We start from the raw sequence: 55,001 nt of genomic DNA, 5'->3' as shown, positions 1-55,001 counted from the left end.
CCGGCCTTCTCGGCGGTTTGCAGCACGGCCGACGAGTCGGTGTTCTGGAACAGGATGTCGGCGCCGCCGTTGAGCAGCGAGGTCGCGGCCTCGGTCTCCTTGGGCGGATCGAACCAGCCGTTCACCCAGACCACCTTGGTCTTGATCTTCGGGTTCACCGACTGCGCGCCCAGCGTGAAGCTGTTGATGTTGCGGATCACCTCGGGGATGGGGATGGAAGCCACCACGCCCAGGGTGTTGGTCTTGGTCATGGAGCCCGCGATCACGCCGGCCATGTAGGCGCCCTCGTAGGTGCGGCTGTCGTAGGTGCGCATGTTCTCGGCCGTCTTGTAGCCGGTGGCGTGCTCGAACTTCACGTCCTTGAAGTCGGCGGCGACCTTGAGCATGGGCTCCATGTAGCCGAAGGTGGTGCCGAAGATGAGCTTGTTGCCGTTGGACGCCATGTCGCGGATCACGCGTTCGGCGTCGGCGCTCTCGGGCACGCTCTCCACGAAGGTGGTCTTGATCTTGTCGCCGAACTCGGCTTCCAGCGCCTTGCGGCCGTTGTCGTGCGCGAAGGTCCAGCCGCCGTCGCCCACCGGGCCGACGTAGGCGAAAGCGATCTTCAGCGGCTCGGGCGCGGGCGCGGCGGCGGTGGGCGCGGCCGGCGCCGGGGCGGGCGCGGGCGCGGCGGCCTCTTCCTTCTTGCCGCAGCCGATCAGCACGGCGGCGGCCAGCGCGCTCATCGCGGCGACCTTGAACAGGGAACGCTTGTGGAGGTCTGTCATGGGTTTCCTCGGGTGTCGACGGTTGGGTGAATCGGTCCGGTGCGGGCGCCGCGGCTCCACCCCGGTGGGGCATTCAAGGTGACACGCAAATTATGACCCCGGGTAGAACGGTTTCCCGATCGACGAGGGCATGTTCACTCGGATCCAGGTCGGGTTGCGCGAAATCAGCACCAGCACCACCACGGTGGCCAGGTAAGGCAGCATGGTCAGGAACTGGCTGGGGATCTGCAGGCCGATGGCCTGCAGGTGGAACTGCAGCATGGTGACGCCGCCGAACAGGTAGGCGCCGAGCAGCACGCGCGCGGGCCGCCAGGTGGCGAAGGTGGTCAGCGCCAGGGCGATCCAGCCTTTGCCGGCAATCATGCCCTCCACCCACAGCGGCGTGTACACGGTGGACACGTAGGCGCCCGCCAGGCCGCACAGGGCGCCGCCGGCCATCACCGCCAGCAGGCGAATGCGCCGCACCGGGTAGCCCAGGGCGTGCGCCGACTCGGGGCTTTCGCCGACGCTGCGCAGCACCAGGCCGGCGCGCGTGCGGTACAGGAACCAGATCAGCCCCAGCGCCATGGCCACGCAGGCGTAGACCATGGGGTGGTGGCGAAACAGCGCCGCGCCCAGCCAGGGGATGTCCGCCAGGCCGGGGATGGCCCAGCGCACCTGCTCGGGCAGGGTGGCCTGCACGTAGCCCGTGCCCGCGAAGGCCGAGAAACCCGCGCCGAACAGGCTGAGCGCCAGGCCCGTGGCGTACTGGTTGGTGTTGAGCCAGATCACCAGCACGCCGAAGAGGGCCGCGAGCAGCGCGCCCGCGCCCATGCCTGCCAGGAAGCCCAGCCAGCTGCTGCCCGTGTGCACCACGGTGGCGAAGCCCGCCAGCGCGGCGCAGAGCATCATGCCCTCGGCGCCCAGGTTGACGATGCCGGCCTTCTCGTTGATCAGCAGGCCCAGCGAGGCGATGGCCAGCACGGTGCCCGCGTTCAGCGTGGCGGCGATGAGCAGTGCGTAGGATTCCATGCTCAGCCTTTCTTCCAGCGCACGCGGTACGCGATGAGCGTGTCGCAGGCCAGCAGCGAGAACAGCAGCAGGCCCTGGAACACGCCGGTGATGGACTTGGGCAGGCCCAGGCGCGACTGCGCCAGTTCGCCGCCGATGTAGAACATGCTCATGAGCACGGCCGAGAACACGATGCCCACCGGGTGCAGCCGCCCCACGAAGGCCACGATGATGGCCGCGAAGCCGTAGCCCGCCGGCACGTAGGGCGTGAGCTGGCCGATGGGGCCGGCGACCTCGAAGGCCCCGGCCATGCCCGCTGCGCCACCCGAGGTGAGCAGCGCCACCCACAGCGCCTTGCGCGAGGAAAAGCCCGCGTAGCGCGAGGCCATGGGCGCCAGCCCGCCCACGGTCTGGGCATAGCCCGAGACCGTGCGGAACAGGAACAGCCACACGCCGGCCACGCCCAGCAGCGCGAACAGCAGGCCGATGTTCACGCGCGAGCCGTCCATCAGGCGCGGCATCTGCGCCACCCGCTCGAAGGTCTTGGTCTGCGGAAAGTTGTAGCCCGCCGGGTCTTTCCAGGGGCCGTAGACCAGGTAGTTGAGCACCTGCACCGCCACGTAGACCAGCATCAGGCTCACCAGGATTTCGTTGGCGTTGAAGCGGTCGCGCAGCAGCGCGGTGATGCCGGCCCACAACATGCCGCCCAGCATGCCCGCCAGGATCACGGCCGGCACGATCCACAACCCCGTGCCCTTGTCCGCGGTGAGCGCCACGCCCCCGGCGAACACCGCGCCGATGATGTACTGCCCCTCGGCGCCGATGTTCCAGACGTTGGAGCGGAAGCACACCGCCAGGCCCAGGGCGATGATCAGCAGCGGCGTGGCCTTCACCAGCAGCTCGGAGAGGGCATAGGTGCTCTTGATGGGCTCCCAGAAGAACACCTGCAGGCCGCGCACCGGGTCCTTGCCCAGCACCTCGAACAGGGCGATGCCGATCAGCACCGTGATGGCCAGCGCCAGCAGCGGCGAGGCGTAGCCCCACAGCTTCGACGGCTGGGGACGGGCTTCAAGCCGCAGCATGCGCGGTCTCCTTCTGGTTGTTGTCCCGCTCGCGCCCGGTCCACAGGCCCGACATCCATTCGCCGATGCGCTCCACCGTGGCGTCCGCGCGGTCCAGGCTGGGCGACAGGCGCCCCTTGGCGATGACGTGCAGGCGGTCGCTGATCTCGAACAGCTCCTCCAGCTCTTCGCTCACCACCAGCACCGCGCAGCCGGCGTCGCGCAGCGCCAGGATCTCGCCGCGGATCTGCGCCGCCGCCCCCACGTCCACGCCCCAGGTGGGCTGGCTGACGATCAGCAGCTTCGGCTTGGCCTCGATCTCGCGCCCGACGATGAATTTCTGCAGGTTGCCACCCGACAGCGACTTGGCCGCCGCGTCCGGCCCGTTGGCCTTGACCCGGTAGCGCTCGATGATGTCGGCGGCCTGGCGCCGCAGCGCGCCCACGCGAATCCAGCCGCCGCGGCCCACCGCGTCGCGCCGCGACAGCAGCAGGTTCTGCGCCAGCGACAGCGTGGGCACCGCGCCGCGGCCCAGCCGCTCCTCGGGCACGAAGTGCAGGCCCAGGGCGCGCCGCCGCGCGGGACCCAGCGCGGCCACGTCCCGCTCGCCCAGTCGCACGCTGCCGGCCGGGGCGCGCACGTCTTCGCCCGAGAGCGCGCGCAGCAGCTCGCCCTGGCCATTGCCCGACACGCCAGCAATGCCCACCACCTCGCCCGCTCGCACGCTCAGCGCCACGTCCTGCAGCGCGGTGCCGAACGGGTCGTCGCTGGCCAGGGTGAGCGCGTCGACCCGCAGCACCGGCTCGCCCGCGTGCAACGGCCGGTGCGTGAGCTCGGGCGGCTCGGCGCCGATCATCAGGCGCGAGAGCGAGGCGTTGCTTTCCTCGCGCGGATCGCACACGCCAGTGACCTTGCCGCCGCGCAGCACCGTGCAGGCGGTGCACAGCTCGCGGATCTCGTGCAGCTTGTGGCTGATGTAGAGGATGCTGCAGCCCTCGGCCGCCAGCTGGCGCAGCACCACGAAGAGCTTGTCCACCGCCTGCGGCGTGAGCACCGAGGTGGGCTCGTCCAGGATCAGCAGCTGCGGGTTGGTGAGCAGCGCGCGAATGATCTCCACGCGCTGCATCTCGCCCACGGACAGGGTGTGCACCGGGCGCTCGGCGTCCACGTCCAGCCCGTACTCGCCCGCCTTGGCGCGGATGGCCGCGCGCACCTGCGCGAGCGAGAAGGACCTGTCCAGCCCCAGCCAGACGTTCTCGGCCACGGTGATGGTGTCGAACAGGCTGAAGTGCTGGAACACCATGCTGATGCCCAGGGCGCGCGCCTCGCGCGGGTCGCGCACGTGCACGGCCTGGCCGTTGAAGCGCACCGCGCCCTCGTCGGGCTTGGCCGCGCCGTAGATGATCTTCATCAGCGTGGACTTGCCGGCGCCGTTTTCGCCCAGCACGGCGTGGATTTCGCCGGGGCGCACGCGCAGCGAGACGCCGTCGTTGGCCACCACGCCGGGGTAGCGCTTGGTGATGCCGCTGAGTTCGAGTCGTGGGTTCTCGGCTGTGGTCATGGTGAAACCTTCGCGCGGCGCGCTGCGGTGCGAGTGCCTTCGGGCGGCCGGGCGGCGCTCATGCGGCCTCGGCGCGGGTGGATTCGCTCGCACGCAGCGAGGCGGCGACGGACTTGACCTGGTCACGCAGCCAGCGCCCCGCGTTGGACGCGTGGGTGCGCTCGTGCCAGAGCTGGTAATACATCATGCGGGGGAAGCTCACGGGCGGGGTCAGGATGGTCACGGGCAGCTGCTCCGTGAAACGCTCGCAGTATTGTCGACCGGTGGTGAGCACCAGCAGGCTGCCCGCCACCATGGCCGGGATCAGCCCGAAATGCGGGCAGCGCGCCGTGATGTGGCGCGTCAGGCCCAGGCCGGCCAGGTGCTCGTCGATGACGCCGCGCGCGCCCGGGTGTGTGGGCGTGGGCGCCACGTGCTCGGCGCTGAGCCAGGCCTCGACGTCCCAGCCGCGGCGCACCGCCGGGTGGTGCTTGGCCACCAGGCTCACCACCTCGTCGCCGAACAGGCGGCCCAGGTGCAGGTCGTCGGGCGGGCGCATCCAGTTGCCGATGACCACGTCCACCGTGCCCTGGGCCAGGTGGCTGCGGTAGTCGGCGTCGCTGGACAGGGGGTGGATGTCGATGCTGGCGTTGGGCGCCTGCGCCTTGATCTGGGTGACCAGCTGAGGCAGGAACAGCGGGTCCAGGTAGTCGCTGGCGGCCAGGCTGAAGACGTGGGAGGCGGTGGCCGGGTCGAAGGCACGGGCGTCGGAGAACAGCACCTCGGCGCTGCGCAGGATGTCGGCGGCCGGCTCGATCATGCGCAGTCCGGCCACCGTGGGCACCATGCCGGCGCCCGAACGCACCAGCAGGGGGTCGCCGGCCAGCTCGCGCAGCCGCTTGAGCGCGGCACTCACCGCCGGCTGGTACATGCCCAGCTTGATGGCCGCGCGCGACACGCTGCGCTCCGTGAGCACGGTGTGCAGCACACGGATCAGGTGCAGGTCGATGCGTTCGAACATGGGGCCGTATTTCATGGCGCAGTCGGCTTCAGTGGCATCGGATGGAAGGCATTGGCGGCATACGCCCAAGCATATGACGTGCCGTGCCGGTATGGGTATGCTGGTCCGCATGCTCGTCCAGAATTCGCCCGCCCAGCCCCTGACCTTCCTGCGCCGCGGCCAGCCCGTCACCCTGCCCGCCGTGCCGCCCGACCGCACCCTGCTGCAGGTCCTGCGCGAGGACCTGCACTGCACCGGCACCAAGGAGGGCTGCGGCGAGGGCGACTGCGGCGCCTGCACCGTGGTGCTGGGCGAGGCGGTGGACGGACGGCTCCAGCTGCAGGCCGTCAATGCCTGCATCAAGCTGGCGCACTCGGTGCAGGGTCAGGCGGTGTTCACCGTGGAAGACCTGGCCGTCGACGGCCAGGCCCACCCGGTGCAGGAAGCCATGGTGCAGTGCCACGCCAGCCAGTGCGGCTTCTGCACCCCGGGCTTCGTCATGAGCCTGTTCGCCCTGTACGAACACACCGGTGGTGGACAGGGCGTGGACCACGCCGCCGCCCAGGCCGCGCTGTCGGGCAACCTGTGCCGCTGCACGGGCTACCGGCCCATCCTGGACGCCGCCGCGCGCATGGGGCAGTTGCCCTGCCCGGCCGGCGCCCGCGTCGACGAGGCCGCCGTGCTGCGCGGCCTGCGCACCCTGGGCCAGCCCGCCCCCGAGGCGCCCTACCAGCGCCCCGCCACCCTGCAGGCCCTGCTGCAGGCCCGCGCCGCCCACCCCGAGGCGCAGGTGGTGGCCGGCACCACCGACGTCGGCCTGTGGATCACCAAACAACACCAGCGCTACGCCCGCCTGCTCGACGTGACCGGCGCCGCCGAGCTGCGCCGCGTGGAGACCTACCCGCACCACATCGCCATCGGCGCTGCCGTGAACCTGACGCAGGCCTACGCCGCCCTGGTGGCCGAACGGCCCTCGCTCGCCGCCTTCGCCCACCGCTTCGCCGGCCTGCCGGTGCGCAACGCCGGCACCCTGGGCGGCAACGTGGCCAACGGGTCGCCCATCGGCGACAGCATGCCGCTGCTCATCGCCCTGGGCGCCAGCGTGGTGCTGATGCGCTGGGACACGAAGCGGCGCACCGTCGCCCACCGTGAGCTGCGCCTGGAAGACCTGTACACCGGCTACCGCCAGAACGTGATGCGGGCGGACGAACTGCTCTGCTGGATCAAGGTGCCGCGCCCCTCGCCGGATGAGTGCCTGCAGGTCGATAAAGTGAGCAAACGCTTCGAAGACGACATTTCGGCCGTCTGCCTGGCCGTGAAGCTGCGGATCGACGGCGGCGTGGTGCGCGAAGCCCGCATCGGCGCCGGCGGCGTGGCCGCCACGCCGGTGCGCGCGCCCCTGACCGAGTCGGCGCTCACCGGCCAGCCCTGGAACGAAGACACCGTCATGGCCGCCAGCGCCGTGCTGCGCGACGAGTTCCGCCCCATCAGCGACATGCGCGCCAGCGCCGACTACCGCCGCGCGGTGCTGGGCAACCTGCTGCGCCGCCACTGGCTGGCGCAGCAAGGCCAGCGCGGCCTGCGACTGGAATCCCTGGACCTGGAGGCCCTGGCATGAACGCCCCCGACACCGCCCTGCTGCAGCGCCAGGCCACCAGCGCCGCTGGCGCCTCGCGCTTCCACGAAAGCGCGCGCGCCCAGGTGGCCGGCGCCGCCACCTACATCGACGACATCCCCGAGGCGCGCGGCACCCTGCACGCCGCGCCTGTCTGTTCGCCCGTGGCGCATGGCCGCCTGAGCGGCTTCGACACCGCCGCGGCCCTCGCCCTGCCCGGCGTGCGCGCCTTCGTCGGCGCGGCCGACGTGCCCGGCGACCCCATCCTCGCCGCCTTCGGCCACGACGAGCCCGTGTTCGCGCGGGACTCGGTGCAGTTCCTGGGCCAGGTGATGGGCCTGATCGTGGCCGACGACGCCATGACCGCGCGCCGTGCCGCCCGCCTGGTCAAGCCCCGCATCGAGCCCCTGCACCCCGTGCTGAGCGTGCACGAGGCGCACGAGCTCAAAAGCTATGTGCTGCCGCCCGTGCACGTGGCGCGCGGCGACGCCGCCGCCGCACTGGCGCGCGCGCCGCACACCCTCGACGGCGAATTCGAGGTCGGCGGCCAGGAGCACTTCTACCTGGAAGGCCAGATCGCCTACGCGCTGCCGCTGGAGCAGAACCAGTGGTGGATCCACAGCAGCACCCAGCACCCCGGCGAGGTGCAGCACTGGGTGGCGCACGCCCTGGGCATCCCCAACCACGCGGTGACGGTGGAGTGCCGGCGCATGGGCGGCGGCTTCGGTGGCAAGGAAACCCAGGCCGGCCATCTGGCCGTGTGGGCCGCGCTGGCCGCGCGCAAGACCGGCCACCCGGTCAAGCTGCGGCTGGACCGCGACGACGACTTCATGGTCACCGGCAAGCGCCACCCCTTCGCCTACCGCTACCGCGTGGGCTTCGACGACAGCGGCCGCCTGAGCGGCCTGCGCATCGTGATGCTGGCCAACTGCGGCTTCAGCGCCGACCTCTCGGGCCCGGTCGCGGACCGCGCCATCTTCCACTGCGACAACGCCTACTTCCTGGAAGACGTCGCGATCGACTCCTTCCGCTGCAAGACGAACACCCAAAGCCACACCGCCTTCCGCGGCTTCGGCGGACCACAGGGCGTGATCGCCATCGAACGCATCCTCGGTGACGTCGCGCGCCACCTCGGCCTCGACCCACTCCAGGTGCGCCTGCGCAACCTCTACGGCATGGGCGAACGCGACCAGACGCACTACGACATGAAGGTGGAGGACAACATCCTCGAACCGCTCATGACGGCGCTCGCGCGCAGCGCGGACTACGGACGCCGCCGCGCCGCCATCGAGGCCTTCAACGCCCGCAGCCCGGTCATCAAGAAAGGCATCGCGCTCACGCCGGTGAAGTTCGGCATCAGCTTCACCGCCACCCTGTTCAATCAGGCGGGCGCGCTGGTGCACGTCTACACCGACGGCAGCGTGATGGTGAACCACGGCGGCACCGAGATGGGCCAGGGCCTGAACACCAAGGTCGCGCAGATCGTGGCCGACGAGTTGGGCGTGCCCTTCGAGCGGATCATCGCCACCGCGGCCGACACCAGCAAGGTGCCCAACGCCAGCGCCACCGCCGCCAGCAGCGGCACCGACCTGAACGGGCGCGCCGCGCAGTTCGCCGCGCGCCACGTGCGCGACAACCTGGCGGCCTTCGTCGCCGGCCTGGACGGCTGCGGCGCGGGCGCGGTGCGCTTCCTGGGCGGCGATGTCATCACCCCCAAGAGCACGCGCCGCTTCGAGGAGGTGGTGAACGCGGCCTACGCCAACCGCATCCAGCTCTGGAGCGACGGCTTCTACCGCACGCCCAAGATCCACTACGACAAGCTGACCATGAAGGGGCGGCCCTTCTACTACTTCGCCTACGGCGCGGCCTGCAGCGAGGTGGCCATCGACACCCTCACCGGCGAGAGCCGCGTGCTGGCCGTGGACATCCTGCACGACGTGGGCCACAGCATCAACCCGGCCATCGACATCGGCCAGATCGAGGGCGGCTTCATCCAGGGCATGGGCTGGCTGACCACGGAGCAGCTGGTGTGGAACCACAAGGGCTACCTGCAGACCCACGCCCCCAGCACCTACAAGATCCCCACCGCGGGCGACCTGCCGCCGCGCTGGAACATCGACCTCTGGCCCGAAGCCAACCGCGAGGACAACGTGCACGGCAGCAAGGCCGTGGGCGAACCGCCGTTCATGCTGGCGATCAGCGTCTACGAGGCGCTGCGGGACGCGGTGGCGCAGGCCGGCGGCGACCCCGAGGCGATGAACGCGCCGGCGACGGCGGAAGAGGTCCTGAAGGCCCTGGGCGGCTGACGCTGCGGCGCCCTCAGGGGCCGAACAGGCAGCGCGTCGTCGCCATCAGGCGCATCTGGCGGGTGGCATTGATCGACGGCGTGTGCAAGAGGCGCATGTCCATCAGGTAGACGTCGCCCGCGCGCCCGGACATCTCGACGACGTCGACCCCGAGCGCCTGCAGCCGCGCCGCCCGATCCGCCGTTGAACGCAGCGCCTCGCGCAGCGACACGCCGTCGGCGCCGCGCTGCGCCGTCGCCCGATGCGAGCCCGCCAGCGCCAGCGTCGCGCCGCCCTGGGGCGCCACATCGTCGATCAGGAAAAAGGCCTGGATGCCCGGCACACGCCCGGGTGGATCGGCCACCACGTCCACGTGCCAGTTCAGGCCCTCCAGACGCCAGGCCCCTTGCTGCGGCGGCGACAACAAGAGCTGAAGCGGCTGCGGCACAGGCACCGCGCGCCCGGCCAGCTGGCCGATGCACGCCACCAGGGCAGGCGTCACCAGCGCCCCGTGCGCCCCTGGCACCTTCACCAGGGACGACAGCTTGCCGATCTGCTGAAACACCGGCAGCCCCTGCACCGCGCGCGGCAGACCCTTGCCGCCGGTGAGGCGCCGAAGTTCGTCGAGCACGCGCTGCCGCACGGGCGCCACGCCGCGGGCGTGAAAGCCGTCCAGTCGCACGATGCCCTTGTCATTGAAACGGTGGACCTGATCGGGCGTCATCGATCGCGGACACTAACGGATGACACGCCCCTCCCGCAAGCGACCCGACCGACATGAAACCCTTCCTCCCCGACTGGGCCCACCCCTGGATCGAAGCCATCACCATCGCCCTGCAGATCGTCGTGATCGTCCTCGTCGCGGTGCTGCTGCGCTCCCTGCTGCACCGCTTCATCACCCGGCTGGCCGCCGAGAAGAACCTGCCGCTGGACTTCACCGTGGGCAGCAAGCGTCTGATCACGCTGCTGCTGAGCGGTGCCGCCCTGCTGTGGATCCTCGATCGCCTGGGCGTATCGGCCGGCGTCATCTGGGCCGGCTTCACGGGCTTCGTCACCGTCGGCGCCATCGCCTTCTTCGCGGCCTGGAGCGTGCTCTCCAACATCTTCTGTTCGGTGCTGATCTTCACCACGCGGCCCTTCGGCCTGCACGACCACATCGAGTTGCTGGAAGGCGGCGACAAGCCCGGCCTGGCTGGAGAGGTGCTGGACATCAACCTCGTCTACACCACGCTGAAGGAAGACCCCGTGGACGGCAAGGAGCCCACGCACCTGCGCATTCCCAACAGCCTGTTCTTCCAGCGCACCACGCGCCTGCGCAGGAGCCAGCAGCCGGTGCTCGGATCGTTGCTGGACTGAGCCAGCAGCCGGCCGCTTCGTAAAGCCCGTTACCGATCTGTTTCCATTCCGGCGCGCCAGAAACCGGCGGTTACAGGCGCACCTGGCCACCACCGCAGACTCGCGGCCAAAGGAGTGAGCCACATGGACACATCAATGATCAAGGGCATCGCCATCGGCGGACTCGCCATGGTGGTGCTGGGCGCCGGCGCCGTCGGCGGCTACCAGACCCTCGCCAGGCCCAAAGTGGCCGAGGTCGTGTCGGTCAAGGAAGTGATGACCACCGTCAGCACACCGCGCGAGGTGTGCGAGAACGTGGCCGTGCAGCGCCAGGCGCCGGTGAAGGACGAGCACCGCATCGCCGGTACCGTGGTGGGCGGTCTGGCCGGTGGCCTGCTGGGCAGCACCATCGGCAAGGGCTCCGGCAAGACGGTGGCCACCGTGGCCGGCGCCGCCGCCGGGGGCTACGCGGGCAATCAGGTGCAAAAGCGCATGCAGCAGAACGACACGGTGACGACCACCGAGCGCCGCTGCCGCACGGTGAGCGACAAGTCGCAGAAGCTCTCCGGGTACGACGTCACCTACCGCCTCGACGGCCAGGACGCCACGGTGCGCACTTCGTTCAAGCCCGGCGCCACGCTGCCGGTGAAGGACGGCAAGGTGGACACCACGCCACCGGCCGCCGCGCGCTCCTGATCGGCCCCCACCCGCGCGAGCGCGCGGGTGTTCAGCGCATCGAGTGCAAGCCGATCAGGTTGCCCTCGGTGTCGTTCACCAGGGCGATGAAGCCGTACTCGCCAATGGACATCTTGTCCTTGAAGACCGAGCCGCCGTGGGCCTTGGCGCGTGCCGCCTCCACGGCGCAGTCGTCGCAGACGAAATACACCAGCGTGCTGTTGCCACCGGAAGGTATGCCCGCCATCTTCACCAGCGCGCCCGGCGTGCCGTAGCCGTCCCTCGCGGACGGAAAAGACCACATCTCCAGGGGCTCCCCGGGGGTCGGATTGCCCAGCGGTTCCAGCGCGCCCTGGAACACCGCCTCATAGAAGGCCTTGGCGCGCGGCATGTCCTGCACATAGATCTCGAACCAGCCCACGGGGTTGTTCTTCATGCGGGTCTCCTTGCAATCGATCGGTGGAAGGGCTTTCACTATGCCCACACCGGGCCCCGGCGTACACTCCCCCCTGCTCCGGGGTGCCCCGGCCTGTGAAGGCCCGGCGCTGAGATGGCTGAAAGGCCGAACCCGTGAACTTGATCCGGCTAGTACCGGCGAAAGAAGAGCGCATGCCGAGATGAGCGGCCTGCCGGCCCACCGCCCCATGGCGGCACGGGTGCCAGGCATGACATCCATCCAGGCGGTCCTCCGGAGCACACAGCCCCCGTTGCTTGCCACCAGGAGACCGCCCATGAACGCCCCCGACAAGTTCGCCCCCCTGCTCACGCTCACGCGCGAGCCCTTCCCCGCCTCCACCAAGGTCTTCGTGCCCGGCACGCAGGCCGGCGTGCAGGTGCCCATGCGCGAAATCGCGCTCACCAATGGCGAGCGCGTGACGGTCTACGATACCTCGGGCCCCTACACCGACCCGACGGTGAGCATCGACGTGCGCAAGGGCCTGGCCCCCGTGCGCGCGGCCTGGATCGAGGCCCGCGGCGACACCGAGGCCTACAGCGGGCGCGAGCGCCAGGCGCTGGACGACGGCGTGAAGCACGAGGTACCGGATGCGCACGCGGCCGAGCGCATTGCCGCCCTGCGCGGCGAGGCCGCCGCGTTGCAGCGCACGCCGCGCCGCGCGAAAGGTGGCATTGGTGCCGGCGCCAACGTCACCCAGATGCACTACGCGCGCCAGGGCATCGTCACGCCCGAGATGGAGTACATCGCCATCCGCGAGAACGGCAAGCGCGACTGGATGCGCGAGTACCTGGGCGACCCCGAGCGCGAGGCGCGACTGCGCGGCAATCCCATGGGCGCGCGCATCCCCGAGATCATCACGCCCGAGTTCGTGCGCGAAGAAGTGGCGCGCGGGCGCGCCATCATCCCGGCCAACATCAACCACCCCGAACTCGAGCCGATGATCATCGGCCGCAACTTCGGCGTGAAGATCAACGCCAACATCGGCAACTCGGCCGTCACCTCCAGCATCGAGGAAGAGGTGGAGAAGCTCGTATGGTCCATCCGCTGGGGCGGCGACACGGTGATGGACCTCTCGACCGGCAAGAACATCCACACCACGCGCGATTGGATCGTGCGCAACTCGCCCGTGCCCATCGGCACCGTGCCCATCTACCAGGCGCTGGAAAAGGTGGGCGGCGTGGCCGAGGACCTCAGCTGGGAGATCTTCCGCGACACCCTGATCGAGCAGGCCGAGCAGGGCATCGACTACTTCACCATCCACGCGGGCGTGCGCCTGCCCTTCATCCATCTCACGACCAAGCGGCGCACCGGCATCGTCTCGCGCGGCGGCTCCATCCTGGCCAAGTGGTGCATCACCCACCACAAGGAGAACTTCCTCTACACGCACTTCGAGGAAATCTGCGAAATCATGAAGGCCTACGACGTGAGCTTCTCGCTCGGCGACGGCCTGCGCCCCGGCAGCGGCGCCGACGCCAACGACGAGGCCCAGTTCGCCGAGCTGCGCACCCTGGGCGAGCTCACGCAGATCGCCTGGAAGCACGACGTGCAGACCATGATCGAAGGCCCCGGCCACGTGCCCATGCACCTGATCCAGGCCAACATGGACGAGCAGCTCAAGCACTGCCACGAGGCACCCTTCTACACCCTGGGCCCGCTGACCATCGACATCGCACCAGGCTACGACCACATCGCCTCGGCCATCGGCGCGGCCATGATCGGCTGGATGGGCACGGCCATGCTGTGCTACGTCACGCCCAAGGAACACCTGGGCCTGCCGGACCGCGACGACGTGAAGCAAGGGATCATTGCCTACAAGATCGCCGCGCACGCGGCCGACATCGCCAAGGGTCACCCCGGCGCGCGTGCGCGCGACGACGCCATGAGCAAGGCGCGCTTCGAGTTTCGCTGGCGCGACCAGTTCGCGCTCGGCCTGGACCCGGACACCGCCGAGGCCTACCACGACGAAACCCTGCCCAAGGACTCGTCGAAAGAGGCGCACTTCTGCTCCATGTGCGGCCCCAAGTTCTGCTCGATGAAGATCACGCAGGACGTGCGCGACTACGCCGAGCAGAAAGGCCTGGCCGAGGCCGAGGCGCTGCAGCAGGGCATGGCCGAAAAGTCGGCCCAATTCAAGGCCGCGGGCGGCGAGTTCTACGTACCGCTCGACACGCTGAAGAAGGGCTGAGGATGGCGCGCATCGCGATCGCGGGCGCCGGGGTGCTGGGCCGCCTGCTGGCCTGGCGGCTGGCGCGCGAAGGCCATTCGGTGAGCGTGTTCGACCCGGCCGACGGCCCGCAGCCGCCAGTGCCGGGCCGTGTCGCGGCCGTGAACGAGCGGCCGCACGCGGCCGGCTTCACCGCCGCCGGCATGCTGAGCCCCTTGGCCGAACTCGACGGCGCCGAGCCCGCGGTGGCGCGCCTGGGCTGGCGTTCGCTGCCCCTGTGGCAGGCCATCGGCCGGCAGCTGGCCAATGGCGGCGCGCCCGGGCTGGTGCGCACCGAGGGCAGCCTGCTGCTCGCGCACGGCAGCGACCGGGGCAACGCGCAGCGCACGCTCGCGCGCCTGAACGGCGTGCCCGAGGCGCCCGCGCCCCAGCCCCTGGACGCCGCCGCGCTGCGCGCGCTGGAGCCCGCGCTGGCCAGCGGGCTGCTGGCCTGGCTGCTGCCCGGCGAAGGCCAGCTGCTGCCGCGCGAGACCTTGCTGGCCCTGGCCGAGCAGTCCGCTGGCGTGCGCTGGCACTGGAACACCCTGGTCGACACCGTGGACGCGGGCCGCCTGCGCCTGATCGGTGGCGACACCGCCGCGGCCGATCTCGCCATCGACACGCGCGGCCTGGGCGCGCGGCCCGAGGTGCCGCTGCGTGGTGTGCGCGGCGAGGTGCTGTGGCTGCACGCCCCCGGCGTGCGCCTGCTGCGCCCCGTGCGCCTGCTGCACCCGCGCCACCGCGTCTACCTGGTGCCGCGCCCGGGCGACCGGGTCGTGGTGGGCGCCAGCGAGATCGAAAGCGAGGACCGCTCGCCCGTGAGCCTGCGCAGCGCCGTCGAGCTCATGTCGGCCGCGCACAGCGTGCTGCCCGAGCTCGCCGAGGCCCGCATCGACCACCTGGAAACCAACCTGCGCCCCGCGCGCGCCGACCACCTGCCCAGCATCGAGCACAGGCCCGGGCTGCTGCGCATCAATGGCCTGTTCCGCCACGGCTGGATGGTCGCGCCCGCCGTGGTGCAAGACGCCCTTGCCGCCGCGGGCTTGGCGAGCGAGGGACAATCCCCGCCATGACAGCCTCCCTTCCCACCGTGCGCCTGAACGGTCGCGAACTGCCCTGCCCGCCCGGCACCACACTGCACAGCCTCCTGGAGCGCGAGGGCCTGCGGCCCGAACGCGTGGCCACCGCGCTCAACGCGCGCTTCGTGCCGCGCGCCGCGCGCGCCGACACCCCCCTGCAAGCCGGCGACGAGGTGAGCACCTTCGAAGCCATCGTCGGAGGCTGAGCGTGGACCTTCAGACGACGCCTCCCATGGACCCCGCGCCCTGGACCGCGTATGGCGAAACCCTCGCCACGCGGCTGATGCTGGGCACCGCCGGCTACCCCTCGCCCACCGTGCTGCAGCAGGCCCTGCAGGCCAGCGGCGCCTCGGTCGTCACGCTGGGCCTGCGCCGCATGGCCGCCGCCGGTGGTGCCGACGGCAACGCCTTCCTGGCCGAACTGCTGCCGCCGCTGCGCGCGCGCGGCGTGCGCCTGCTGCCCAACACCGCCGGCTGCCGCAGCGCGCGCGAGGCCGTGGCCCTGGCGCACATGGCGCGCGAGCTGCTCGACACGCACTGGATCAAGCTGGAGGTGGTGGGCGACGAGCACACCCTGCAGCCCGATCCCTGGGGCACCGTCGAGGCCGCCGCCGAACTCGTGAAGGCCGGCTTCGCGGTTTTTCCGTACTGCACCGATGACCTCGTCACCTGCCAGCGCCTGCTGGACGCCGGCTGCGAGGTGCTGATGCCCTGGGGCGCGCCGATCGGCTCGGGCCAGGGCCTGGTCAACCCCTGGGCACTGCGCACGCTGCGCGCGCGCCTGCCGGGCGTGCCGCTGGTGGTGGACGCCGGCATCGGCGCGCCCTCGCACGCGGCGCAGGCGCTGGAGCTGGGCTTCGACGCGGTGCTGCTGAACTCCGCCGTGGCGCATGCGCGCGAGCCCGTGGCCATGGCGCGCGCCTTCGGCGACGCGGTGCGCGCGGGGCGCCTGGCCTTCGAGGCCGGCGTCATGGCACCGCAGGACATGGCCGTGGCCAGCACGCCCGTGAGCGGGCGGCCCATGCTGATCGGCTGAGCACCGCCCACGATCGGCGACACTCCCGCGACCATGCAATCCCCCGCTCCCACCGAATCGCCCAGCGACGCGACCACCGACGCCGTGCTGCGGCTCACCGCCCACGAGGCGGCCGCGCGCCTGGGCCTGCCCGCCGGCCGCCTGTCCGTTCCCGAACTCGCCCGCACGCTGCGCGACCAGGGCGCCAGCGACGTGGTGATCACCGGCGACCCGCACGACTGGCTGGACACCCTGCACGCGCAGGGCTGGCTGACGCGCCCGCGCTCGGGCCCCACGGACCACGCCCTGCGCTTTGGCGCCGCGCTGGCGCAAGGCTGGGTCGCCGCCGACGCGGCCGTGCTCGCGCGCCTGCCCGACCGCGCCAGCTCGCTCGATCTGCCGGTGCTCTCCGTCGACGAGACCCCGGCGCGCTGGACGGCGCCGCTCTCGCACGTGCCCGCGCTGGGCGTTTACGCCATCGTCGACAGCGCCGAGCGCGTGCGCGCCTGCGCCGAGGCCGGCGCCGGCCTGATCCAGTTGCGGATCAAGGCGCGTCGCGACGACCCCGCGCTGGTGCCCGAGCTGCGCGCCGCGCTGGACGCCGCGCGCAGCGCCGGCCGCGCCGCTCTGGTGGTGAACGACCACTGGCGCCTGGCGCTGTCGCTGAACGCGCCGGCCCTGCACCTGGGGCAGGAAGACTGGCTGGCGCTGCGGCACACCGAGCGCACCACCATCGCCACCGCGCAGGCGCGCGGCCTGCAGCTGGGCATGAGTTCGCACAGCCTGTGGGAGCTGTGCCGCGCGCGCGGCGCCGGGGCCGACCTGATCGCCTGCGGCCCGGTCTGGCCCACGCTCACCAAGGACATGCCCTGGCACGCGCAGGGACTGGACAACCTGGCCTGGTGGGTGCGCATGGCCGGCCGCCCGGTCATCGCCATCGGCGGCATCCTGGACCCCGACCAGCTCGAGCAATGCGCCGCCACCGGCGCGGCCACGGTGTGCGTGGTGCGCGGCCTGGGCGAAGACCCGCGCGCCACGCTGCCGCGCTGGCAGCGCGCCTGGGACGCGGGACACGCCTCGCCGCGCCGCCCCGTCCCGGCGTGGCCACATCCCACGCTCTCGCCCGAGTGCGCGTGAACGACGGCGACCTGCCCCCGCTGATCCCCACACCGCCCGGCCTGTACCGCCACTACAAGGGCGGCTGGTACGAGGTGATCGACACCGTGCGCTGCAGCGAAACGCTGCAGCCGCTGGTGCTGTACCGCGCGCTCTACGGCGCGGGGCTGGATGGCGGAGGCCTGTGGGTGCGGCCCTCGGCCATGTTCAACGAGACCGCTGTCTTCGAGGGCCGGGAGCAGAAGCGCTTCCGCCGCGTCCGCGCGGCCGAGCTCATGCCCGCCGACCGGGCCAGCGCGCAGGCGCTGATCGCGCACCTGCGCGGCCGCGCGCAGCGCCAGGGCCTCGACCTGGACACCACCCTGCGCGCCCCGCCGCCCGAGCCCAGCACCTGCTGCGGCCGCGGCTGCAACGGCTGCGTGTGGGAGGGCTACTACCACGCCGTGCGCTACTGGGCCGACGACGCGCTGGAGCGGCTGGGCTGAGGCCGTCGGCCGCGTCAGAACAACTCCCGCTGCGCCGACAGCGCCGCCGGCTGGAAGCGCGACAGGTCCATGGCCTCGCGCTCGGTGGCGTAGCCCAGCCGCGCGCAGGCCTTGTGGAAGCGCTGGCGCAGCAGCTCGGCCCAGGGGCCGCTGCCCTTCATGCGGGTGGCGAAGTCGCTGTCGTAGTCGCGCCCGCCGCGCATGTCCTGGATGCGCGCCATCACCCGGCCCGCGCGCTGCGGGCAGTGCTGCAGCAGCCACTGGCGGAAGATGGGCGCCAGCTCCCAGGGCAGGCGGATCACCTGGTAGAAGGCGCGCCGCGCGCCGGCCTCGCGCGCGGCCTCCAGCACCTGCTCCATGTCCTCGTTCAGGAAGGGAATCTGCGGCGAGACGCTCACGCCCACGGGGATGCCGGCCTCGGCCAGGGTGCGGATGGTGCGCAGGCGCCGGTGCGGCGCGGCGGCGCGCGGCTCCAGCGCGCGCGCCAGCTTCGGGTCCAGCGTGGTGAGGGTGACGTAGACCGCCGCCAGGCCCATGCCGGCCAGCGGTGCAAGCAGATCGATGTCGCGCTCCACCCCGCTGCCCTTGGTGACGATGCCCACCGGGTGGCGGGCGCGAAAGAGCACGTCCAGCGCGGCGCGCGTCAAGCGCAGTTCGCGCTCGATGGGCTGGTAGGCGTCCGTCACCGTGCCCAGGGCCACCATGCTGGGCTCGTACGACGGGCGCTGCAGCTCACGCGCCAGCACCTCGGCGAAGCCGCGCTTGGCGATGAGCTTCGTCTCGAAATCCAGCCCCGGCGAGAGGTTGAGGTAGCTGTGGCTGGGCCTCGCGTAGCAGTACACGCAGCCGTGCTCGCAGCCCCGGTAGGGGTTGAGGCCGTGCACGAAGCCGATGTCGGGCGAGGCGTTGGTGGTGATGGCGCTTCTGGCGTCCTCCCAGCTCACGCTGGTGGCGGGCGCGGCGTGTTCTTCGGCCTGCTCGGCGTCGAGCGTGCTCCAGCCGTCGTCGAAGGCGGCGCGCGCGGCGGACTCGAAACGGTGGGGCTGCCGGAAGGACATGCCACGCCCCTTGAGGGCCGCGACGGGGATGTGGACCTCGCTCATGAGGGCCTCCAAAATACTGTACAAAACCACAGTATATGAAGCCCCCACCCTGGGCGCACAGCCGCCCGTCGTCGGCGACCGAGCGCCGAACCGGCCCCGGTTCCCCGCGCGCCCCCCACTTGTGTGACTTATGCCCAGCGCCCAGCCTTGGGGCATGCATAGGCCCCTCCTTATACTGACCGGGGTAAGCCAAAAGACGTCCAGCCCTCGCGCTGAGATCGCCCGTTCTTCCAGATTTCAAGAGGGACCCCGGTTGAGCCAATCGAACATCGGCGGCTTTCGCCTGGCCGGCGTGAGCACCTGCCTGCCGCCGACGGTGGTGGACAACCTCGACCCGGCCCTGGGCTTCGCGCCCGAGGACGTGCGCAAGGTGGTGGCCATGGCCGGCGTGCGCGAGCGCCGCGTGGTCACACCCGGCCTCACCTCGGCCGACCTGTGTTTTCGGGCCGCCACGCGGCTGATGGAGCGCCTGGACTGGGCGCCCGACAGCGTGAGCGCGCTGATCTTCGTCACCCAGACGCCCGACCACTTCCTGCCCTCCACCAGCTGCCTGTTGCAGCAGCGGCTGGGCCTGCCCGACAGCTGCGCCGCCTTCGACGTCGGTCTGGGCTGCTCGGGCTACCCCTATGGCCTGTACCTGGCGGCCGCCATGCTGCGCGGCGGCGGCCACCGGCGCGTGCTCATGCTGCACGGCGAAACGCCCAGCCGCTTCGTCAGCCCCGAGGACCAGGCCACCGTGCTGCTGTTCAGCGACGCCGGCTCGGCCACCGCGCTGGAACTCGACGACGACCCCGCCGCGGGCGGCCAATTCGTGCTGCACACCGACGGCAGCGGCGCCGAAGGCCTGATCCTGCGCGGCGGTGCCTTCCGCGACCGCGAGCCGGCCAACCCGCGCCACCGCTTCCTGGAAATGGACGGCGCGGCCATCTTCAACTTCACCATCAAGCGCGTGCCCGCGCTGATCGCCGACACCCTGGCCTTCGCCGGCAAGGCGGTGGCCGACGTCGACGCCTTCGTCTTCCACCAGTCCAATCGCTTCATCATGAAACACCTGATGAAGAAGAGCGGCCTGCCGGACGAGCGCGTGCCGATGTCCATCGAAGACAGCGGCAACTGCGGCGGCCCTTCGGTGGCGGTGGCGCTCACGCGCCGGATCGCGCCGCCGCCGCCCGGGCAGCACCGGCTGTGGATGCTGCTGGGCTACGGCGTGGGCCTGTCCTGGGGCGCCGCCCTGGTGCGGGCCGACGACCGTACCCTGCTGCTGCACGACGACGGCGAAGACCTGTGATCCATCCCAACCGCTCCGCATGACGCCCAGCACCCGCCCCACCATCACCCAGACCGAGGCCCTGGCCATGCTGGCCGAGTGCTTCAACGTGCCGCCCGAGAGCCTGCACCCGGACGTGGAACGCGAGTCCATCGAAGACTGGGACTCCATGGGCGCGCTGATGCTGATCGCCGAACTCGACGAGCGCTTCGGCATCGAGCTCACGGCCGATGTCTCGCGCGAGATGACGCGCATCGGCCACGTGCTGGACTTCCTGCGCGAGCAGGGGGCGCTGCGTGCGGGCGACTGAACACGGCCGCCCCGTGGCGCCGGCGCCGCGCGTGCCGGCGCACGACAAGCTCGGCCGCTTGGTGGCGCGCAGCCTGGGGCTGGACGAGGCCGCGCTGCGCGAGGGCCTGCGCGCGGCCACGCTGGACGACCTGCCCGAGCTCATCGCCCTGCGCCGCGAGCACCTGCTGCCCGGCCACGAGTGGGACGACGACGCCTACCTGCGCTGGCGCTACCGCCTCGGGCGCGAGGGCGCGGGCTTCGGCGAGCTGTGGTGCCTGCGCGCCCACGGCCGGGTGCTGGCCACCATCGGCGTGGAAGACCTGCCCATCGAACTGGACGGCCAGGCGCTCGCCGGCGCGCAGGTGATGGACCTGCTGGTGCGGCCGGAGGCGCAGGAGTCGGGCCTGGGCATCTGGCTCAACCAGGCCATGCTCGCGCGCCACGGCTTCACGCTCGCGGTGGGCGCCAACCAGAACTCGGCCGGCATCGTGCGCCGCCTCTTCGAGCCGCTGCCACCGCGCCTGACCTTCACCCACCCCTTGGACCTGCAGCCCTTCGTTCGGCGCCGCTGGCCCGCGCTGGCCGCCACGCCGCTGGCCATGCGCCTGGCCAACGCCGGCCTGGCCCTGCGGCGCCTGGCGCTGCGCCGCCACCGCCCGCGCGGCTTCACGCTGGAGAACACCCCGCGGCTCGACCCCGCGCTGAGCGCGCCGCTGGCGCGCGGGGCCGCGGGCGTGCTCCTGCGCCACGGCGGCGCCTACCTGCAGCGCCGCCTGCTCGACAACCCGCGCCGGCCCTTGAGCCTGCGCGTGGCGCGGCGCGGCGACGCCGTCGCCGGCCTCATCGCCTGGTCGGTGGAAACCGACGACCGCGGCCGGCCCGAGTTGCACCTGGTCGATTGGCACCACGACGGCGACGACACCCTGCTGGTGCTGCTGCACGAGGCCATCCGCGAGGCCGCCGCGCTGCGCTGCACCTGCGTGCGCCTGCTGCTGCAGGACGAGGCCTCGCGGCGCGTGGCCGCGCGCGCCGGTTTCCTGCCGTCGCAGGACGACGGGGGTCGCCCCTGCGGCGTGCAGTCGCGCGACCCCGAACTGGCCGCCCGGCTGGCCCGCGCGCCCTGGCGCCTGACCGACCTGCGCGACGACGCCGATGGCTTCTAGGAAGCCCGAGCGCCCCTTGCCGAGCGAGGCCTGAGCATGTGCGGCATCGCCGGTCTCTTCAGCCCCCGCCAGCCGCCCCGGCGCGAGGAACTCGCCGCCATGGCGCGCGCCCTGCACCACCGCGGCCCGGACGGCCAGGGCGTGTGGCACGACGGGCCGATCGGCCTGGCGCACGCGCGCCTGGCCATCATTGACCTCGATGGCGGCGCCCAGCCCATGGCCAGCGCGGACGGCCGCGTGCAGCTGGTCTTCAACGGCGAAATCTTCAACTACATCGAACTGCGCGCCGAGCTGCGCGCCTTGGGCCGGCACTTCCGCACCGACTCCGACACCGAGGTGCTGCTGCAGGCCTACCAGGCCTGGGGCGATGGCTTCCTGTCGCGCCTGAATGGCCAGTTCGCCATCGGCCTGTGGGACGCCGAGCGGCAGCGCCTGCTGCTGGCTCGCGACGGCGTGGGCATCCGTCCGCTGTTCTGGACGCGGATGGGCGAACGGCTGGCCTTCGCCTCCGAGGCCAAGGCCCTGTTCGCCCTGCCCGCCGTGCCGCGCGCGCTCGACCCGGCCGGCCTGGCCGCCAGCCTGGGCTGGTGGGCGCCGCTGGCGCCGCGCACGGCATTCGATGGCATCCACTGCCTGCCGCCGGGCCACCGCCTGGTGGTGGACGCCGCCGGTGAACACCTCAGCCGCTGGTGGGACTGGGACTTCCCCGACAGCGACCCCTTCGCGCCCGTGGACGAGGACGCGCTGGCCGACCAGCTGCACGCCCTGCTGGTGGACGCCGTGCGCCTGCAGCTGCGCGCCGACGTGCCCGTGGGCGCCTACCTCAGCGGCGGGCTGGACTCGTCCATCCTCACCACCATCATCCGCCGCCACACCGACACGCCGCTGCGTTGCTTCTCGCTCACCTTCGACGAGGCCGAATACGACGAGAGCGCGCACCAGCGCCTGATGGTGCGCCATCTGGACACGCGGCACAGCGCCATCGGCTGCGGCCGGGCGGACATCGCCGCCGCCTTCGCGCGCACCGTGTGGCACGCCGAAACCCCGCTGGTGCGCACCGCCCCCGCCCCCATGCTGCGCCTGGCCGACAGCGTGCGCGCCGCCGGCTACAAGGTGGTGCTCACCGGCGAAGGCGCGGACGAGGTCTTCGGCGGCTACGACCTGTTCAAGGAAGCCAAGATCCGCCGCTTCGTCGCGCGGCTGCCCGGCTCGGCGCGGCGCGCGCGCGCGGTGGAGCGGCTCTACCCGTGGATGGCGCGCTCGCCCGGCGGCGCCCACAACGTGCTCGCGCAGCGCTTCTTCACCGACAGCCGCGTGCCCGATGGCGACCCCGGCTTCGCCCACCAGACGCGCCTGGCCAGCACGCGCCGCGCCTGGGCCTTCTTCACGCCCGAGTGGCAGCACAGGCTCGCCGCGCACGAGCCCGCCGCGCAATGGCGCGCGCGCGTGCCCGAGGCCTTCGCCCACTGGCAGCCGCTGGCGCGCGACCAGTACACCGAGGCCCACACGCTCATGAGCGGCTACCTGCTGGCCGCGCAGGGCGACCGCATGGCCATGGCGGCGTCCATCGAAGGCCGCTACCCCTTCCTCGACCCGCGGGTCATCGCCTTCGCCGCCGCCCTGCCGCCGCGCCTGAAGATGCGCGGCCTGCGCGAGAAGTTGCTGCTGCGCCAGGCCTTCGCGCGCGAGCTGCCGCCCGCCATCGGCCAGCGCACCAAGCAGCCCTACCGCTCGCCCGACAGCGCCAGCTTTTTCGAGGACGGCCAACCCCTGCCCTGGGTGCGCGAGCTGCTGAGCGAGGGCAGCCTGCGCGAGGCCGGGCTGTTCGACGCGCCTGCCGTCGCGCGGCTCAGCGCCAAGTGCGCGGCCGGTCGCGCCATCGGCTTCGCCGACAACATGGCCTTCGTGGGCGTGCTCTCCACCCAGCTGCTGCACCGGCAGTTCGTGCGCGCCGAGGCACCGGCGATGGAGCCGTCATGAGCATGGGCCCTTTCGTGCACAGCGCCTTCGAGGCGCGCTGCCGCGACCAACCCGGCAAGGTGGCCGTGGTGGTGGGCGAGCGGCGCCTGAGCTACGGCGAACTCGCGGCGATGGTCCAGGGCATCGCCGAGACCTTGCAGGTCGAGGGCGTGCGGCCCGGCGATCGCGTGGTGCTGTTGCTGGACAGCGGCGCCGAGTACGTGGCCGCCCTGCACGCGGTGTGGCGCCTGGGCGCGGTGGCGGTGCCGCTGGGTCCGCAGACCAAGGCGGCCAAGCTCGCCCATGTGCTCGCCGACACCGGCGCGCGCGCCCTGCTCACGCAAGCCACGCTGGCAACCGTGTGGACCGCCGCGCTCGCGCAGGCGCCCGAGACGCCGCACGTGTGGGCCCACGGTCCGGTGCCCGCGGCCACGACCGCCCGGCCCTGGCCCCAGCCCGCGCCCATCCCCGCGCCCCTCGCCGGCCCCACCAGCCCCGGCGACCTGGCCACCCTGATCTACACCTCCGGCACCACCGGGCAGCCCAAGGGCGTGATGCTCAGCCACGCCAACATGCTCGCGGCCTGGCGCGCGGTGCAAACCTACCTGCAGCTGCGGCCCGACGACGTCATCGGCCTGGCGCTGCCGCCCAGCTTCAGCTACGGCCTGTACCACGTGGTGATGGGGCTGGGACTGGGCGCCACGCTGGTGCTGGAGAACAGCGCGGCCTTCCCGGCCAGGCTGCTGCAGCGCCTCGCGGCCGAGCGCGTGAGCGTTTTCCCTGGCGTGCCCATGCTCTGGGCCAGCCTGCTGGCGCTGGACCTGGGCGCGCACGACCTGTCCGCCCTGCGCCTCATCACCAACGCCGCCGCCGCCCTGCCGGCCGCGCACACCGCGCAGTTGCGCCAGCGCCTGCCCCGGGCGCGCCTGCTGCTCATGTACGGGCTGACCGAGTGCATGCGCGCGAGCTACCTGCCGCACGACGAGGTGGACATCCGCCCCGACAGCGTGGGCCGCGGCCTGCCCTTCCAAGCCCACTGGCTGATCGACGAGCACGGCCAGCGCCTGCCCAACGGCGGCCTCGGCGCCACCGGCGAGCTGGTGGTGAGCGGCCCGCACGTGAGCCCCGGCTACTGGAACGCGCCGCCCGGCCAGACCGGCCGCATCACCCCAGGCCCGTGCCCCGGCGAACACACCCTGCGCACCGGCGACGTCTTCCGCTGCGACGCGCACGGCTGGCTCTACTGCGTGGGCCGCACCGACGACATGTTCAAGTCGCGCGGCGAGAAGGTCTACCCGCTGGAAGTGGAGCACGCCATCTGCGAACTGCCCGGCGTGCTGGAGGCGGCCGTCGCCCCCATGCCCGACGAACGCCTGGGCCTGGCCGTGAAGGCCCACGTGCGACTGCAGCCCGGCGCCACGCTGAGCGAGCGCGAGGTCATCCGCCACTGCCAGGCCCGCCTGGAAAGCTGGATGGCGCCCAAGGCCGTGGCCTTCGTCGACCAATTGCCCCAAACCGAGTCCGGCAAGCTGCGCCGGCGCGACCTGGCCTGAGCCCTTTTCCCTTGACCCCCCCAACGAGCACACCACCATGAGCACCATCAAAGCCGAGGTCCGGCGCTACATCGAAGAGAACCTGCTGCTGGGCGCGGGCGCCGTCTCGCCGGGCGACGACGAGTCCTTCCTCGAGCACCAGGTGCTCGACTCCACCGGCTTCCTCGAACTTGTGGCGCACCTGGAGCAGACCTACGGCATCACGATCGGTGACGAGGAAATGGTGCCGGAAAACCTGGATTCGCTGAACGCGATCGAGGCCTTCGTGCTCGGCAAGAAGGCAGCGTCGGTATGAGCGCGGCACCGCTGGGCCCGCAAAGCCTGCACCTCGACTGCGCGGCCGAACTCGCTCGCATCAGCGAATGGATCCCGCGCGTGCTGACGCAGAAGCTGCGCCGCCGCGGCCTGGTGGTGGCCATCAGCGGCGGCATCGACAGCTCGGTCTGCGCCGCGTTGAGCGTGCGTGCCGTGGGCGCGGACAAGGTCTTTGGCCTGTTGCTGCCCGAGCGCGACTCCAGCGGCTTCAGCAGCGAGCGCGGCCGCCTGCTGGCCGAGCACCTGGGCATACGGTACCAGGTGCACGACATCGCGCCCGCGCTGGAGGCCCTGGGCTGCTACCAGCAGCGCGACGAGGCCATCCGCCGCGTGGTACCGGCCTACGGCGATGGCTGGAAGAACAAGATCGTGCTCGCGGGCGGGCTGGAGGGCGGCATCAACTTCTTCAGGCTGGTGGTGCAGTCGCCCGAGGGCGAGCAGCAAAGCGTGCGTCTGCCTCCGCGCGAGTACCTGCAGATCGTGGCGGCCACCAACTTCAAGCAGCGCGTGCGCAAGACCATGGAGTACTTCCACGCCGACCGCCTGAACTACGCCGTGGTGGGCACGCCCAACCGGCTGGAATACGACCAGGGCTTCTTCGTGAAGAACGGCGACGGCTCGGCCGACCTCAAGCCCATCGCCCACCTCTACAAGACCCAGGTCTACGCCATGGCGCGTCACCTGGGCCTGCCCGAGGCGATCTGCAGCGCCGTGCCCACCACCGACACCTACACCCTGCCGCAGGGCCAGGACGAGTTCTACTTCGCCCTGCCCTACGCGCAGATGGACCTGGCGCTGTGGGCGCTGGAGCACGGGCACACGGCCGATGAGCTGGCCGCCGCCCTGAACACCACGCCCGCGCAGGCGCAGCGCGTCTACGACGACATCCGCGCCAAGCGGCGGGCGACGGAGTACCTGGCCGCCGCGGCGGAACGTCTGCCGGCCTGAGTCCGGGCGCCTGGCGAAGCCTTCGCCGGGCGTTTTCGCGGCGGGTTGGCCGGGTTACATTGGCGCCCTCAATCCGGCGCATCAGGAGCCCACCATGCCCAAAGGCGAACAGCGCAGCAACAAGATGGTCAAGAAGCCGAAGAAGGACACCAGCCCGCCGCAGGAAGCCTCGGCCGGGGCCTCGCTGTCCCCCCGCCCCACGCCGCCCGTCACGGCGGTGATGCCCAAGGGCAAGATGAAGAACAAGTAGCCTCGGCACCGGCCACGGCCCGGCCGGCCGCGCGTGCATGGACATCAAGCTCATCGAGGATCTGGCCGCGCTGGAACGCTGCGCGAGCTTCGTCAAGGCGGCCGAGGCCCGCCATGTCACCCATCCCGCCTTCGGGCGGCGCATCCGCGCACTGGAAGACTGGGCGGGCGTGCCCCTGGTGGCCAGCACGCGGGCCCCCGTTCGCCTGACCCCCGAGGGACAGGCCCTGCTCACGCAAAGCGCGCCGCTGCTCGCCGGCCTGCGGCAGTTGCGCACGCAATGGGGCGCGCGCGACCGCGCCGACGGGCAAGGGACCGGTCTGCTGCGCGTGGGCACCGGCCGCACCTTGGCGCGCACCCTGGTGGCCGACTGGCTGGGGCGGCTGCGGGGCACCATCCGTGGCGCCCGGGTGCAACTGCGCACACAGGCCATGGAAGAGATCTGCGCCACCTTCGAGCGCGGCGAGGTCGATCTGCTGATCTGCTACGAACACCCGGCGCTGTCCTACGGCCTCACGGGGCAGCGCTTTCGCCACATCACCCTGGCCACGGACCGCCTGCTGCCGGTGGCGCGCGTCGACGCCTCGGGCCGCGCGCGCCACGACCTGTTCGATGCCACCTGGATCGGCTACGCACCCAGCCTCACCCTGGGCCGCCTGCTGGAGGACCACCTGGAGGCCACCCGCAGCGGGCAGCAATCGCCGCCCACCATCGTGTGCGACTCCGCCGACGCGGTGCTGGAGCTGGCCATCAAGGGCCTGGGCATGGCCTGGCTGCCCCATTCGCTGACCGCGTCCGCGGTGCGCGCCGGGCTGCTGAAGGTGCTGGGCGGCCGCGGGGACCAGATCCACTTCGAGGTCCGTCTGTACCGGCACCGCGCCCGGCAATCGGACCTGATCGAAGCCGCCTGGGAGCACAGCAATCGCTAGTCGGCACGCATCGGTGCCGATCCGGCACCTTGGTTTCAGACGAGCCACCTAGAGTCCGCTTCACCGCTGCGCCATCGCAGCCAACCAGGAGCGCCGATGAAGTCCCCACTGATCCGCCGCCGTGAGGTTCTGCTTCTCACGGGCGCCGCCGCCACCCTCGGGTGCGCGCCGGCGCTGGCCCAGAGCACCAACTACCCGAATCGCCCGATCACCCTGGTGGTGGGCTACCCCCCAGGCGGCAGCACCGACCTCACGGCGCGCGTGCTGGCAGAGCAGCTGGCCCGCTCGCTGGGCCAGCCGGTCGTGGTCGAAAACGTGGGCGGGGCCGGTGGCGCGCTGGGCGCCCAGCGGGTGGCGCAGGCCACGGCGGACGGCCACACCCTGCTGCTGGGCAGCAACAACGAGATGGCCATCGCCGGCTTGATCAATCCCGCGCTGCGCTATGACCCCGTCAAGCAGTTCACCCCAGTGGGCATGGTCGCCTCGCAGCCCATGGTGCTGGTGGCCAGCCCCAGCGCCGGCATGCCCAACATCGCCGGTTTCATCGAACGCGTGAAGCAGAACCCGGGCAAGTTCAGCTATGGCTCCGCCGGCGTCGGCACCGCCCTCAACCTGGCGGGCGAAATGGTCAAGCAGGCCGCCGGGCTGTTCATCGTTCACATCCCTTACCGGGGCGTGGGCCCGCTGACGACCGATCTGATCGGCGGCCAGGTGGAGCTGGGCGTGTACGTGCTGTCCAGCGGCCTGCCCCAGATCAAGGCGGGCAAGGTGGTGCCACTGGGCGTGACCGAGCGCGAGCGTTCGCCCGTGGCGCCCGACATCCCCGCGCTGGCCGAGACGCCCAGCCTGCGCCATGTGGACATCGGCACCTGGTTCGGCCTGTGGGGGCCCGCGGGCCTGCCGGCGCCCGTCGCGCAGCGCTTGCGCGGCGCCCTGGCCGAGTCGCTCAAGGTGCCCTCCCTGGTGGAAAAGCTGACGGCCTCGGGGGCGACCATTGCCCCGGCCAGCGCGGTATTGGCCGACTTCCAGGCGGCCGAAATCGCCAAGTACCGCCGCATCGTCGACCACGCCGGCATCCGCGTGTGATGCCGCCGCCGTTCGAAATTTCCCCGCCCGACATGGGCCCCTGGCTGGCCGGCAACACCGGCACGCCCGGCGTGTGGCGTTGGACAGCCAGCGAGCCCGGTCGCCGGGTGATGGTGAGTGCGCTCGTCCACGGCAACGAGCTGTGCGGCGCCTGGGCGGTGCGCGACCTGCTGGCCAGCGGCTTGAGGCCGCGCCGCGGAACGCTCACCGTGGCGCTGGCCAACCTCGACGCCTTCGCGCGCTTCAACCCGCAAAGGCCCCATGTGTCGCGCTGCGTGCACACCGACATGAACCGCCTGTGGGGGGACATGCCCTGGCGCCACGACGGCACCGAGCTGGCGTCCGAGCACCGGCGGGTGCTGGAACTGCAACCCCATGTGGAGGCCAGCGATTGGCTGCTGGATCTGCACTCCATGCACGAGCCGGGCCCGCCGCTGGCGCTCACCGGGCCGCTCGCGCACCACGCCAGCCGGGCGGCCGCCCTGGGACTGGGTGCCCTGCGGGTGGCCGACCCCGGTCACAAGGCGGGCGTTCGTCTGCGCGACCATGGCCGCTTCGGCAGGGCCGATGCGCCGGACGCCTTCGCCTTGCTGGTGGAATGCGGCTACCACGGCGCACGGGCATCGGTGACCGTCGCCCGCGACGCGCTCGCGCGCTTTCTCGATCTCAGCGGCGTGGTGGATGCGCAGGACATGCCGGCCGGCTGGCGCCAGCCCCATGCCCATGGCAGCGGCCCCTTGCTGGAGGTCACCGACGCCGTGACCGTGGCGCCCCACTCGGTGCCAGCGTTCACGAAGCCCTGGAAAAGCGGCGACCGGATCGCCAAGGCGGGCACCCTGATCGGGTGGAACGCGGCGCTGCCGGTCATCACGCCCTACGACGATTGCGTGCTGGTGATGCCCACGCTGCTGCACGCGCGGCCCGGCGCCACGCTGGTCCGCTTCGCCCGCACCACGCCCTAGGCGGGTTGGCCCGCCGGCAGCACCAGCAGCGCGCGGAAGTCGTTCACGTTGGTGTGCGTGGGCCCGGTGATCACCAGGTCGCCCAGCGGCTCGAAAAAGCCGTAGGCGTCGTTGCGCTCCAGGTGCTGGCCCACCTTCAGGCCTTTCGCCGCCGCGCGCGCCAGGGTGTCGGGCGTGACCAGCGCACCCGCGTTGTCCTCGATGCCGTCGATGCCGTCGGTGTCGGCCGCAATGGCCCACACGTTCGCCTGCCCGCCCAGGGCCTGGGCCAGGCCCAGGCAGAACTCGCCCGCGCGCCCGCCGCGCCCTCTGGGCTGGCCCTCGGCGCGCGGGCGCACCGTGACCGTGGTCTCGCCACCGCTGAGCAGCACGCAGGGCGCCTGGAACGCGCTGCGGCCCAGGGCCACCGAGCGCGCCAGCGCCGCATGCACCTTGCCCACCTCGCGCGATTCGCCTTCGATCTCGTCGCTGAGGATGTGCGCGGCCAGCCCGAGCGCGCGCGCGGCCTCGGCCGCGGCCTCCAGGCTTTGCTGCGGCGTGGCGATCAGGCGCGTGTCGTGGCCGGCCAGGCGCGGATCGCCCGGCTTGGGCGTTTCCAGCGCGCCCGATTCGAGGGCGGCGCGCACCGGCGCCGGCACGGCGATGCGGTAGCGGTCCAGGATGGCGAGCGCGTCGGCGCAGGTGCTGGCGTCGGCCACGGTGGGGCCGCTGGCGATCACGCTCACGTCGTCGCCGGGCACGTCGCTGATGGTGAGCGTGACCACCTGCGCGGGCGCGCAGGCCGCCGCCAGCCGCCCGCCCTTGATGCGCGAGAGGTGCTTGCGCACGGTGTTCATCTCGCCGATGTGCGCGCCGCTGTCCAGCAGCTCGCGGTTGATGCGCTGCTTGTCCTGCAGCGTGAGGCCTTCGCAGGGCAGCGTGAGCAGGGCCGAGCCGCCGCCCGAGATGAGGCACAGCACCAGGTCATCGGCCGTGAGGCCTTGAACGAGTTGCAGGATGCGCTGCGCGGCCGCCAGGCCGGCCGTGTCGGGCACGGGGTGCGAGGCCTCCACCACCTCGATGCGCTCGAGCAGCCCCTCGGGGCGCGGCGGCGTGTGGTGGTAGCGCGTGACCACCAGGCCCGACAGCGGCGCCTCGGCCGGCCACAGCGCCTCCACCGCCTGGGCCATGGCGCCACCGGCCTTGCCCGCGCCGATGACCACCGTGCGCCCCTTGGGCGGCGGCGGCAGGAAGGCCGCGGTGTTGTGCAGGGGCAGCGCGCGGCGCACGGCGGCGTCGTACAGGTGGCGCAGCAGGGCGCGGGGGTCTTGGGTGGCGAAGGTCATGTCGGGCGGGGCTGGGTGGGAGGTATCGCGGCCAGCCGGCATTGTCCACAAGGCCGCGAGGGCCGCGGGGAACGGCGTGCGTCGGCACCCGGCCCCGACACCCCCGCCCGAAGGACCTGGAAAGGAACGCGCCTCAGGCCGCGCCGGGCCAGCGCAGCGGGCGCTCCTCGAACTCCGTGCTCAGCACCACCGTGCTGGTGGTGCGCGCCACGCCCGGAATGGCCTTGATGGCGTAGAGCACGTCTTCCAGCGCGCGCGCGTGCGTGGTGCGCAGCTTGGCCATGAAGTCGTACTCGCCGGCCACGCTGTGCAGCTCCAGCACCTCGGGCAGCTCGCGCAGGCGCGGCGCGATCTCGCGGCAGTGCACGCCGCCGTCGTTGCGGATGGCGACGAAGGCGGTGAAGTGCAGGCCCACGCGCTCTGGGTCCACGCGCAGCGAAAAGCGCTCGATCACGCCGCGCTCGACCATCTTCTTCACCCGCTCGTGCACGGCCGCCGTGGACAGGCCCACCTCGGCCGCCACGTCGGCATAGGAGCGGCGGCTGTCGGCGCTCAGCGCCGTAAGAATTCCGGCGTCGATGCCATCGAGCTGAATATTTGCTTGCATGCGAGCCCAACTCTGATAAAAATACGAACCCTCGGCCAATCGCCGGAAATCTTACGACACAGGTGGCCGCATGCCGTCCATTTTCAACCGATTCGGGGCGGACAACGCCTCCTGGCGCCTCGCCCTGGCGCTGCTGATCGTCTACCTCGTCTGGGGTACCACCTACTTCGCGCTGGCCGTGGCCATGCAGACCCTGCCGCCAGTGCTCATGAACGGGGCCCGTTTCATCGCGGCCGGCCTGGCCATGCTGGCCATCGCCCGCTGGCGGGGCCTGGCCTGGCCCACGGCGGCGCAGTGGCGCGCCAGCGCGCTCATCGGCGGGCTGATGGCCTTCGCCGCCATGGCCCTGGTGGTGCTGGCCCAGCAGGCCGGCATCGGCTCCGGGCTGATGGCCACGGTGGTGACCACCATGCCCATGTGGCTGGCGCTGTGGACGCGCTGGGGCGGCGAGCGCGTGCCGCTGACCAGCTGGCTGGGCCTGGTGCTGGGCGCGGCGGGCGCCGCGTTGCTGGCACTGGAAGGCGACTTCTCCACCACCCTGCTGGGCACGCTGTGCGCCTTCGGCGCGCCACTGGCCTGGAGCCTGGGCTCCTATGCCTCGCGCAAGCTCGCGCTGCCGCCACCGGCCATGGCCTCGGCCGCGCAGTGGCTGCTGGGCGGCCTGCTGTGCACGCTGGCCGCGCTGCTGTTCGAGCCGGGCGCGCGCGGCTTCCAATGGGCGCAGGTGTCGGTGGCCTCGGCCCTGGCCTGGCTCTACCTGGTGGTGATGGGCACCATGGTCACGCTCAACGCCTACCTGTGGCTGCTGAAGAACACCAGCGCCGCGCTGGCGGGCAGCTACTCCTTCGTGAACCCGGTGGTGGCCCTGGCGGTGGGCGTGGGCTTCGGCGACGAGCGGCTCACGGGCTGGGTGTTCGTCGCCCTGCCCCTGATCGGCGCGGCGCTGGCGCTGATCCTCTACGGCCGGCCGGTGGTGGACGCCGCCGGCGCGCTGTGGCGGCGGCTCGCGCCTTCTCAGGCCAGGACCTGAAGCAACCAGCGGTTGAGGTCGCCCACTTCCTCGGGGCACACGCTGTGGCCCATGGGGTAGCTGTGCCATTGCACCGGGTGGCCCAGCGCCAGCAGGGCGTCGCGCGAGGCCTCGCCGCGCGCGGGCACCACGATGTCGTCCGCATCGCCGTGCGCCATGAAGATGGGCAGGCCGGCGTTGGCCGCGCTGCGCTCGGCCGCCGTGCGATCGGGCAGCGGCAGGTAGCCCGAGAGCGCCACCAGCCCGGCCAGGCGCTGCGGCGCGCGCAGGCCGGTGAGCAGCGTCATGGCGCAGCCCTGCGAAAAACCCATCAGCACGATGCGCGAGGCCGGCACGCCCATGCCGATCTCGCGGTCGATGAGCGCCTGCACCTGCGCCTGGGAGGCGCGCAGGCCGGCCTCGTCCTCGCGGCGCGGCTGGCCGGGGTCGGCCGGCGGCGGGTAGATGTCGTACCAGGCGCGCATGGCGTAGCCGCCGTTCAGCGTGACGGGCCGCACCGGCGCGCTGGGAAAGACGAAGCGCACCGGGCCGACGGCCGACAGGTCCAGCATCTGCGCCACCGGCACGAAGTCGTTGCCATCGGCACCCAGGCCGTGCAGCACGATGAGGCTGGCCGCGGTGGGCGCGTCGGGCGCGCCCGAGCGGCCTTCGAGCCGCTCGAGTTCGAGGGGGGTGTCGTTCATGGGATGGCAGCATAGCCGCGCGCCCCCGACAATGCGCCGCATGACCCCCGAGACCCTGCTGCACCACGTCGACACCGGCCGGCCCTGGGCCGCGCGCCTGAGCACCCGCCCCGGCTACGGCCTGGACACCGCCTACGCCGACGCCCTGGCCGTGCGCGCGCTGCGCGTGGCGCGGGGCGAGCGCCCCCTGGGCTACAAGGTGGGCTTCACCAACCGCGGCATCTGGCCGGTCTACAACGTCTACGCACCCATCTGGGGCAGCGTATACGACAGCACCGTGGTGTTCTGCGACGGTGAGGGCCGGCTCGACCTGTCCCACACCTGCGAGCCGCGCATCGAGCCCGAGGCGGTGTTCGGCTTGCGCACGGCGCCCGCCGCCGAGGCCTCCATCGGCGATCTTTTCGACGCCCTGGACTGGGTCGCGCCGGGCTTCGAGATCGTGCAGTCGCACCTGGCGGGCTGGAAGTTCGAGGCCCCCGACACCGTGGCGGACGGCGGCCTGCACGCGCGCCTGCTGGTGGGCCGGCGGATGCCGGTGCGCGAGATCGCAGCCGACGCCGCCGGCCTGGACGCCGCCCTGGCCGGCGCGGGTGTGGTGCTGGCGCGCGACGGCCAGGCGCTGGACCGGGGCAAGGGCGCGGCCGTGCTCGACGGCCCCGTGCAGGCCCTGTGGCACTTCGTGCAGGCGCAGCGCGCCTGCCCCGGCGCGCCGGCGCTGCGAGCGGGCGACATCGTCACCACCGGCACCTGGACCGACGCCTGGCCTGTCGCCCCGGGCCAGGTCTGGCACGGCGCCTTCGATGCGCCGCTGTCGCCGCTGAGCCTGCGGCTGGAGTGAGCTCCCCAATCCAGGGGGGACACGGGGAAAACCCACTGAGGAAATCGCGCACCGCTCGCTAGGCTGGCCGGGTTTCAGACACCAAGGAGACCCGTCCATGAGCGAGAAGATCGCGCCCGCGCTGCTGGCCCTGCAACGCCTGTACGACTGGGAGACCAAGGCGCCCGCGCGCGTGGCCCTCACGCAGCCCATGGGCGGCGGCGTGGTGCACGACTTCACCTGGGCCCAGGTGGCCGACCAGGTGCGCCGCATGGCCGCGCACCTGCAGGCCCAGGGCTGGGAACCCGGCAGCAAGGTCGCCATCCTGTCCAAGAACTGCGCCTGGTGGATGATGAGCGACCTGGCGATCTGGATGGCCGGGCACGTGTCGGTGCCGCTGTACCCCACGCTCGCGCCCGAGACCATCCGCCAGATCCTCACGCACAGCGAGTCCAAGGCCCTATTCGTGGGCAAGCTCGACGGCTGGGACGGCATGAAGCCGGGCGTGCCCGCCGGCCTGCCCTGCATCAGCTACCCGCTGTCGCCGGTGGATGCGATCCAGGACTACGACGGCTGGGACGCCATCTGCGCGCGCACCGGGCCGCTCCAGGGCCAGCCCGTGCGTGCCGAGGACGATCTCGCCACGCTGATCTACACCTCGGGCACCACCGGCCTGCCCAAGGGCGTGATGCACAGCTTCGGCAACTTCGCCTGGGCCATCGACCGCGGCCTGCAGCGCATCCCGCTCACGGCCAAGGACCGCATGCTGAGCTACCTGCCGCTGGCCCATGTGGTGGAGCGCATGCTGGTCGAGCACGGCTGGCTGCGCACGGGCATGCACGTGTTCTTCGCCGAATCGCTGGACACCTTCGCGGCCGACCTGCAGCGCGCGCGGCCCACGGTGTTCTTCTCGGTCCCGCGTCTGTGGGTCAAGTTCCAGCAGGGCATCCACGCCAAGATGCCGCCGGCCAAGCTGGAGCGGCTGCTGCGCATTCCCCTGCTGGGCGGCATCGTGCGCCGCAAGATCCAGAAGGCCCTGGGCCTGGACCAGTGCCAGTTCGCCGCCGGCGGCGCCGCGCCCATGCCGCCCGCGCTGCTGCAGTGGTACGCCCAGTTGGGCATCCCCATCAACGAGGGCTACGGCATGACCGAAAACCTCGCGCTCTCGCACATCACCGAACCGGGCAAGAACCAGCGTGGCACGGTGGGCCCCCCCTACCCCGGCGTGGAGCAGCGCCTGGACCCGCAGACCGGCGAAATCCAGATGCGCAGCCAGGCGCTGATGCAGGGCTACTACAAGGAACCCGAGAAGAGCCGCGAGGCCTTCACCGAGGACGGCTGGCTGCGGACCGGCGACAAGGGCAGCATCGACGCCGCCGGCCTGCTGAGCATCACCGGCCGCGTGAAGGACCTGTTCAAGACCGGCAAGGGCAAGTACGTGGCGCCCGCGCCCATCGAGGACAAGCTGGTCATGCACGAGGCGGTGGAGGCCTGCGTGGTGACGGGCGCCAACCTGGGCCAGCCGCTGGGCATCTGCATGCTCAGCCCCGAGGCGTCCGCGAAGGCGAAGAACGCCGACGAACGCGCCGCGCTGGAGCGCTCGCTGGCCGAGCACCGGGCGGCCATCAACGCCACCCTCGACCCGCACGAGCAGATGCAATGCCTGGTCGTGGTGTCCACGCCCTGGACGGTGGACAACGACATGATCACGCCGACCTTCAAGGTCAAGCGCAACCGCATCGAGGACGTGTACGCCCGCCACTACGAGAAGTGGGAGGTCACCGGCAAGCCGGTGATCTGGGCCGACTGATCCGCCAGCGGCCTGCACTACGATCGCGGCATGCACATCCTGCTCACCGGCGCCGCCGGCTTCATCGGCATGCACACCGCGCTGCGGCTGCTCGCGCGCGGCGACACCGTCACCGGCATCGACAACCTCAACGACTACTACGACCCGGCGCTCAAGCAGGCCCGGCTGGAGCGGCTGCGGCCGCACGCCCAGTTCCGCTTCGAGCGCCTGGACCTGGCCGACCGCGCCGGCATGGAGGCGCTGTTCGCGCGCCAGCGCTTCGACGCCGTGGTGCACCTCGCCGCGCAGGCCGGCGTGCGCTACTCCATCACGAATCCGCACGCCTACCTGGAGAGCAACCTCACCGGCTTCGGCCACGTGCTCGAAGGTTGCCGCGCCCAGGGCCTGGGGCACCTGGTCTACGCCTCCAGTTCCAGCGTCTACGGCGGCAACACCAAGATGCCGTTCGAGGAGAGCGACCCGGTCGACCACCCCGTGAGCCTGTACGCCGCCACCAAGAAGGCCAACGAGCTGATGGCGCACACCTACAGCCACCTCTACCGGCTGCCCGCCACCGGCCTGCGCTTCTTCACGGTGTACGGGCCCTGGGGCCGGCCCGACATGGCCTACTTCTCCTTCACCAAGGCCGTGCTCGAAGGCCGCACCATCGACGTCTTCAACCACGGCGACATGAAGCGCGACTTCACCTGGATCGACGACATCGTCGAGGGCCTGCTGCGCGTGCTCGACAAGCCCGCCACGCCCGAGAGCGAGGGTGGCGCGCCGCACCGCGTGTTCAACATCGGCAACCACGACCCGGTGCAGCTGATGGAGTTCATCGCCTGCATCGAGCGCGCCACCGGCCGCGAGGCCAGCAAGCGGCTGCTGCCCATGCAGCCCGGCGACGTGCCCGCCACCTACGCGAGCACCAAGGCCCTGAACGACTGGGTGGGCTTCGCCCCGGCCACGCCGCTGGCCGAGGGCATTGAGCGCTTCGTGCGCTGGTACCGCGACTACTACAAGGTCTGAGGCGCGGCCTCGGGCGCCAGACCCACCAGGCGCTCGATCACGCGCGGCGCGGCGCGCTCGCACATGGCCATCACGTTCTCGAAGCCTTGCAGGGGGCCGTAGTAGGGGTCGGGAACCTCGTCGAACCCCAGACCCGCGTAATCCAGGAACAGGTGCAGCTTGTGCGCCTGCGGTGGCGGGCAGCGGCGCCGCAGTTGCGCAAGATTGCCTTCGTCCATGGCGAGGATGGCGTCGAAGCGCTCGAAATCCTCGGGCCGCACGGCGCGCGCCCGCTCGGCGTCGATGGCCACGTAGCCGCGTGCGCGCGCCAGCTTGACCGCGCGGCTGTCGGCGCGCTCACCCGTGTGGCCGCCGTACACGCCCGCCGAATCCACCGCGACGCGCCCTTGCAGGCCGCGGCGTTCCACCTCGGCCTGCAACACCGCGCTGGCCATGGGCGAGCGGCAGATATTGCCCATGCAGACCACCAGTACCTGTTGCATGGGCCCGAGCATAACCAGCCCCACCCAAGAAAAAGCCCGCCGGAGGGCGGGCCTTCTCAAGGGCACGAAGGCGCTCAGATCTTGTACGCGTCCAGATCCTTGCCAGCGGCGAGCGCATCGCGCACCCACTGCGGCTTGCGGCCCGGGCCGCCGGCCCAGAGTTCGCCGTTGGGGCCACGGTACTTGGGCGCCGCGCCCGACTTGGACTTGGCCGCCTTGCGGCCGCCCGCGCTGGCGCCGCCCAGATCGGCCACGCTGATGCCGTACTGCTTCATCTTGGCCTTGATGTCGGCGATCACATTGGACAGTTCGTCCTTGCGGGCCTGCTCGGCCTGCGCCATCAGCGATTGCGCCTGGGCCATCAGTTCGGAATACGTTGCCATACCGGTAATCCTTGTCGCTTTGTGAAATGAATCGGGGCATCGATGCGATGCGCCGTGAATTCTATTCGCTTTTCACAGGGAATCGACGAAGCCTTGCAGTTCGTTTGGCAATTCCGTTTGCAATTGCAAAGGAGATTGGCTTTGCGGATGGGTCAGGCGCAGGCGCCAGGCGTGCAGGAACATGCGTTTGAGGCCATGCCGCGCCAATTCCCGGTTGCGTTCGAAATCGCCGTATTTGTCGTCGCCGGCGATCGGGTGGCCGGCGCTGGCCAGGTGCACGCGGATCTGGTGCGTGCGTCCGGTCTTGATGGTGACCTCCAGCAGGCTCAGCGGCCCGCCCCCGCCGGGCGAGGATGCCCAGCGGCGCGCCACTTTGACGAGAGTGATCGCCCGCATGCCATCGGGATCGTCGGCCGAGGTCACGCGCACACGCCGCTCGCCGTCGGCCAGCAGGTACTTGTGCAGTGGCACGTCGATCACCTTGCGCGCCGCCGGCCAATCGCCCAGCACCAGCGCCAGATAGGTCTTGCCGGTTTCCCGTTCGCGAAACTGGTCCTGCAAGGCCTTCAGCACGCTCTTCTTTTTCGCAATGAGCAACAGCCCGCTGGTTTCGCGGTCCAGCCGATGCACCAATTCGAGCAGACGGGCGGTTGGCCGCGATTGCCGCAATTGCTCGATGACGCCAAAACTGACACCACTGCCACCGTGCACGGCAACCCCTGCCGGCTTGTGAATCGCGAGCAATCCCTCGTCTTCGTGCACCACCGGGAATTCGCGCGCGGGGGCCGGCCGTTCGGCCTTTTCCTCGACGCGCGCGGACAGTCGAATGGGCGGAATGCGCAACACGTCACCGGCGGCCACGCGCTCGTCGGCGCTGGCGCGCGCCTTGTTGCGGCGCACCTCGCCGGAACGGATGACCCGGTAGATGTGGGTCTTGGGCACGCCCTTGAGGTGGCGCATGAGGAAGTTGTCCAGCCGCTGGCCGTCGGACTCCTCGTCGACGGTGATGTGGCGGACGGCAGGCGGGGTGTCTATCGGGGCTTTCATGTATCCACCACGGACGCGGGGGACGTGTCTATAATGCGCCACGCCCGTTGTGTGCTGTAAGTGTTTGATTTGCCTTGAGTTTAAGGCAGCGGACACCGCAGTGGCCGACCCGGATGCCGGGAGCCCGGCGGGCGAAGGTGGCCAGCCGCGGCACCCGGCCCTTGCGCCAGACCCCGATGCCGCTTCGTGCATCCCGGTCGGCCCCCGTGCCGGAGGACGCCGCGGTGGAATCCGCAGACCCACAGCGAACCGACAACGGAATACCCCAATCGCCCAGGCCCCGACAGCAACGGCCTGGACGAGGAGACGACCCAGCAGCCACCGAGGCCCGACGCTGTCACCGACAGCCGTCGACCCCTAGCGGCCCTGCCCTCGGCTCCACGCGCCCATGCCCGACCCGGCACCCTGTCGCAGCGCCCGAGCGCGCGCACCGTGCCCAGTCACGGCTCTCCGGCAATTCCTCCTACGTTCGTTGCGTGTGCGGCTTCCCGGCCTTGCGGGCGGCCCGGGCAGATCGGCCCGAGCGCCGCCGTGTGCCAACGAAGGGAAACGCACCATGAAACGCATGCTGATCAACGCCACGCAGGCCGAAGAGCGCCGGCTGGCGATCGTGGACGGGCAGAAACTGCTCGACTACGAAATCGAGATCGAGGGGCGCGAACAGCGCAAGGGCAACATCTACAAGGCCGTCGTCACGCGCGTCGAGCCCTCGCTGGAGGCCTGCTTCGTCGACTACGGCGAAGACCGCCACGGCTTCCTGCCGTTCAAGGAAATCGCCCGCCAGTTCTTCCAGGGCAACGTCTCGCCCTCGCAGGCGCGCATCCAGGACGTGATCAAGGAAGGCCAGGAGCTCATCGTCCAGGTCGAGAAAGAGGAGCGTGGCAACAAGGGCGCGGCCCTCACCACCTTCATCAGCCTGGCCGGCCGCTACGTGGTGCTGATGCCCAACAACCCGCGCGGCGGTGGCGTCTCGCGCCGCATCGAGGGCGATGAGCGCGCCGAACTCAAGGCCGCGCTCGACCAGCTCGAGTACCCCAATGGCATGAGCATCATCGCGCGCACGGCCGGCATCGGCCGCGACGCCGCCGAGCTGCAGTGGGACCTGAACTACCTGCTCAAGCTCTGGACCGCCATCGACGGCGCCGCCGGCGCCGGCAAGGGCGCCTTCCTGATCTACCAGGAATCGAGCCTGGTGATCCGCGCCATCCGCGACTACTTCAACAGCGACATCGGCGAGATCCTCATCGACACCGATGACATCTACGAGCAGGCGCACCAGTTCATGAGCCACGTGATGCCCGAGCACGGGCACCGCGTGAAGCGCTACCGCGACGACGCGCCGCTGTTCAGCCGCTTCCAGATCGAGCACCAGATCGAGACCGCCTACAGCCGCATCGTGCAGTTGCCCAGCGGCGGCGCCATCGTGATCGACCAGACCGAGGCCCTGGTGGCCGTGGACGTGAACTCGGCGCGCGCCATCAAGGGCGGTGACATCGAGGAAACCGCCACGCGCACCAACCTCGAAGCCGCCGATGAAGTGGCGCGCCAGGCCCGCCTGCGCGACCTCGGCGGCCTCATCGTCATCGACTTCATCGACATGGAGGAGAGCAAGAACCGGCGCGAGGTGGAAAACCGCCTGCGCGACGCGCTGCGCCAGGACCGCGCGCGCGTGCAGTTCGGCTCCATCAGCAAGTTCGGCCTGCTCGAAATGAGCCGCCAGCGCTTGAAGCCCATGCTCAGCGAAGGCGCTTCCATCCCCTGCCCGCGCTGCGGCGGCTCCGGCCACATCCGCGACACCGAGTCCTCGGCGCTGCAGATCCTGCGCGTCATCCAGGAAGAATCGCTCAAAGACAGCACGGCCGCCGTGCTTGTGCAAGTGCCGGTGGAGGTGGCGAGCTTCCTGCTCAACGAAAAGCGCACCGAGATCACCAAGATCGAACTCAAGCAGCGCATCAGCGTGCTGCTGGTGCCCAACAAGTCGCTCGACACGCCCAACTACAAGCTCGAGCGCCTCAAGCACGACGACCCGCGCCTGGACAACCTCGACTCCAGCTACAAGCTGGCCGAGGAAGTGGACGACGTGGCCAGCTTCACGCGCCGCAGCCAGGAACGCACCAACAAGCAGGAGCCGGTGATCAAGGGCGTGCTGCCCGACGCGCCGGCGCCCGTGGCCGTGCCCAAGCCGGCACCCGCCCCGGCGGCCCCGGTGGCCGTGGCCGCCCCCGTACCCGCTGCCGCGCCGGCCGAAAAAGGCTTCTTCGGCTGGCTCAAGGGCCTCTTCGGCGGCGCCCCCACCGCCACCCCCGCGCCCGCGCCGGCCGCCACCCCCGCCGCCAAGGACACCGGCCGGGGCGATGGCCGCCGCGACGCTGGCCGCGACGGCGGCCGGGGCCGTGGCAACCGCGGTGGCCGCGGTGGCGAAGGCCGTGAGGGCCGCGACAACCGCGAAGGCCGTGGCCAGCGCGACGGCCAGCCGCGCGAGGCGCAGGCGGCCGACGGCCAGCGCCCGAACGGTGGCCGCAACGGCGAGAACCGCCGGGGTGAGGGCCGCCAGGACAACCGCGGCGAAGGCCGCGCCGACAACCGCGAGGGCCGTGGCGAAGGCGCCCGCGGCCAGAACGAGCGCCGCGAGCGCCGAGGCGAGCGCCGCGACGCGCCTGCCGCCGAGACCGCCGAACTGAACGCCACCGCCGCGCCGTCCACCGACACGGCCGACAACGCCGACGCGCAGAACCGCCGCGAGCCGCGCCGTGGCCGTGGGCGTGACGGCCGGGAGGGCCGCGAGGGCGAGCAGCAGCGCCGCCGCCCCGAGGGCCAGGACGTGCCGCGCGGTGGCGAGGAAGCCGCCGCCTCCGCAGAAGCCGTTGCCGCCAGCCCCGAGCAGGGCGACGACAACGCCCAGCGCGCGCCGCGCGAGCGCCGCACCCGCGACCGCTACGGCCGCGACCGCCGCGAACGCGGCCCGCGCGACGAAGCCGCCGCCGATGCGCCCGCCGAAGCCGGCGACACCGTGCCCATGGCCATGGAGGGCGAAGCCGCCGAGGACACGCCGCCGGTGCGCAGCTACTTCACCGTGCCCGCCGCCGCGCCCGTGGCCGCCCCGGTGAGCGCCCCCACCCCCGCGCCGGCGGCGCAGAGCGCCCCAAGCGCTGCCGCGCCGGTGGCTGCCGCGCCGGTCGCCGCCGCCCCCGCGCCGGTCCCGGCCGAGGCGCCGCGCGGCATGCCCAAGGTGCAGGCCTACCAACTCGGTGTGGACGAACTGCGCGCCGTGGCCGCCTCCAGCGGCCTGGAATGGGTCAACTCCGACGCCGAGAAGGTCGCCCAGGTGCAGGCCGCCATCGCCGCCGAGCCCGCGCCCATCCATGCGCCGCGCGAGCCCAAGCCGCCCGTGGTCGTGGACGAAGGCCCGCTGGTGCTGGTCGAGACCCGCAAGGACCTGCGCGACATGACGCTGCCCTTCGAGCAGCGCTGACCGGCCGGCGCGGCGCCACCGGCGCCGCGTGGAAGGCCCAAAACACAAAGGCCAGCGGGAACGCTGGCCTTTGTGTTTTGGGGGACGCCCCCGGGCCCGCCCCACGGCGGCGGCTTCAGTCGATCTGCGCGGCCTGCCGCCAGGCCTCTTGCGCGGCCTCGGTGTCGCCACGTTCCTCGGCCAGCCGCGCCAGCGAGCGCCAGGTGCGCCGGCGCAGCGTGGCGTCGCGCAGCCCACTGCGCGCCAGTCCCAGCAGTTGCGCGGCCTTGCCCCACAGCTGGCGGTGCAGGCAGGCCTGGCCCGCCAGGTACTGCAGGTGCGGGTTCTGCGGCCACTGGCGCTGCAGCAGCTCCAGGCGCGCCAGGCCGGCGGCGTCGAGTTGCGCCAGGTCCGGCTCCAGCGCGAGCGCGAGGCGGGCCTGGTGGCGTTCGTCGAGTGCGCCGAAATCCTCCCACAGGGGCGCCAGCCAGCCCCGCACGCGCGTGGCGACGTCCTCGCCGCGCATGTCCTCGCGGCTCTCGTCGGCGCCCTCGTTCTCTTCCCGCCGCGACAGCGCGTGCGCGCGGTCGGCCGCGGCCAGCGCCAGCTCGGGCATGGCGCGCTCGGCGGCATCCAGGCCATCCCACACCCGCTGCAGCTGGGTCAGGTCGTGCGCGCCGCGCAGCGCGTCCAGCGCCAGGCCCAGCAGCAGGCTGCGCGCGGCCTCGGGCGAGAAGGCGCGGTGCTTGGCCAGCAGGCGGGCGGTTTCCAGCGCCTCGCCAGTGGCATCGCCCAGGCGCGCCACGCGCAGCTTCAGGCGCAGGGCCTGCACGCGGCGCTGCGCACCCTGCGGCAGCTCGGCCAGGCGCGCGCGCGCGGCGCTGGCGTCGCGGTCTTCCACCGCCCAGCGGGTGGCGCGCAGCAAGGCGCCCTCCAGCACCTCGGGGGAGTGGCGCGCCATGGCGGGGTTCAGCGCGGACTGCAGGTGCTCGTCGCGCTGCGCGCGGTTCTGCAGCGAATGCGCGCTCTCGGCCGCCAGCAGGTGGGCCAGGGCGCGCAGCTGCTCCCGGCGCGGCCAGTCGGCGCTGGTGCTGCCGCCGAGGTGGTCGAGCGCGTTCTGCGCCGCCGACTGCGCGCGCACGAAGCGCCCCGCCAGCTGGTTGGACAGCGCGTCCAGCACCCAGCCCACCACCGCGCGTTCCATCTGTTGGCTGCGCCAGCGCCGCGCCTGCAGCGGCAGCTCGCGCAGCAGGGCCAGCGCGCGCAGCGCGGCGTACAGCAGCACGAAGCCCCCCACGAGCACGAACAGCACGAGGTTGAAGGACACGTCGAAGCGCCAGGGCGGCCAGAACAGCGTGACGGTGCCGCGGTTGTCGCCCATCAGCATGGCCAGGGCCACGGCCAGGGCCGCCAGGCCGAGCAGCCAGAACACACTGCGCATGGCGCCCCGCTGCCGCGCCCGCATCAGCGGCCTCCGGCGGCCGCGGCCAGCGCCGCGAGCGTGTCGTCGGGGCGCGGCAGGTCCTGCGCCACCAGGTCGCGGCGCAGGCGGCCCAGGCCGCCGAGCGCGCTGGCCACGGCCGGCGCGCTGGTGTCGAAGTAGTGCTGCAGCAGGCCTTCGACGGCCACCACGTCGGCGCGCGCGGCGCTCATCTGGCGCGCCAGCAGGGCCAGGCGCGCATTGAGCAGCTTGAGCTTGATGTTCTCGCGCAGGAAGAAGGCCTGCTCGGGTGCGAGCAGCGCGGCCTCGGGGTGGTCGATGCGGCTCACGTGCACGAGGTCGCGCGAGCCTTGCACGACCTGCCCGAAGGCCTCGCGCCACCAGCGGTTCCAGCGCTCGGCGAAGCGCTGCCAGGGCGAGGCGTCGGCGGCTGGGTCCGCGTCGGCGGCGGGGGCGTCGGGTGCCGCGGCGGGCGCGCCCGCCTCCGGCGCGGGCCGGCGCGGCTTGCGCGGCGCGGCGCGCTCCACGCCCACGGCGTTGAGCGTCGGCCAGCCGTCGACCTGGCGCACCAGTTCATCGATCTGCAAGGCCAGGTTGGGAATGTCGGCGAGCGCGGCGGCGCGGATGCGGTCGACGTCGCGCGCGATGGCGCGCTGCACCGGGTTCAGGCGCGGCTGAGCGGCGCGCTGGATGCGCTGGTCGGCCGCCTGCAGGGCGGACACCATCGGCTGCGCGCTGCCGGTGAGCTGGGCCTGCTGCAGCGCCAGGCGCAGCGAGGCTTCGAGGTCCTGGATGAGGTTGTCGTCGCGCGAGCGCGACAGCGAAAGCATCAGCTCCTCAAGCTGGCTGCGCTGCAGGCTGACCTCCGACAGGCGCACCTCGGCCACGCCCAGGCGCGCCTGCAGCTCCTGCACCTGTGCCTCGGCCTGCGAAGCGACGGTGCGGGCCTCCACCACCTGCAGCTCGGCGTCGTGCGCGCGCCGCGCGAGTTCGGCCTGTGTGAGGTTGAGGCGCTGCCACATCATGCCGGCCATGACCAGCGCGGCGGCGGCCACCACCAGCGCCAGCAGGGTCAGGCCCACACCCGCACGCCGCGGCGCGTCGGGCGCAGGACTGGTGGGGGAAGGGGCGCTGGGCGCGGGGGCCGCCACGGGCGCGGGATCGTTGTCGGGTGCGTTCATGGCGAGGCAGATGCCCAGGATTCTAGGCCGCGCCCCACGTCGGCCAATGTAGGACGGCACCGGATCACCCGGGTGAAACCCAGGGCCAGCGCCGCCTCGGCGATGCGCGGGTGCGTGGCCAGGGCGACCGCGCGCGCGCCGGCGGGCCAGTGGCCCTGCAGGGCCTGCACCGCCTCGCTGCTGCTGAACAGCCACACGGTGGCGGGGCCGCTGGCGGCGCGCAGGCGCTCGCGATCGGCCTCGCCGGGCGGCCGGCGCTCGCGCCGGTAGGCCACGCAGGCCTCGACCTCGGCACCGGCCGCGCGGCACTGTTCGATGAGCCAGTCGCGGCCCTGGCCCGACGGGTCGCCCTCGGCGGCGCCGCTGGTGCCACGCACCACCAGCACGCGCCGGCCCGGCGCGAGTTGGGTGCGCACCACCGGCCACAGGTGCTCGGAGTCAAACTGCTCGGCCGCCGGCGGGGGCGTGTCGATGCGGTCCTCGCCCACGCCGAGCGGCCACAGCGCCTGCGCCAGCGCGCGCGCGGTGCCGGGGCCAGGCGCCCAGAAGCGCGTGTGTGCGTTCGGCGGCGCCACGGGCTCGGCGAAGAAGCGCTGCGCGGCGGCGCTGCTGACGAACATCAGCGCGTCCTGCTTCGGCCAGGCCGCGCGCCAGGTGCGCAAGCGCTCCAGCGCCGGGCCTTCGGGCGGCTCGGCAATTCGCAGCAGCGGCCAGGCCTCGGCGGGCCAGCCGCGCTCGCGCAGCGACGCCACCCAGCGCCCGGCCTCGGGCTCGGGACGCGTGACGATCACCCGTTCGATGGCGTGCGCGGCAGCGGCGGCCAAGGCCTCAGGCCTCCCCGTGCGGGGCGTGCGCGCCGGCAGCGCGCAAGGCGGCGGCGACGCGCGCGCCCAGGGCCTCGGCCTCGTCCAGGCTGGCCACCGAGGCGGTGTCCTCGGCGCGCACCAGCGTGGCGGCGCCCTCGGGTTCGCCCCAGGCGGTGCGCAGCCACAGGCGCTCGCCCACCCATTCGGCGTGCGCGGCCAGCGGCATGGAGCAGCTGCCGCCCATGGCGCGCGAGACGGCGCGCTCGGCCGCCACGCGCAGCCAGGTGGCCTGGTGCGCCAACGGGCGCAGCGCTTCGATCAGGTCGGCGCGGTCGGCGCGCACCTCGATGCCGAGAGCGCCCTGCCCCGCCGCCGGCAGCGATTGCGTGGGTTCGAAGACGGCGCGGATGCGATCGCCCAGGCCCAGGCGCTTGAGCCCGGCGGCGGCGAGCACGATGCCTTGGTACTGGCCCTCATCGAGCTTGCGCAGGCGCGTGTCGAGGTTGCCGCGCAGGGGCTCGATGCGCACGTCGGCGCGGCCCAGCGCGGCCAGCGCCTCGCGCAGCAGAACGACGCGGCGCAGGCTGGAGGTGCCCACCACCGCGCCCTGGGGCAGATCGGCCAGGCCCGTCGCGTGCGGCGACACCCAGGCGTCGCGCGGGTCCTCGCGCTCCATCACGCAGGCCAGCGCAAAGCCCTCGGGCAGCTCCATGGGCACGTCCTTGAGCGAGTGCACGGCGATGTCGGCGCGGCCGTCGGCGAGCGCGTGCTCCAGCTCTTTCACGAACAGGCCCTTGCCGCCCACCTTGGACAGCGTGCGGTCGAGGATCTGATCGCCCAGGGTGGTCATGCCCAGCAGCGTGACCGCGTGGCCGCGCGCTTCGAGCAGGGACTGCACGTGCCGGGCCTGCCACAGGGCGAGGCGGCTTTCGCGCGTGGCGATGGTGATGGCCGGGGGCGAAGACATGGGCAAACTCGAAGGACTGACACCCGGCTGACGGAGCGCGGAACACGGGGGAATTCGGTACCCGTTTCGGAACCGGAACAGGGCGCGGGCGATGCTAGCATGCCCCCTCCCCCACCTTTGGTAAGCCTTCCGTCAAGGCCCCTCCCGCCATGAGCCGATCCACCGCGGGCGCCGCCCGACGCGACAAGGACCAACCCCTGATCCTCGACATCCGCCTGCTCGGCCGCATCCTGGGCGACGTGATCCGCGAGCAGGAGGGCAAGGACGCCTTCGAACTCATCGAGCGCATCCGCCAGCTCTCGGTGGCTTTCCGCCGCGACGACGACCGCTCGGCCGACAAGGCGCTGAAGAAGCTGCTCAAGTCGCTCAGCGCCGACCAGACGGTGAGCGTGATCCGCGCCTTCACCTACTTCAGCCACCTCGCCAACCTGGCCGAGGACCGCCACCACATCCGCCGCCGCACCGTGCACGAACGCGCGGGCGAACGCTCGCAGACCGGCAGCCTGGCGTTCGCGCTGGGGCGCCTGCGCGAGGCCGGCGTCGCGCCCGCCCAGGTGGCGCGCACGCTGGCCGGCGCCCACCTATCACCGGTGCTCACCGCCCACCCCACCGAGGTGCAGCGCAAGAGCATCCTGGACGCCGAGCGCGCCATCGCGCGGCTGCTGGCGGCGCGCGACGAGGCCACGCCGCGCGAGCAGGCGGTCATCGACGCGCAACTGCGCGCGCGCGTCACCCAGCTCTGGCAGACGCGGCTGCTGCGCTTCACCAAGCTCAGCGTGGCCGACGAAATCGAGAACGCGCTCAGCTACTACGAGAGCACCTTCCTGCCCGAGATCCCGCGCCTGTATGCCGAACTGGAGGCCGGCCTGGGCCGACCCGTGGCGCCCTTCCTGCGCATGGGCCAGTGGATCGGCGGCGACCGCGACGGCAACCCCAACGTCACCGCCGACACGCTGGAGCTGGCGCTGCGGCGCCAGGCGGAGGTGGCCCTGCGCCACCACCTCACCCAGGTGCACCTGCTGGGCGGCGAGCTGTCCATGTCCGGCATGCTGGTGGGCGCCAGCGAGGCCATGCAGGCCCTGGCCGCGCGCTCGCCCGACACCAACGCGCACCGCCAGGACGAGCCCTACCGCCGCGCGCTCACCGGCATCTACGCGCGGCTGGCGGCCACGCTCACCGCGCTCACCGGCGGCGAGGCCGCGCGCCACGCCGTGGCGCCGCAGGACCCGTACGCCAGCGCGGCCGGCTTCCTGGCCGACCTGCGCACCATCGAGGCCTCGCTGCGCGCCCACCACGGCGAAGCCCTGGTGGACATGCGCCTGAGCGGCCTGATCCGCGCGGTGGAGGTGTTCGGCTTTCACCTCGCCACCATCGACCTGCGGCAAAGCTCCGACCAGCACGAGCTCGCCGTGGCCGAGCTGCTGGCCGCCGCGCGCCTGGCGCCCGGCTACGGCGCGCTCGACGAAGCCGCCAAGCGCGCCGTGCTGCTGCGCGCGCTCGACGACGTGCGCCCGCTGCGCGTGCCCGGCACCGCCTACAGCGAGCACACGCGCAGCGAACTCGCCATCTTCGAGGCGGCGCGGCGCGGCCGCGAGCGCTTCGGCCCGCAGGCCATCCGCCACGCCATCATCAGCCACACCGAAACCGTGAGCGACCTGCTCGAAGTGCTGGTGCTGCAGAAAGAGGCCGGGCTGCTGCACGGCACGCTGAACGACGGCGCGCTGGCGGACCTGATCGTGGTGCCGCTGTTCGAAACGATCGAAGACCTGCGCAACGCCGCGCCCATCCTGCGCGACTACTACGCCCTGCCCGGCGTGCGGGCCATGGTGCAGCGTGGCGCGGCCGACGGCTACGGCGAGCAGGACGTGATGCTGGGCTACTCGGACAGCAACAAGGACGGCGGCATCTTCACCAGCAACTGGTCGCTCTACCAGGCCGAGACGGCCCTGGTGGCGCTGTTCGACGAGCTCAATGCGGGAAAGAAGAAGCCCATCAACCTGCGGATGTTCCATGGCCGCGGCGGCACCGTGGGACGCGGCGGCGGGCCGAGCTACCAGGCCATCCTGGCGCAGCCACCGGGCACCGTGCGCGGCCAGATCCGCCTGACCGAACAGGGCGAGGTGATCGGCGCCAAGTACGCCAACCCCGAGATCGGCCGGCGCAACCTGGAAACCCTGGTGGCCGCCACGCTGGAGGCCACGCTGCTGCAACCCACGCGCGACGCCTCGCCCGCGTTCCTGAAAGCGGCCGAGGCGCTGTCGCAAGCCAGCATGTCGGCCTACCGCGCGCTGGTCTACGAGACGCCGCGCTTCGCCGACTACTTCTTCAGCGCCACGCCGATCCGCGAGATCGCCGAGCTCAACATCGGCTCGCGCCCCGCCAGCCGCAAGGCCACGGGCCGCATCGAGGACCTGCGCGCCATTCCCTGGGGCTTCAGCTGGGGCCAGTGCCGGCTCACGCTGCCGGGCTGGTACGGCTTCGGCTCGGCGGTGCAGGCCTTCGTCGCCGCGGACCCGAAGAACGCCGCGCTGCTCAAGCGCATGCACCGCGACTGGCCTTTCTTCAACACCCTGCTGTCCAACATGGACATGGTGCTGGCCAAGAGCGACCTGGCGCTCGCCTCGCTGTACGCCGAGCTGGTGGAGGACAAGGCCCTGCGGCGGCGCGTGTTCATGGCCATCGAGGCCGAGTGGCAGCGCACGGCACAGGCGCTGGCGCTCATCACCGGCGAGCGCGAGCGCCTCGCGGGCAACGTCGCGCTGCGCCGCTCCATCGAGCACCGCTTCCCCTACATCGACCCGCTGCACCACTTGCAGGTCGAGCTGATCCGCCGGCACCGGGCCGGCACGCTGAATGCCGACGACGAGGGCCGGGCCAAGCGCGGCATCCACATCGCCATCAACGGCATCGCGGCGGGACTGCGCAACACCGGCTGAGCCGACCCCGGTGACAGCGCGGCCAATACCCCCACTTTTACAATGGCAAGCGTGAACCCCCTGCTCAACGCCGACCTGCACTGCCATTCCACCGTCTCGGATGGCACGCTGGCGCCCGAGGCCCTGGCCGCACGCGCCAAGGCCAATGGGGTCGAGCTCTGGGCCCTCACCGACCACGACGAACTCGGCGGCCAGCAGCGCGCCCTGGCCGCCGCCCGCGCCCAGGGCCTGCCCTACCTCACCGGCGTGGAAATCTCCGTCACCTTCGCCGGCATCACCGTGCACATCGTCGGCCTGGGCATGGACCCGGACGACCAGGCCCTGCTCGACGGCCTGCGCGCCACGCGCGGCGGGCGCGAGCAGCGGGCCCGCGAAATGGCCGATGGGCTGGCCCAGGTCGGCATCCCGGACGCCTTCGACGGCGCGCTGCGCTACGTCGGCAACCCGGACCTGATCTCGCGCTCGCACTTCGCGCGCCACCTGGTGGACACCGGCGTCTGCAAGGACATCCCCGAGGTCTTCCGCCGCTACCTCAGCGAGGGCAAGCCCGGCTTCGTGCCGCACCGCTGGGCCGCGCTGGGCGACGCCGTGGGCTGGATCACCGGCGCCGGCGGCATCGCCATCGTCGCCCACCCGGGCCGCTACAAGTTCACCCCCACCGAGGAATACGCCCTGTTCACCGAGTTCAAGCAGCACGGGGGCCGGGCGGTGGAGGTGGTCACCGGCGCCCACAGCCAGGCCGAGTACGCCAAGTACGCCGGCTTCTGCGCCGAGTTCGGCCTGGCCGCCTCGCGCGGCAGCGACTTCCACAGCCCCGACGAGAGCCACACCGACCTCGGGCAGCTGCCGGACCTGCCCGGCAGCGTGACCCCCGTGTGGACCCTGCTGGAAGAGCGGGTGCGTTGATGGGCGCTGCCGCGCCCCGGCCCGGTCAGGCCCTGGCCGGCATCGGCTTCCTGGTGGCCGCGACGGCCTGCTTCGCGGTGCTCGACACCACCGTCAAGGTGGTGGGCGCGGTGGTCTCGGTGCTGCTGGCGCTGTGGTTCCGCTACACCTTCCACGCGGTGGCGGTCACGGCCGTCATGCTGCCGCTGCGCGGGCGCGCGCTGCTGCGCACCGAGCACCCCCGCTACCAGGCGCTGCGCGGCGCGCTGCTGCTGTCGGTGAGCCTGGTGTCCTTTGTCGCCGTGCAGTACATGCCGGTGGGCGAGTTCACCGCCATCGTCATGGTCACGCCGCTGGCGGTGACGCTGCTGGCCGCGCTGTTCCTGGGCGAGCGCGTGGCCCCGCTGCGCTGGCTGCTGGTGGCAGGCGGCTTCGCGGGGGCGCTGATGGTGGTGCGCCCGGGCGGCGGAGTGCTGGGCTGGGCCGCGCTGATCCCGCTGGGGATGGTCTTCCTCTATGCCTGGTTCCAGATCCTCACCGCCAAGATGGCGCGCACCGAGGACCCGATGACCATGCACTTCTACACCGGCTGGGTCGGCGCCCTGATCGCCAGCCTGGCGCTGCCCCTGGTGTGGCAGGCCGTGCCGGACGCGCGCACGCTCGCGCTGCTCTGCCTCATCGGGCTCATGGGCACGGTCGGGCACTTCCTGCTCATCCTGGCCTTCCAACGCGCGCCGGCCTCCACCATCTCGCCCTTCCTCTACACCCAGATCGGCTTCGCGATGTTCTGCGGCTGGCTGGTGTACGGCCACGTGCCCGGCGCGCTCGAACTCGCCGGCATCGGCCTGATCGTGCTGTGCGGCGCGAGCGCGAGCTGGCTCACCGCGCGCGAGCAGCGCCTGCCGGTGGAGCCGCCGGAGGCCTGAGCGCGCCCGCACCATGACAGCCCTTACCGCATCCGCCCCCGCCGCCCGCGCCCTCGCGGGCATCGCCCTGCTGATCGCGGCCACGGCCTGTTTCGCGGTGCTCGACACCACCGTCAAACTGGTGGGCGCGGTGGTCTCGGTGCTGCTGGTCATCTGGTTCCGCTACCTGTTCCACGCGGTGGCCATGACGGCCTGGCTGCTGCCGCGCCGGGGCCGCAGCGCGCTGCGCACCGCCCACCCGCGCTTCCAGCTCTTGCGCGGCGCGCTGCTGCTTTCGCTCAGCCTCATGGGCTTCGTGGCGCTGCAGCGCATGCCGGTGGGCGAGTTCACGGCCATCCTCATGTTCACGCCACTGGCCGTGACGCTGATGGGCGCCACCGTGCTGCGCGAGCGCGTCTCGGCCGGGCAGTGGCTGCTGGTGGCCGGCGGCTTCGCGGGCGTGCTGCTGGTGGTGCGCCCCGGTGGCGGCGACATCGGCTGGGCCAGCGCCCTGCCGCTGGCCATGGTGCTGCTCAGCGCCTGGTTCCAGATCCTCACCGCCCGAATGGCGCGCACCGAGGATCCCATGACCATGCACTTCTACACCGGCTGGGTCGGCGCCCTGGTCACCAGCGCCCTGTTGCCCCTGGTGTGGCAGGCCATCCCCGACGGGCGCACCCTGGGCCTGCTCGTGCTGGTGGGCATCGCAGGCACCGTCGGCCACCTGCTGCTCATCATGGCCTACCAGCGCGCCCCGGCCTCCACGCTCTCGCCCTACCTGTACTCGCAGATCGCCTTCGCCATGGCCTTCGGCTGGATGGTGTTCGGCCACGTGCCCGGGGCGGTCGAACTCGCCGGCACGGCGCTCATCGTGCTGTGCGGCGCGCTCAGCGGCTGGCGCACCGCGCGCGGCCACCTGCCGATCCGCCCGCCGGAGGACTGACCCATGTCCCAGCTCTTCAGCGTCCACCCCGACAGCCCGCAGCCGCGCCTGCTCAAGCAGGCCGCCGCCGTGCTGCAGCGCGGCGGCGTGATCGCCGTGCCCACCGACTCCAGCTACGCCCTGGCCTGCCACCTGGACGACAAGGCCGCGGCCGACCGGCTGCGCCGCATCCGCCAGGTGGACGACAAGCACCACCTCACCCTGTTGTGCCGCGACCTGAGCGAGCTCGCCAGCTACGCCAAGGTGGACAACCGCCAGTACCGCCTGCTCAAGCTCGCCACGCCCGGGCCCTACACCTTCATCCTCGAGGCCAGCAAGGAAGTGCCGCGCCGCGTCAGCCACCCCTCGCGCAAGACCATCGGCCTGCGCGTGCCCGAGCACCGCGCGCTGCGCGAGCTGCTGGAGCAGCACGGCGCGGCCCTGCTGGCCACCACGCTCATCCTGCCCGGCGAGTCGCACCCGCTGAACGACCCCGAGACCATCCGCGACCGCCTGCAACACGAGGTGGACGCGGTGATCGACGCCGGCGCCTGCGCACTGGAGCCCACCACCGTGCTCGACCTGGTGCCCATGGGCACCGGCGGCGAACCCGAGGTGGTGCGCCAGGGCCAGGGCTCGCTGGCCCCGCTGGGGCTCTGACGCCCCGGCGCCCGCGTCTGGGACAATCCGCCCATGGATATCGCCCTCATCGTCCAGACGGTCACGCTCTACGCCATCCCGGTGCTGTTCGCCATCACCCTGCACGAGGCGGCGCACGGCTACGTGGCGCACCACTACGGCGACCCCACGGCCTGGCAGCTCGGCCGCGTCACGCTCAATCCGATGAAGCACATCGATCCCTTGGGCACCATCCTCATGCCGCTGCTGCTGTACTTCGCCACGGCCGGCAACTTCCTGTTCGGCTACGCCAAGCCGGTGCCGGTCAACTTCGGGCGGTTGCGCAACCCCAAGCGCGACATGGTCTGGGTGGCCCTCGCCGGCCCGGCCTCCAACCTGCTGCAGGCCGCGCTGTGGCTGCTGCTGCTCTACGTGCTGCAGTCCATCGGTGTCAGCGAGCGCTTCTGGCTCGCCATGTGCCGCGCCGGCTTCGTCGTCAACCTGGTGATGTTCGCCTTCAACCTCTTCCCGCTGCCGCCGCTGGACGGCGGGCGCATCCTCACCGGCCTGCTGCCCTGGAAGCAGGCCGCCGCCTTCTCGCGCATCGAGCCCTACGGCTTCTTCATCGTGCTGGCGCTGGTGGTCACGGGCATCGTGGGCAACCTCTGGCTGCGCCCGCTCATGAACATCACCGGCAGCGCCATCGAATGGCTGCTCACCCCGATCCGTCTGCTCCTGCTCTGATATGAATCCCGTTCGCGTCCTCACCGGCATCACCACGTCCGGCACGCCCCACCTGGGCAACTACGTCGGCGCCATCCGGCCCACCGTGCGCGCCAGCCGCCTGCCCGGCGTCGAGAGCTTCTACTTCCTGGCCGACTACCACGCACTCATCAAGACCAGCGGCGACCCGGCCCGCGTGCAGCGCTCCACGCTGGAGATCGCCGCCACCTGGCTGGCCTGCGGGCTCGACCCCGAGAAGGTGACCTTCTACCGCCAGTCCGACATCCCCGAGATCCCCGAACTCACCTGGATGCTCACCTGCGTGACCGGCAAGGGCCTGCTCAACCGGGCCCACGCCTACAAGGCCGCGCTGGACAAGAACGCCGCGGCCGGCGCCGAGCCCGACGACGGCGTGACCGCCGGCCTGTTCATGTACCCGGTGCTGATGGCGGCCGACATCCTGATGTTCAACGCCCACCAGGTGCCCGTGGGGCGCGACCAGGTCCAGCACCTGGAGATGGCGCGCGACATCGCCTCCAGCTTCAACCACCTCTACGGTGAGCACTTCACGCTGCCCGAAGTGGTCATCGAGGAACAGGTGGCCACCCTGCCCGGCCTGGACGGGCGCAAGATGAGCAAGAGCTACGACAACACCATTCCGCTGTTCGTGCCGCGCGAGCAGCTGAAGAAGCTCATCATGGGCATCGTCACCGACTCGCGCGCGCCGGGCGAGCCCAAGTCCACCGAGGGCTCGGCCCTGTACCAGCTCTACCAGGCCTTCGCCAGCGCCGAGGAGACCGCCGCCCTCGCCAAGGCCTATGCCGAGGGCATCGCCTGGGGCGAGGCCAAGCAGCTGCTGTTCGAGCGCCTGGACCGCGAGATCGCGCCCCTGCGCGAGGTCTACGACGACCTGATCCAGGCCCCCTCGCGCATCGAGAAAACCCTGAAGATGGGCGCGGCCAAGGCGCGCGCCACCGCCACCCCCTTCACGCAACGCCTGCGCCACGCCGTCGGCCTGCGTCCGCTGGACGCCCAGGCCGACAGGGCCGGGGCTTCGGCCAAGGCCGCCAAGGCGGCCCTGCCGGTCTTCAAGCAGTACCGCGAGAAGGACGGCCTCTTCTATTTCAAGCTCGCCGACGCCAAAGGCGAGCTGCTGCTGCAAAGCCAGGGCTTCGCCGCCCCGCGCGAGGCCGCCCAGGCCATGGCCCGGCTGCAGGCCGAGGGAAAGGCCGCGCTCGATGCCTTGGCGCCCCATTTGATTACGCCCAATGATGTGGAGCGCGTCACGTCCGCGCTGCTGCAGTTGCGCGAATCGGCCACCTGAATTGGTTCACAATCGGCCCCCAGGCGGATAGCGCAACCCTCCTCCGCCTTCAGCGTGCCCCTGGGGAAGGGCGCCCGGCTATCGCCAAATCGGTTATATGCCGATATGCTGTGCCGTTAAACCAAATCATGAATTGCGCATCCTGACATGAGTATTTTTGTCATTGACGATCACCCGCTGATGCGCGAGGCCGTGGTCATGT

The 55,001-nt window shown here is 71.8% G+C and carries 52 protein-coding genes, 1 pseudogene and 1 riboswitch (2 of these 54 only partly in view); of the genes and pseudogenes, 35 read left to right on the top strand and 18 right to left on the bottom strand.

Going from position 1 to position 55,001, the window contains the following annotated elements:
* From SOM08_RS05620 to SOM08_RS05600, 5 genes are all read right to left on the bottom strand, one after another.
* Positions 1-767 carry the 5' portion of a BMP family ABC transporter substrate-binding protein gene (locus SOM08_RS05620; protein WP_116958203.1) on the bottom strand. The gene continues 388 nt to the left of window position 1, outside the view, so 767 of the gene's 1,155 nt are visible here — the first part of the coding sequence; its start codon is at positions 765-767; the stop codon falls past the left edge of the window.
* Positions 768-857: 90 nt separating this feature from the next.
* Positions 858-1,778, bottom strand: a complete 921-nt coding sequence (locus SOM08_RS05615) for an ABC transporter permease (RefSeq protein WP_116958204.1) — start codon at positions 1,776-1,778, stop codon at positions 858-860.
* Positions 1,779-1,780: 2 nt separating this feature from the next.
* Entirely contained in the window at positions 1,781-2,839 is a 1,059-nt protein-coding gene (locus tag SOM08_RS05610) for an ABC transporter permease (RefSeq protein ID WP_116958205.1), read from the bottom strand.
* Positions 2,826-4,379, bottom strand: coding sequence for an ABC transporter ATP-binding protein (locus SOM08_RS05605; RefSeq protein WP_116958206.1), 1,554 nt, complete (start codon positions 4,377-4,379; stop codon positions 2,826-2,828). Before SOM08_RS05605 ends, SOM08_RS05610 begins: the two co-directional genes overlap by 14 nt.
* A 58-nt stretch (positions 4,380-4,437) precedes the next feature.
* Positions 4,438-5,394 (bottom strand): LysR family transcriptional regulator, encoded by a 957-nt coding sequence (locus SOM08_RS05600; protein WP_116958207.1) that lies wholly within the window; start codon positions 5,392-5,394, stop codon positions 4,438-4,440.
* A gap of 94 nt (positions 5,395-5,488) precedes the next feature.
* On the opposite strand from SOM08_RS05600, the gene xdhA reads away from it, so the two are divergent.
* Both xdhA and xdhB read left to right on the top strand, forming a co-directional pair.
* Positions 5,489-6,976 (top strand): xanthine dehydrogenase small subunit, encoded by a 1,488-nt coding sequence (gene xdhA / locus SOM08_RS05595; protein WP_322470224.1) that lies wholly within the window; start codon positions 5,489-5,491, stop codon positions 6,974-6,976.
* Complete coding sequence (gene xdhB, locus SOM08_RS05590; RefSeq protein ID WP_322470223.1) at positions 6,973-9,279, top strand: xanthine dehydrogenase molybdopterin binding subunit; 2,307 nt, start codon at positions 6,973-6,975, stop codon at positions 9,277-9,279. The genes xdhA and xdhB overlap by 4 nt, the downstream gene beginning before the upstream one ends.
* A gap of 13 nt (positions 9,280-9,292) precedes the next feature.
* Here xdhB and SOM08_RS05585 read toward each other — a convergent pair whose 3' ends face one another.
* A complete protein-coding gene (locus tag SOM08_RS05585) occupies positions 9,293-9,982 on the bottom strand; it encodes a phytanoyl-CoA dioxygenase family protein (RefSeq protein ID WP_322470222.1) in 690 nt (229 codons plus the stop codon).
* Positions 9,983-10,035: 53 nt separating this feature from the next.
* Here SOM08_RS05585 and SOM08_RS05580 point away from each other — a divergent pair, with 53 nt between their 5' ends.
* Positions 10,036-10,614, top strand: coding sequence for a mechanosensitive ion channel domain-containing protein (locus SOM08_RS05580; RefSeq protein WP_116958211.1), 579 nt, complete (start codon positions 10,036-10,038; stop codon positions 10,612-10,614).
* Positions 10,615-10,749: 135 nt separating this feature from the next.
* Complete coding sequence (locus SOM08_RS05575; RefSeq protein WP_416187009.1) at positions 10,750-11,289, top strand: glycine zipper 2TM domain-containing protein; 540 nt, start codon at positions 10,750-10,752, stop codon at positions 11,287-11,289.
* A gap of 31 nt (positions 11,290-11,320) precedes the next feature.
* Here the strand turns inward: SOM08_RS05575 and SOM08_RS05570 are convergent, their stop codons facing one another.
* Positions 11,321-11,704: a VOC family protein gene (locus SOM08_RS05570; RefSeq protein ID WP_322470220.1), complete on the bottom strand. Its 384-nt coding sequence runs from the start codon at positions 11,702-11,704 to the stop codon at positions 11,321-11,323.
* Positions 11,705-11,773: 69 nt separating this feature from the next.
* Positions 11,774-11,888, top strand: a riboswitch (TPP riboswitch).
* 111 nt (positions 11,889-11,999) lie between these two features.
* Here SOM08_RS05570 and thiC point away from each other — a divergent pair.
* The 7 genes and pseudogenes from thiC (at position 12,000) to SOM08_RS05535 (ending at position 17,623) form a co-directional block, all read left to right on the top strand.
* Complete coding sequence (gene thiC, locus SOM08_RS05565; RefSeq protein WP_322470219.1) at positions 12,000-13,910, top strand: phosphomethylpyrimidine synthase ThiC; 1,911 nt, start codon at positions 12,000-12,002, stop codon at positions 13,908-13,910.
* A 2-nt stretch (positions 13,911-13,912) separates the two neighbouring features.
* Positions 13,913-15,001 carry an FAD-dependent oxidoreductase gene (locus SOM08_RS05560; protein WP_116958215.1) on the top strand — a complete coding sequence of 363 codons (1,089 nt, stop codon included), beginning with the start codon at positions 13,913-13,915 and terminating at the stop codon, positions 14,999-15,001.
* Positions 14,998-15,213, top strand: coding sequence for a sulfur carrier protein ThiS (gene thiS / locus SOM08_RS05555; protein WP_116958216.1), 216 nt, complete (start codon positions 14,998-15,000; stop codon positions 15,211-15,213). Before SOM08_RS05560 ends, thiS begins: the two co-directional genes overlap by 4 nt.
* 26 nt (positions 15,214-15,239) lie before the next feature.
* Entirely contained in the window at positions 15,240-16,043 is an 804-nt protein-coding gene (locus SOM08_RS05550; protein WP_116958217.1) for a thiazole synthase, read from the top strand.
* A 33-nt stretch (positions 16,044-16,076) separates the two neighbouring features.
* The gene (locus tag SOM08_RS05545) at positions 16,077-17,159 is read left to right on the top strand and encodes a thiamine phosphate synthase (RefSeq protein ID WP_116958218.1); all 1,083 of its coding nucleotides are present in this window, start codon (positions 16,077-16,079) and stop codon (positions 17,157-17,159) included.
* Positions 17,156-17,404 (top strand): annotated as a pseudogene (locus SOM08_RS05540) (DUF1653 domain-containing protein); the annotation flags it as partial. The gene SOM08_RS05545 and the pseudogene SOM08_RS05540, both read left to right, overlap by 4 nt.
* A 9-nt stretch (positions 17,405-17,413) precedes the next feature.
* Positions 17,414-17,623 (top strand): oxidoreductase-like domain-containing protein, encoded by a 210-nt coding sequence (locus tag SOM08_RS05535; RefSeq protein WP_245980882.1) that lies wholly within the window; start codon positions 17,414-17,416, stop codon positions 17,621-17,623.
* Positions 17,624-17,637: 14 nt separating this feature from the next.
* Here the strand turns inward: SOM08_RS05535 and SOM08_RS05530 are convergent, their stop codons facing one another.
* Positions 17,638-18,726 (bottom strand): PA0069 family radical SAM protein, encoded by a 1,089-nt coding sequence (locus tag SOM08_RS05530; RefSeq protein ID WP_322470218.1) that lies wholly within the window; start codon positions 18,724-18,726, stop codon positions 17,638-17,640.
* Between the two features lie 253 nt (positions 18,727-18,979).
* Between SOM08_RS05530 and SOM08_RS05525 the strand changes: the two genes are divergently transcribed.
* From SOM08_RS05525 to SOM08_RS05475, 11 genes are all read left to right on the top strand, one after another.
* A complete protein-coding gene (locus SOM08_RS05525) occupies positions 18,980-20,014 on the top strand; it encodes a ketoacyl-ACP synthase III (RefSeq protein WP_322470217.1) in 1,035 nt (344 codons plus the stop codon).
* Positions 20,015-20,033: 19 nt separating this feature from the next.
* Complete coding sequence (locus SOM08_RS05520) at positions 20,034-20,303, top strand: acyl carrier protein (RefSeq protein ID WP_116958221.1); 270 nt, start codon at positions 20,034-20,036, stop codon at positions 20,301-20,303.
* A gap of 13 nt (positions 20,304-20,316) precedes the next feature.
* Complete coding sequence (locus tag SOM08_RS05515; protein WP_322470216.1) at positions 20,317-21,447, top strand: hypothetical protein; 1,131 nt, start codon at positions 20,317-20,319, stop codon at positions 21,445-21,447.
* Between the two features lie 36 nt (positions 21,448-21,483).
* Positions 21,484-23,427, top strand: a complete 1,944-nt coding sequence (gene asnB, locus SOM08_RS05510; protein ID WP_322470215.1) for an asparagine synthase (glutamine-hydrolyzing) — start codon at positions 21,484-21,486, stop codon at positions 23,425-23,427.
* Positions 23,424-24,959, top strand: a complete 1,536-nt coding sequence (locus SOM08_RS05505) for a class I adenylate-forming enzyme family protein (protein WP_322470214.1) — start codon at positions 23,424-23,426, stop codon at positions 24,957-24,959. Before asnB ends, SOM08_RS05505 begins: the two co-directional genes overlap by 4 nt.
* Before the next feature lie 37 nt (positions 24,960-24,996).
* Complete coding sequence (locus SOM08_RS05500; protein ID WP_116958524.1) at positions 24,997-25,254, top strand: acyl carrier protein; 258 nt, start codon at positions 24,997-24,999, stop codon at positions 25,252-25,254.
* Complete coding sequence (gene nadE / locus SOM08_RS05495) at positions 25,251-26,222, top strand: NAD(+) synthase (protein WP_322470213.1); 972 nt, start codon at positions 25,251-25,253, stop codon at positions 26,220-26,222. The genes SOM08_RS05500 and nadE overlap by 4 nt, the downstream gene beginning before the upstream one ends.
* 94 nt (positions 26,223-26,316) lie before the next feature.
* The gene (locus SOM08_RS05490; RefSeq protein ID WP_175442831.1) at positions 26,317-26,472 is read left to right on the top strand and encodes a hypothetical protein; all 156 of its coding nucleotides are present in this window, start codon (positions 26,317-26,319) and stop codon (positions 26,470-26,472) included.
* A gap of 37 nt (positions 26,473-26,509) precedes the next feature.
* Positions 26,510-27,400, top strand: a complete 891-nt coding sequence (locus SOM08_RS05485; protein WP_116958225.1) for a LysR family transcriptional regulator — start codon at positions 26,510-26,512, stop codon at positions 27,398-27,400.
* A 96-nt stretch (positions 27,401-27,496) separates the two neighbouring features.
* Positions 27,497-28,486 carry a Bug family tripartite tricarboxylate transporter substrate binding protein gene (locus SOM08_RS05480; RefSeq protein ID WP_116958226.1) on the top strand — a complete coding sequence of 330 codons (990 nt, stop codon included), beginning with the start codon at positions 27,497-27,499 and terminating at the stop codon, positions 28,484-28,486.
* 32 nt (positions 28,487-28,518) lie between these two features.
* Positions 28,519-29,448 carry a succinylglutamate desuccinylase/aspartoacylase domain-containing protein gene (locus tag SOM08_RS05475; RefSeq protein WP_245980862.1) on the top strand — a complete coding sequence of 310 codons (930 nt, stop codon included), beginning with the start codon at positions 28,519-28,521 and terminating at the stop codon, positions 29,446-29,448.
* On the opposite strand, the gene SOM08_RS05470 is transcribed toward SOM08_RS05475, so the two are convergent.
* Positions 29,445-30,773 (bottom strand): glycerate kinase, encoded by a 1,329-nt coding sequence (locus tag SOM08_RS05470; protein WP_322470212.1) that lies wholly within the window; start codon positions 30,771-30,773, stop codon positions 29,445-29,447. The two genes, SOM08_RS05475 and SOM08_RS05470, sit on opposite strands and share 4 nt — an antisense overlap.
* A gap of 133 nt (positions 30,774-30,906) precedes the next feature.
* A complete protein-coding gene (locus SOM08_RS05465; RefSeq protein WP_181936438.1) occupies positions 30,907-31,380 on the bottom strand; it encodes an Lrp/AsnC family transcriptional regulator in 474 nt (157 codons plus the stop codon).
* A gap of 70 nt (positions 31,381-31,450) precedes the next feature.
* Here SOM08_RS05465 and SOM08_RS05460 point away from each other — a divergent pair, with 70 nt between their 5' ends.
* Positions 31,451-32,410: an EamA family transporter gene (locus tag SOM08_RS05460; protein WP_322470211.1), complete on the top strand. Its 960-nt coding sequence runs from the start codon at positions 31,451-31,453 to the stop codon at positions 32,408-32,410.
* Here the strand turns inward: SOM08_RS05460 and SOM08_RS05455 are convergent.
* Positions 32,395-33,093, bottom strand: a complete 699-nt coding sequence (locus tag SOM08_RS05455) for an alpha/beta hydrolase (protein ID WP_322470210.1) — start codon at positions 33,091-33,093, stop codon at positions 32,395-32,397. The genes SOM08_RS05460 and SOM08_RS05455 overlap by 16 nt on opposite strands.
* A gap of 40 nt (positions 33,094-33,133) precedes the next feature.
* On the opposite strand from SOM08_RS05455, the gene SOM08_RS05450 reads away from it, so the two are divergent.
* From SOM08_RS05450 to SOM08_RS05440, 3 genes are all read left to right on the top strand, one after another.
* On the top strand, positions 33,134-33,931 hold the full coding sequence (locus SOM08_RS05450; protein WP_322470209.1) for a hydratase: 798 nt from the start codon (positions 33,134-33,136) through the stop codon (positions 33,929-33,931).
* Between the two features lie 97 nt (positions 33,932-34,028).
* Positions 34,029-35,720, top strand: coding sequence for an AMP-binding protein (locus SOM08_RS05445; protein WP_322470208.1), 1,692 nt, complete (start codon positions 34,029-34,031; stop codon positions 35,718-35,720).
* Between the two features lie 30 nt (positions 35,721-35,750).
* A complete protein-coding gene (locus SOM08_RS05440) occupies positions 35,751-36,728 on the top strand; it encodes an NAD-dependent epimerase (RefSeq protein ID WP_116958233.1) in 978 nt (325 codons plus the stop codon).
* Here the strand turns inward: SOM08_RS05440 and SOM08_RS05435 are convergent.
* The 3 genes from SOM08_RS05435 to SOM08_RS05425 form a co-directional block, all read right to left on the bottom strand.
* Complete coding sequence (locus SOM08_RS05435; RefSeq protein WP_322470207.1) at positions 36,716-37,210, bottom strand: low molecular weight protein-tyrosine-phosphatase; 495 nt, start codon at positions 37,208-37,210, stop codon at positions 36,716-36,718. The two genes, SOM08_RS05440 and SOM08_RS05435, sit on opposite strands and share 13 nt — an antisense overlap.
* Before the next feature lie 74 nt (positions 37,211-37,284).
* Positions 37,285-37,593, bottom strand: a complete 309-nt coding sequence (locus SOM08_RS05430; protein WP_070399010.1) for an H-NS family nucleoid-associated regulatory protein — start codon at positions 37,591-37,593, stop codon at positions 37,285-37,287.
* Positions 37,594-37,665: 72 nt separating this feature from the next.
* The gene (locus SOM08_RS05425) at positions 37,666-38,640 is read right to left on the bottom strand and encodes an RluA family pseudouridine synthase (RefSeq protein WP_181936439.1); all 975 of its coding nucleotides are present in this window, start codon (positions 38,638-38,640) and stop codon (positions 37,666-37,668) included.
* Between the two features lie 556 nt (positions 38,641-39,196).
* On the opposite strand from SOM08_RS05425, the gene SOM08_RS05420 reads away from it, so the two are divergent.
* Positions 39,197-42,112: an Rne/Rng family ribonuclease gene (locus SOM08_RS05420; RefSeq protein WP_322470206.1), complete on the top strand. Its 2,916-nt coding sequence runs from the start codon at positions 39,197-39,199 to the stop codon at positions 42,110-42,112.
* 115 nt (positions 42,113-42,227) lie between these two features.
* On the opposite strand, the gene SOM08_RS05415 is transcribed toward SOM08_RS05420, so the two are convergent.
* From SOM08_RS05415 to hemC, 4 genes are read right to left on the bottom strand one after another with little or no spacing between them, the layout of a single operon-like run.
* Positions 42,228-43,532 (bottom strand): heme biosynthesis protein HemY, encoded by a 1,305-nt coding sequence (locus tag SOM08_RS05415; protein ID WP_116958525.1) that lies wholly within the window; start codon positions 43,530-43,532, stop codon positions 42,228-42,230.
* A gap of 23 nt (positions 43,533-43,555) precedes the next feature.
* Complete coding sequence (locus SOM08_RS05410; RefSeq protein WP_322470205.1) at positions 43,556-44,713, bottom strand: uroporphyrinogen-III C-methyltransferase; 1,158 nt, start codon at positions 44,711-44,713, stop codon at positions 43,556-43,558.
* Positions 44,710-45,537: a uroporphyrinogen-III synthase gene (locus SOM08_RS05405; RefSeq protein ID WP_245980865.1), complete on the bottom strand. Its 828-nt coding sequence runs from the start codon at positions 45,535-45,537 to the stop codon at positions 44,710-44,712. The genes SOM08_RS05410 and SOM08_RS05405 overlap by 4 nt, the downstream gene beginning before the upstream one ends.
* A gap of 4 nt (positions 45,538-45,541) precedes the next feature.
* Entirely contained in the window at positions 45,542-46,486 is a 945-nt protein-coding gene (gene hemC / locus SOM08_RS05400; RefSeq protein ID WP_322470204.1) for a hydroxymethylbilane synthase, read from the bottom strand.
* A gap of 149 nt (positions 46,487-46,635) precedes the next feature.
* Here hemC and ppc point away from each other — a divergent pair, with 149 nt between their 5' ends.
* From ppc to SOM08_RS05360, 8 genes are all read left to right on the top strand, one after another.
* On the top strand, positions 46,636-49,422 hold the full coding sequence (gene ppc / locus SOM08_RS05395; RefSeq protein WP_116958243.1) for a phosphoenolpyruvate carboxylase: 2,787 nt from the start codon (positions 46,636-46,638) through the stop codon (positions 49,420-49,422).
* Between the two features lie 42 nt (positions 49,423-49,464).
* Complete coding sequence (locus SOM08_RS05390; RefSeq protein ID WP_322470203.1) at positions 49,465-50,328, top strand: 3',5'-nucleoside bisphosphate phosphatase; 864 nt, start codon at positions 49,465-49,467, stop codon at positions 50,326-50,328.
* Positions 50,328-51,233, top strand: coding sequence for a DMT family transporter (locus tag SOM08_RS05385; protein WP_070399017.1), 906 nt, complete (start codon positions 50,328-50,330; stop codon positions 51,231-51,233). Before SOM08_RS05390 ends, SOM08_RS05385 begins: the two co-directional genes overlap by 1 nt.
* 13 nt (positions 51,234-51,246) lie before the next feature.
* Positions 51,247-52,155, top strand: coding sequence for a DMT family transporter (locus tag SOM08_RS05380; RefSeq protein ID WP_322470202.1), 909 nt, complete (start codon positions 51,247-51,249; stop codon positions 52,153-52,155).
* A gap of 3 nt (positions 52,156-52,158) precedes the next feature.
* Positions 52,159-52,794, top strand: a complete 636-nt coding sequence (locus tag SOM08_RS05375; protein WP_322470201.1) for an L-threonylcarbamoyladenylate synthase — start codon at positions 52,159-52,161, stop codon at positions 52,792-52,794.
* 33 nt (positions 52,795-52,827) lie between these two features.
* A complete protein-coding gene (locus tag SOM08_RS05370; protein WP_116958248.1) occupies positions 52,828-53,496 on the top strand; it encodes a site-2 protease family protein in 669 nt (222 codons plus the stop codon).
* Position 53,497: 1 nt separating this feature from the next.
* The gene (locus SOM08_RS05365; RefSeq protein ID WP_322470200.1) at positions 53,498-54,799 is read left to right on the top strand and encodes a tryptophan--tRNA ligase; all 1,302 of its coding nucleotides are present in this window, start codon (positions 53,498-53,500) and stop codon (positions 54,797-54,799) included.
* Positions 54,800-54,946: 147 nt separating this feature from the next.
* Positions 54,947-55,001: the 5' portion of a LuxR C-terminal-related transcriptional regulator gene (locus SOM08_RS05360; protein WP_009517829.1), read on the top strand. It continues 539 nt past the right edge of the window; only the first 55 of its 594 coding nucleotides appear in the window; it begins with the start codon at positions 54,947-54,949; the stop codon falls past the right edge of the window.

Origin of the sequence: Hydrogenophaga sp. SNF1, assembly GCF_034421675.1 — a bacterium.
GTDB classification, from domain to species: Bacteria; Pseudomonadota; Gammaproteobacteria; order Burkholderiales; family Burkholderiaceae_C; genus Hydrogenophaga; species Hydrogenophaga borbori.
The sequence above is the reverse complement of the archived record's forward strand: the minus strand, read 5'-3'. Positions and strand labels throughout refer to the sequence as shown.

Excerpts from the sequence above, each read along its gene's own strand:
- xdhA (WP_322470224.1), top strand. The coding sequence starts at position 5,489 with ATGCTCGTCCAGAATTCGCCCGCCCAGCCCCTGACCTTCCTGCGCCGC.
- SOM08_RS05530 (WP_322470218.1), bottom strand. The coding sequence starts at position 18,726 with ATGAGCGAGGTCCACATCCCCGTCGCGGCCCTCAAGGGGCGTGGCATG.
- SOM08_RS05425 (WP_181936439.1), bottom strand. The coding sequence starts at position 38,640 with ATGAAAGCCCCGATAGACACCCCGCCTGCCGTCCGCCACATCACCGTC.
- SOM08_RS05560 (WP_116958215.1), top strand. The coding sequence starts at position 13,913 with ATGGCGCGCATCGCGATCGCGGGCGCCGGGGTGCTGGGCCGCCTGCTG.
- SOM08_RS05365 (WP_322470200.1), top strand. The coding sequence starts at position 53,498 with ATGAATCCCGTTCGCGTCCTCACCGGCATCACCACGTCCGGCACGCCC.
- SOM08_RS05550 (WP_116958217.1), top strand. The coding sequence starts at position 15,240 with ATGGACCCCGCGCCCTGGACCGCGTATGGCGAAACCCTCGCCACGCGG.
- SOM08_RS05505 (WP_322470214.1), top strand. The coding sequence starts at position 23,424 with ATGAGCATGGGCCCTTTCGTGCACAGCGCCTTCGAGGCGCGCTGCCGC.
- SOM08_RS05580 (WP_116958211.1), top strand. The coding sequence starts at position 10,036 with ATGAAACCCTTCCTCCCCGACTGGGCCCACCCCTGGATCGAAGCCATC.
- asnB (WP_322470215.1), top strand. The coding sequence starts at position 21,484 with ATGTGCGGCATCGCCGGTCTCTTCAGCCCCCGCCAGCCGCCCCGGCGC.
- SOM08_RS05485 (WP_116958225.1), top strand. The coding sequence starts at position 26,510 with ATGGACATCAAGCTCATCGAGGATCTGGCCGCGCTGGAACGCTGCGCG.
- SOM08_RS05445 (WP_322470208.1), top strand. The coding sequence starts at position 34,029 with ATGAGCGAGAAGATCGCGCCCGCGCTGCTGGCCCTGCAACGCCTGTAC.
- ppc (WP_116958243.1), top strand. The coding sequence starts at position 46,636 with ATGAGCCGATCCACCGCGGGCGCCGCCCGACGCGACAAGGACCAACCC.
- SOM08_RS05410 (WP_322470205.1), bottom strand. The coding sequence starts at position 44,713 with ATGAACGCACCCGACAACGATCCCGCGCCCGTGGCGGCCCCCGCGCCC.
- thiC (WP_322470219.1), top strand. The coding sequence starts at position 12,000 with ATGAACGCCCCCGACAAGTTCGCCCCCCTGCTCACGCTCACGCGCGAG.
- SOM08_RS05465 (WP_181936438.1), bottom strand. The coding sequence starts at position 31,380 with ATGCAAGCAAATATTCAGCTCGATGGCATCGACGCCGGAATTCTTACG.
- SOM08_RS05570 (WP_322470220.1), bottom strand. The coding sequence starts at position 11,704 with ATGAAGAACAACCCCGTGGGCTGGTTCGAGATCTATGTGCAGGACATG.
- nadE (WP_322470213.1), top strand. The coding sequence starts at position 25,251 with ATGAGCGCGGCACCGCTGGGCCCGCAAAGCCTGCACCTCGACTGCGCG.
- SOM08_RS05460 (WP_322470211.1), top strand. The coding sequence starts at position 31,451 with ATGCCGTCCATTTTCAACCGATTCGGGGCGGACAACGCCTCCTGGCGC.
- SOM08_RS05545 (WP_116958218.1), top strand. The coding sequence starts at position 16,077 with ATGCAATCCCCCGCTCCCACCGAATCGCCCAGCGACGCGACCACCGAC.
- SOM08_RS05455 (WP_322470210.1), bottom strand. The coding sequence starts at position 33,093 with ATGAACGACACCCCCCTCGAACTCGAGCGGCTCGAAGGCCGCTCGGGC.
- thiS (WP_116958216.1), top strand. The coding sequence starts at position 14,998 with ATGACAGCCTCCCTTCCCACCGTGCGCCTGAACGGTCGCGAACTGCCC.
- SOM08_RS05415 (WP_116958525.1), bottom strand. The coding sequence starts at position 43,532 with ATGCGCAGTGTGTTCTGGCTGCTCGGCCTGGCGGCCCTGGCCGTGGCC.
- SOM08_RS05475 (WP_245980862.1), top strand. The coding sequence starts at position 28,519 with ATGGGCCCCTGGCTGGCCGGCAACACCGGCACGCCCGGCGTGTGGCGT.
- SOM08_RS05380 (WP_322470202.1), top strand. The coding sequence starts at position 51,247 with ATGACAGCCCTTACCGCATCCGCCCCCGCCGCCCGCGCCCTCGCGGGC.
- SOM08_RS05520 (WP_116958221.1), top strand. The coding sequence starts at position 20,034 with ATGACGCCCAGCACCCGCCCCACCATCACCCAGACCGAGGCCCTGGCC.
- SOM08_RS05615 (WP_116958204.1), bottom strand. The coding sequence starts at position 1,778 with ATGGAATCCTACGCACTGCTCATCGCCGCCACGCTGAACGCGGGCACC.
- SOM08_RS05435 (WP_322470207.1), bottom strand. The coding sequence starts at position 37,210 with ATGCAACAGGTACTGGTGGTCTGCATGGGCAATATCTGCCGCTCGCCC.
- SOM08_RS05450 (WP_322470209.1), top strand. The coding sequence starts at position 33,134 with ATGACCCCCGAGACCCTGCTGCACCACGTCGACACCGGCCGGCCCTGG.
- SOM08_RS05605 (WP_116958206.1), bottom strand. The coding sequence starts at position 4,379 with ATGACCACAGCCGAGAACCCACGACTCGAACTCAGCGGCATCACCAAG.
- hemC (WP_322470204.1), bottom strand. The coding sequence starts at position 46,486 with ATGTCTTCGCCCCCGGCCATCACCATCGCCACGCGCGAAAGCCGCCTC.
- SOM08_RS05375 (WP_322470201.1), top strand. The coding sequence starts at position 52,159 with ATGTCCCAGCTCTTCAGCGTCCACCCCGACAGCCCGCAGCCGCGCCTG.
- SOM08_RS05535 (WP_245980882.1), top strand. The coding sequence starts at position 17,414 with ATGCCCGCCGACCGGGCCAGCGCGCAGGCGCTGATCGCGCACCTGCGC.
- SOM08_RS05490 (WP_175442831.1), top strand. The coding sequence starts at position 26,317 with ATGCCCAAAGGCGAACAGCGCAGCAACAAGATGGTCAAGAAGCCGAAG.
- SOM08_RS05585 (WP_322470222.1), bottom strand. The coding sequence starts at position 9,982 with ATGACGCCCGATCAGGTCCACCGTTTCAATGACAAGGGCATCGTGCGA.
- SOM08_RS05610 (WP_116958205.1), bottom strand. The coding sequence starts at position 2,839 with ATGCTGCGGCTTGAAGCCCGTCCCCAGCCGTCGAAGCTGTGGGGCTAC.
- xdhB (WP_322470223.1), top strand. The coding sequence starts at position 6,973 with ATGAACGCCCCCGACACCGCCCTGCTGCAGCGCCAGGCCACCAGCGCC.
- SOM08_RS05370 (WP_116958248.1), top strand. The coding sequence starts at position 52,828 with ATGGATATCGCCCTCATCGTCCAGACGGTCACGCTCTACGCCATCCCG.
- SOM08_RS05430 (WP_070399010.1), bottom strand. The coding sequence starts at position 37,593 with ATGGCAACGTATTCCGAACTGATGGCCCAGGCGCAATCGCTGATGGCG.
- SOM08_RS05470 (WP_322470212.1), bottom strand. The coding sequence starts at position 30,773 with ATGACCTTCGCCACCCAAGACCCCCGCGCCCTGCTGCGCCACCTGTAC.
- SOM08_RS05575 (WP_416187009.1), top strand. The coding sequence starts at position 10,750 with ATGATCAAGGGCATCGCCATCGGCGGACTCGCCATGGTGGTGCTGGGC.
- SOM08_RS05600 (WP_116958207.1), bottom strand. The coding sequence starts at position 5,394 with ATGAAATACGGCCCCATGTTCGAACGCATCGACCTGCACCTGATCCGT.
- SOM08_RS05420 (WP_322470206.1), top strand. The coding sequence starts at position 39,197 with ATGAAACGCATGCTGATCAACGCCACGCAGGCCGAAGAGCGCCGGCTG.
- SOM08_RS05390 (WP_322470203.1), top strand. The coding sequence starts at position 49,465 with ATGGCAAGCGTGAACCCCCTGCTCAACGCCGACCTGCACTGCCATTCC.
- SOM08_RS05480 (WP_116958226.1), top strand. The coding sequence starts at position 27,497 with ATGAAGTCCCCACTGATCCGCCGCCGTGAGGTTCTGCTTCTCACGGGC.
- SOM08_RS05440 (WP_116958233.1), top strand. The coding sequence starts at position 35,751 with ATGCACATCCTGCTCACCGGCGCCGCCGGCTTCATCGGCATGCACACC.
- SOM08_RS05500 (WP_116958524.1), top strand. The coding sequence starts at position 24,997 with ATGAGCACCATCAAAGCCGAGGTCCGGCGCTACATCGAAGAGAACCTG.
- SOM08_RS05385 (WP_070399017.1), top strand. The coding sequence starts at position 50,328 with ATGGGCGCTGCCGCGCCCCGGCCCGGTCAGGCCCTGGCCGGCATCGGC.